The sequence below is a fragment of the uncultured Dechloromonas sp. genome (genome assembly GCF_945957265.1).
GTDB lineage: Bacteria > Pseudomonadota > Gammaproteobacteria > Burkholderiales > Rhodocyclaceae > Azonexus.
This window is the reverse complement of record NZ_CAMFKO010000001.1, coordinates 224,320-271,042: the sequence shown is the minus strand read 5'-3', so window position 1 is coordinate 271,042 and position 46,723 is coordinate 224,320. Positions and strand designations below refer to the sequence as shown.

Genomic DNA, 46,723 nt, shown 5'->3' with positions numbered 1-46,723 from the left:
GTCCTGCACCATGACAACCGCCCGTGCGCCCTGTGGCCGCTCAGTGTTTCCCATGAGGAAGAGGGCGAGTTGCGTATCGGCTCGAGCGGCGGTGCTTTGCGCCCACCGCTGTTTGTTGCGGAACTGGCGGCAAAGACAGTCAAGAGCATGACCACGAAGAGTCTGGCGGCCCTGAATCGTTTCTGCCTGGACAACGGAATTTCCGGTTGGGAAAGCGTCGAGTCATTTACCGATGCATCGGGGTTGAGCGACTGGCATGACAAGGCGATGCAACTGGGGGCCTCCGCTACCCTGCGCCATGAACTGTTTATCGACCTGACGCGTTCGATGGCCGAGATCAAGGCAGGGTTCAGAAAGAGCTACAAGGCCTTGATCACGTCTGGCGGAAAGCTGTGGAATGTCCATCTCCTGACGCAGGCTGATGCCGCGCTCTGGGAGGAGTTCCGCTGCCTGCATCTGTCCGTTGCCGGAAGGGCGACACGTTCGCTCGACAGCTGGGAAGCGCAGCATCAGGCAATCGCCGCCGGGGGCGCTTTTTTTGTCTATTTGCGCGATGAGACCGGCAGGATGGTTGGCGGAGGATTGTTTCACCTCACGCGGGACGAATGTGAGTACGCCGTCGGGGCTTACGACCGGAACCTGTTCGACAAGCCGCTTGGCCATGTTGTCCAGTATCACGCGATCGAGGAGATGAAGCGTCGGGGTATTCGCTGGTACAAACTCGGGCCGAGATTTTATCCTGCCGATGTGCCGCAACCGACGCAGAAAGAACTGTCGATTGCGGATTTCAAGCAGGGATTTGCTTCTCATTCCTTTCCTTTGTTCTGTCTCCGATGCAGCTTTCAGTAATCATTTCGTAGCGTTTTCTGACGATTCTCGCGCCCCTTTGGCTACTGTACAAATGGTTATGGAACTGATTTGATAACTCAGCTTTCGAAGGTTCTCTTCTCTGCTTCGGTGATCACACTCCTCGCTCAGGTTTTGGGGTTGTTGAGGCAGTCGCTGGTTGTCGGTTTTTTTGGGTTTTCAAGAGGCCTTGACGTTTACCAGACTGCTTATGCGATCGGTGCGGTCACCGTTTTTTCGCTTAACGTAATCACTGAAAGTATTTTGACATCCATTTTCTCCAAAATTCGGGAGGATCATGGTGAGCCGATATTGCGTCAATCCATGGGCTGGTACTTAGTTGTTACGTTATTTGTAGCCATTGGGGCTGCGGCTATTTTTCTGGTGTTATTTCCATTGGTGTCGTTGCTCTATGGGGCTGGATTTTCTGATGGCGATGCCGAATTACTTCGCTCTTTAAGCGTTGATTTTCTGCCTTTGGTTGTATTGGGTATTCCATATTTTGCGGTGTCTGCAGCCGTCAAGTGTTTGTGGAAGTTCGGCTGGGCATTTTCTGCTGAGATTGTTCTGATGTTAGGGTCGATTGGCTTCATATATTTTGAGCATGACCGGGTTGGTTTAATCGCTGTAGGCTATGCATTTGGTTATTTGATAGCGACATTGTTCCTTTTGAGTGGCTTGTCAGCCGGAGGGCTTGGTTTTTCTCGAAATGCCCAGTTCAAATTTCGGCCATTGCTAAAACGTGCGACCCAACATTACGGCGCATTGCAGTACGCCTCGCTGACATCGGTAGTCGAACGGATATGGCTCTCCTATGTGCCGCATGGAGGTATCTCCGGATTAGGGGTCTCTCAGCAATTGATCATGGGGCTATCAGGCGTTTTGAGTTTCAGAGATGCTTATCTGGTTCCGCTGGCCGAAAGAGGCAACAGAGAAAAGCGGCTTCGGGGACTCATTCTCATGATGGCCATCCTGTCGTCTGTTGTCGTGGCTTTCCTGCTTCCCTTGGCGGAGGATGTAATAAAGGTCTTGTTCCAGTACGGAAAAGTCACTGAGACTGATGTTGGGATGGTTTCCAATATTTTCTCTATTGGGCTGATCGGCATGCTTGCATCAGCTATGGCCAATCCTCTATGGCGATTTCTCCAGATGGAAGGAAACCATAGGATATTTATGGTTTTCTATACATTTACGCTGAGCAGCACATTCGTGCTTGGTTGGTTGCTGGTTCGTTACTTGGGCTACGGAGTATATGGGGTGGCTTCCATTGCTCTGTTAAATAGCGCTGTTGGCTGTTTGTTTGCTTTTATCGCGATACGCGGAACTTGCAATTTATTTCGCCTACGATGGTTTTTCATGCTGGTCGGCGTTTTTGTTCTCTTGGGAGCTATTGGAATGGCATCGCGCTACCTCTCGGGGCTTTTCTTTGTCCCGGGATTCTTCAGATCTCTTGGGGCGGCTTCGGTCTATGTGCCGGTTGTAGTAACCTTAGGGGTTTTGTTGAAGAAGCGTTATTGGCACTTGGTTGCCTAAGAGGGTGTTTTGAGAAAAATTACGATCTTTGTTGTCCTGGGGACTCGGCCGGAGGCGATCAAGCTCCTGCCGCTCGTTCATGCCGCCAGGCGTCGGCCTGATGTCGAGGTCGTGCTGTGCAATACCGGGCAGCATCGGGAAATGTCGGCGAAGGTCCTGGAGATTTTTGGGCTCAAGCCGGATATCGATCTTGATGTCATGCAGGCCGGACAGACCCTGACCGATGTGACGGTCAGGATACTTGCCGGATTGCAGGCGCATCTGGAGCAGTTGAAGCCAGATTGGCTGGTTGTTCAGGGCGATACGACGACGACCTTTACCGCTGCGCTGGCGGCGTTTTATCAGAAAATCCCGGTGGCGCATGTCGAAGCAGGGTTGAGGACCGGTGATATTTACGCCCCCTGGCCTGAAGAGATGAATCGCCGGCTGGTATCGGAAATTGCCGTTCTGCATTTCCCGCCCACCGAGCCTGCGGCAGGCAATCTGTTGCGCGAGGGCGTTGCATCGGAGCGTATCCTGGTGACCGGCAATACAGGGATCGACGCGCTCAAATGGTTGACCGGGCGCCTGACTGCAGACGACAGCCTGCGTGCCCAGGCACGCGGCGAATTGCTGGGCGCCGGGGTGCCGGTCGCCGCGGCCGACAATGAACGTCCCTATGTACTGATAACAGGGCATCGACGCGAAAGTTTCGGCGCCGGTTTCGAATCTATCTGCGCTGCAGTGGGCGAACTGGCCGATCGTTATCCAGACCACGATTTCATCTACCCGGTACATCCGAATCCGCGGGTGCGCGAGACCGTTTATGCAAAACTGGGCAGCGCATCGCGCCCTAACGTCTATCTGATTGATCCCCTGGACTATCTGCCGTTCGTGGCGCTGATGTCCAATGCCGCGCTCATTCTTACCGATTCGGGTGGGGTCCAGGAGGAAGCACCAAGCCTGGGGCGGCGCGTGGTGGTCCTGCGGGAGGTTACCGAGCGTATGGAGGGCCTGGAGACCGGCCTGATCCGTCTGGCGGGCACCGATCGGCAGAAAATTGTCGGCGATGTCGCCGATGCCTTGAGCGGTGTTTGGGCACAGCCAGCGTGCGGCTGCGATGTCTATGGTGACGGCAAGGCCTCGGACCGGGTGTTGGACACCATGTGCGACTATTCGCGTGCCATGCAGGAGCGCTGATTTGGACCTGCTTGCCGTTTCCTACATGCTGCCGCCCAATCTGTATCCACAGGCGATTCAGGTCGGACGCATGCTCCATAACCTGCCGGCCCGTATTGGCGTGGTCTGCGGTCAGGTTCACCAGTTTGCATCCGGACTGGATTGCTACCCGGATTTCGACGAAAAACTGTCGTATCGCCTGGAGGTGCCGTTTTCGCCGCGTTTGTCTGGCTGGACACATCGTCTGGCTGTCTATGGTTTTCCTTTGTATGCGCGCTCGCCGGACGAATTCAAGTCGTGGGTTCCAGATGCCGAAAAAGCTGTTCTGGCGCATTTCGAAAGAAATCCAGAGCGGCCCCAGGCCTTGCTGACTTTCGGTGAACCGATGTCTGACCACCTGCTGGGTTTGCGACTGAAGCAGAAACTGGCATTGCCCTGGGTGGCGCACTTCAGCGATCCATGGTCGGACAACCCGTTTCGTCGTCGTTTCCCCCTGTCGAATTTCCTGAATCGTCGCTATGAGGCCCAGGTTGTTCGCCATGCCGACCGGGTGATCTTTACTTCGCAGGAAACGCTGGATCTTGTCATGCGCAAGTATCCCGGGGAGTGGCGTGCCAAGGCCCGGGTTCTGCCGCACGGTTTCGAGCCTGCCCTGTACGGTGAGCGTCAGCGAGAAGGCGATGACAGCATCGTTCTGCGCTATCTGGGCAATTTCTACGGCAATCGTTCTCCGTTGCCCTTGTTCAAGGCGCTGGCGATTCTCCATCGGGAAAGTCCTTCCTTGCTGGAGGGGGTGCGGGTCGAACTGGTTGGTCATATACCGCCCAGAATGTTCATGAATTCGGCCTACAGGGCGCTACCAGCCGGCCTTGTGCAGACCGTGTCGACGGTTTCGTACCGGCAATCGCTTCGCTTGATGGCGGATGCGGATTTGTTGCTGGTGATCGATGCTCCCGAGGAGTTCAGTGTTTTCCTGCCGAGCAAACTGGTCGATTACCTTGGCGCCGGTGTGCCGATTCTTGGCATTGTTCCACCGGGTGCTTCCGCCAAGCTGATTTCGCGAATGGGGGGCGAGGTGGCCAATCCGCGTGATCTGCCAGCGGTCGTCGATTCCTTGCGGCGGTCGATTGCAGATTGCCGGCAGGCACAGGCCGAAAAGCGAAATACCTCCTGGGGCAATTCCACGGTTCGGCAGCAGTATTGTGCGGACACCGTGGCCGAACGCCTGCATTCGATCATTTCTGAAGTCGTCGCTTGAGTGCGTGCCGCTCAAGGATAGCCTCATGAAGAAATCGCCTCGCCTGTTCCTCTACGGTTACTACGGTTTCGGCAACGTCGGCGATGATCTGTTGCTGAATACCGTTGTCACCTCGACGCTCAAATTTGTGCCCGATGCGCGCTTTGTGGTGCGCAGTCTGTGTCCGGTTGAGGGAGTGGTGCCGTCAGCTCAGATCGAGTTCGTGGCGCTGGAGCAGGTCATGTCGGACCACCGCCTGTCCAAAGTGCGTCGTCTCGGCCGCTACCTGCGGGATACCTGGAAGAGCCTTGCCGGTTGTACCCATCTGGTGTTCGGTGGTGGCACGCTGTTTCATGCACGTGGCAATTCTCCGGTCAATCTGGCGTTGATATTCATGCTCGTCGTGATGGCCCGCTTGCGCGGCCTTGAGGTCTATGCGCTGGGCGTGGGCGTAGCTCCGTTGAGTGGCGCCTTGCCCAAGCGCTTGATGCGGGGAATCATGGCGCGGACTGCCGACTTTGCCGTCCGCGACGAGTCTTCGCTCCGGCATTGTCAGGCGCTGGCGAACGGGGCTGGTTTGCGGTCTACGGCCGATCTCGTTTTCAGCCTGCCATTGCCTGCTGTTTCCAGGGCTGCTGTGGCGGAGCGACGGCCTGTAGTGGCGATTACCCTGGCTGCCAGCGATATCGGCAATGGTGCGCAGCACGAGCATTTTCTCCGGCAACTGGCGCTTGCCCTTGATCTGCTGGTCAAACAAGGCTGGTCGATATGCTTTCTGGCCTTTCAGGAACTGGATCAGGCGGGTATCGCTGTGTCCGATACGGCATTGTTCAAGCGGGTGCAATCCTGTGTTCCAAACCTGGAAGGGACGATGGTGCGCATGAGTGCGAACAGCGAGGAAATAACCCGACTATTTTCGGCAATCGATGTCGTGGCCGGGATGCGCTTTCATGGGCATGTCCTGGCTGCCATGCAGGGAATTCCGTTCGTCGGCTTCGGCCGCGACGAGAAATTGAAAGACTTGTGTTCCCATTTGTCGATGCCGTTTCTCGACATGGGCGACCTGGATGCTACTGACCTGGCTGCGACCATAGCTGGGGCCAGGGATGCACAACCCGATGCGGAGCGCGTAAGGGAGTTGTCGCGTCGCTCGGCAGACAATTTCAGCAGAATCGGAGCTTCGCTTTCATGAGAGTCGTTCTTCACGGCTTCGGGTCCTTCCCCATCGTCTTCTGGCACATGATCCAGCATGCCCGGAGCATCGGTTCGCCGATTGATTGGGCGATCATCCTGACGACCGATCATCATCGCGAACTGTTCGTCAGGTTGCTGGGTGCCGAGCGTGTCACCGTGCTGAATCACGTCGGTGAAGAGCGCTATCCCGGTTCCGGCGATCTGGTTTATCCGGGGGCGCTGTATCGCGATATCGAAGCTGAAAAACGAACTTTCAAGTACGCGCCAGCCGGCAAGCAGTACGCGCGCGCCATGAGCCTGTATCGCCAGGTGCGCGATTTCATGCGCGGTTTCGAACCGACGCATGCCCTCGTATCCCAGGTCGAGGGCTTCGACGGAAAGGTATTCATCGCGGCCGCACGGGAATATGGTGCCGAAGTGGTTGTGCCGACCTCTTGTCGCAACCTCGGTGGAACCTTCTTTTCACCGGATGATGTCGAGTCGCTGCCGGTATATGCCAATGGTAGCGAAGAGCGCGATCGGGTCTCGGCACAGGCCTTCATCGAGAATTTTCGTCACGCACCCAAGCCGGCGCGCTGGAGCCCGGATGTTTCCGGCGACGAGGTCCTTGATGCATTCGTTCCCCCGCTGCCGGTTCGCGCTGTGGCGGCAGCCCGGCGCTGGCTGGCTACGCCCGGCGGATTCCAGTGGGATTACCTGCGGGCCAGCTTCCTGAACAACCTGCCATTCCTGCGTGACAGAATCTGGGCTGCACGACGCCGTGCCAACGAACGTCATTGCGATATCCGCTCGATTGAGGAATTGCCCCGGAAATTCATTTTTTATCCGCTGCAATACACCCCCGAATCTTCGATCAACACGCCGGCGCCATACTTTCTCGATCAGTTCCGGGCCATCGATGCAATTCGTTTTGCCATGCCCAGCGACTGTGTTCTGGTCGTCAAGGAGCATCCGGCGTGCATTCTTCTGCGTGAAGGCAGCTTCATGCGGCGCCTGCAGAATACCAGCGGGGTGGTCGTTGCCCACTATGGCCTGTCCAGTCTCGAGTTGGTGAAACGGGCCGGGCTGACTATTTCCGTAACCGGTACCGCAACGCTTGAAGCCTTGTTGCTGGGTCGGCGCGCAGTTACGCTGGGCGGCTCGCTGGTTTCCGGCATGCTGGGCGGCGTCTGTTCCCTTGGTGACCTGGAAAGCAGAATTACGCGAGAACTTGAGGCGGATATTCCGGACGCCGAGGTTGTCACGGCGATCGCCACCTTGTTCAATGTGCGCCATGAAGTCTCGTTCGGTTCGCCCGGGACGCCTGGCGAGCCGGTTTTACGTCGCAAGAACATCTCCCGCCTGACAGAAGCCTTTATCGATCATTGCCGGCGAGTCCAGCTTGCGGCTACTCACTCGTCTTGAAATGACCCATTTAGCCTCTTCCGAAAGCACCGTCACCTGCCCTGTCTGCGGCGATCATGCATCCTGGCCGATTCCCTTCGTCGATGAAAAATCGAGGGCGACGCTGAAACGAAGCAGCGGGTATCGCTGGTGCCTGTGCCGCCAGTGCGGTACCGCTTATCCGTTTCCCGCCCCGTCACTTCCCGAATTGCAGGCTTACTGGGATCGCAACCGCGTCGAGGGCGATAGCGCCCCGGTGACGGAAGAGGTTTGGCAGGGGCGCTTGCAGGCCAGCAGGGTCTGGGCTCAGCGTACCTATGATTTCGTTGCCCCCCATGTGCGGAGCAATACGCGGCGCTTCCTGGATGTCGCCTGCGGTCTCGGGGCTACGGTTGCACTGTTCGGCGAGAAGGGCTGGACAGCGGAAGGTGTCGATGCCGACCCGAATGCCCGGGAGTTCCATCAGAGACTCGGTATTCGCGCCACCATCGGGCAAATCGAGAACGTTGATACCGCCAACCGCTATGACCTGGTCGGCATCGCGCATGCCATCTACTTCATTACCGATCCACGCGGTTTCGTCTGCCGGGTCCGGGAGATGCTGGACGAGAACGGTTTATTTGTCGTCGTCTTGAGCGACTTGTTGTCTACCCTGTGTGCCGGCAGCCCGCAGTATGCCCACACCTGGTATCCCAGCGCCGACTCACTGACTTACCTTCTGGAGCAGGAAGGCTTCGCAGTGCTTGCCGACAAGACTACCCACGGTTCCATTCTGGTTCTGGCGCGCAAGCTCTCCGGTGCGGGCAGCCGTCCCCAAGGACGCCCACATCGTGCCTACCTGAGCTTTTCGAGCCATGGCTGGCGTTACCGTCTGCTCGGACAGCCAACGATCTGGCTTGGCCGCCGGGTCAAGCGTGTTTTGGGGGCGGGGTGCCAGTTGTTGAAGCGTTCCCGCTGATGTCGTTCGGCAGGCAAGGATAATGCGCGTTCTCCACATCATTACCGGGCTTGGCCTGGGCGGCGCCGAAATGATGCTGCTCAAGCTGTTGCAGGCGTCGGATCGCTCGGCAGCCGAGCATATGGTCCTGACCCTGACCGATCTCGATGTTCTGGCGCCGGATATTCGTGCTCTGGGGGTGTCGGTCCAATCCCTCGGTATCTCCGGTGTTACGAGTGGGCTGTGTGGTTTGTGGGCTGCATCGAAACTGTTCGGATCCTTCAAGCCAGACGTTGTGATGACCTGGTTGCATCACGCCGACTTATTTGGTGTGATGCTTAAGTGCTTTTACCCCTCTGTGCCGCTAGTGTGGAATCTGCGCTGCTCGAAGCTTTCTCCGGAGGATTTGCCAAGAAGCAATATCGTCTTGGTTCGATTGCTCGCCCGTTTGTCGTTTGTGCCTTCAGTGGTGGTTGCCAATGCGCACGTTGGCATGGAAGAGCATATTCGTGTCGGATATGAACCGCGTCGATGGTTGGTGTTGCCGAACGGATTCGACACCGGAGAATTTGCCCCGGACGATTTGGCGAGGCAGAAAATTCGTGATCAGCTAGGTCTCGTAGAGTCGGATTTCGTGGTCGGAATGGTAGGGAGATACCATCGCATGAAGGGATTCGATTTGTTCGCGAAAGCCGCAGGTATCGCAGCGCAGGAGAATACGCGTTTGCGTTTCGTGCTGGTCGGAACCGATGTTTCGGAAGACAACGAAGAACTTGTGAAAATGTTCAAGGCGGCGGGAATTGGCTCCAGAGTATTGTTGCTTGGGCAGCGTCGAGACATTCCTGCTGTGATGAACGGATTCGATGTTTTGGCCAATACCTCGACCAGCGAAGGATTTCCCAATGTCGTGGGGGAGGCGATGTCCTGCGGCCTGCCTTGCGCAGTAACTGATGTTGGCGACAGTGGAGTTATCGTGGGCCACACGGGGGTGGTGACACCATCTGGAGATGCAGAGGCGTTGGCGAAGTCTTGGCTGGATTTTGCGACTATGGGTGCTAGCGACTTTTTCTGTCTGAAGGCTTCGGCGCGACAGCGTATTCTGGATTTGTATGACATATCAATTGTCGCTCATCGCTATCAGGGGCTATTCGAGAACGTTGCTCGATAGCGGAAATCGCTGCCGTAGGCGGTAATATGGCGATATGACAAAAAATTTTGGTGGCAGGAATAATGACTACACAGCATCTACAAGAAGCAATCAGTTGTTTCGACGCGCAATACAGACAAAAAGGTATGCGGTCGCAACGTAGCTACCCAATGAATCTCTCATCCAGTTTGTGGCGAGTCGCTACTTTGGACTGCCGATGCAAGAGCGTCAATATATCCGGATACTTGAAATTGGCTCAGGGTCTGGTGCCAATCTTTGGATGATCGCCAAGGAAGGCTTGCAGGCATATGGGTTGGATAGCAGTGAGACTGGGTTGAACTTAGCCAGGACTCACTTGGCTGAAAAATGGGGAGTCGTCGCAGATCTCAAACAAGGTAGCTTCACGGTTCTGCCGTATGAGAATGCTTTCTTTGATGCGGTTGTGGATGTTGTCAGCATGCAGCACCTTGATCTTGCAGACAGTCAGGTGGCTTTGCGGGAAATTCATCGAGTCCTGAAACCGGAAGGCGAGTATTTCAGTTATCGACTATCCGATCATTCGGTGATGTACGAGCATGGCATTGCTGCTGGCGTGGATGCAGCTACCCTGTTAAATATTGACGATCCGTCTATGCCGCTAGCTAACAACGGTCCCATTTCATTCTGGTCGCCTTCGCTGGCACGTGTCTTGTATGCGCAAGCCTCCCTTGAAATGACTTCGGTGGAGCGCGTTGGCCGTACATACAGTACCGGTGCTTATGTTGAATATTTGGCATTGATTGCGAAGCGACAATGAGCCTAATTCGATAGCATTTGCGAAGCGAAATTGGCCCGTGAATAAATCAGGTGTCGAGATCGATGTTCGGAATTGGCGTCCTTGTAAAATAGAATATTGGGTTTGGTGACAGGTGTGTGTGGAGTAGCAGGGGGAATTTCTCTTGGTTGGCGCGGTGACTTGGCGCGCTTGCGTCAAGTTGGCGAGCAAATGGCCGATGCCATTATCCATCGCGGGCCGGATGATGGCGACGTATGGGGCGGCGCGGACGAAGGCATCGTGCTTGCCCACCGTCGCCTGTCGATTCTCGACCTGTCGCCGGCTGGTCATCAGCCGATGTCTTCGGCCTGCGGTCGCTATATCGTTGTTTTTAATGGTGAGATCTACAACTGGGCAAGCATTCGTGCGGAACTGGAGCAGGCTGGACATGCCCCGGCCTGGCGCGGCCATTCCGATACCGAAGTTCTGCTGGCCGGAATCGTGGCCTGGGGCCTGGCAGCGACACTAAGACGGGCGCGCGGCATGTTCGCCATCGCCGTCTGGGATCGCCGGGAGCGGATGCTTTCGCTTGCTCGCGACCGTATTGGCGAGAAGCCTTTGTATTACGGTCGGATCGGCGATGCCTTTGTCTTTGCCTCGGAACTGAAGTCGCTACGGGCGATTCCGGGGGCGGAATTTCAGACGGACCCGGGTTCGCTGGCTTTGATGTTGCGTTATGGCTACGTGCCGGCGCCGTTGTCTATATACCGGAATATTTTCAAGTTGCCGCCGGGCACCCTGCTGCAGGTCAATGCTCGGGGCGAGTTCGGCGAGCCGGAGCCCTGGTGGTCTTTCGCCGGGACCGCGCAGCAGCGTGTCGCCGGTCGTTCTCCGATGTCCGATGCAGAGGCCATGGATGCACTGGACGAGGTGCTCGGCTCGGCCATCGGCGAGCAGATGGTGGCCGATGTGCCCTTGGGGGCCTTGCTCTCTGGCGGGCTCGACTCCTCGATGGTCGTTGCCTTGATGCAGGCGAGAAGTGCCAAGCCGGTTCGCACCTTCACCATCGGCTTCGCCGAGGGGGCGTACGACGAGGCGGCACACGCCAAGGTCGTTGCCGCCCATCTGGGCACCGAACACACCGAGCTTTACGTCTCGCCGGATCAGGCGCGCGCCATCATTCCGCGTTTGGCCGACATGTATGACGAACCGTTTGCGGATTCCTCGCAGATACCGACGGCACTCGTCTGCGCGCTGACTCGCCAGCACGTCACGGTCTGCCTTTCCGGCGATGCCGGTGACGAGTTGTTCGGCGGGTACAACCGTTATTTCTGGGCAACATCCCTGTGGCGGCGCTTTGGCAAGATGCCGCTCGGGCTGCGACGAGGGGCGGCCGGCATTTTCTCCGGCATTTCCGCTGACGCCTGGAACAGCGCTTTTGGCGCATGTTCCTGGGCGTTGCCCGGGCGTCTACGGGTTAGCAACCCGGGCGACAAACTGCACAAGCTGGCCGAGGTGATGGGGGCGGATTCCGAAGAAGCGCTCTATCGCGAGTTGGTCAGCCAGTGGCGTGGCGCTCTGCCGATGCGGGACCCCGGCGAGCCGAAAACCCTGGTTGCCGACCCGGCAGCTTGGCCCGGCATGCCGTCGTATGCCGAGCGGATGATGGCGGTCGATACGCTGACCTATTTGCCGGACGATATTCTGGTCAAGGTGGATCGGGCGGCGATGGCGGCAAGCCTTGAAACCCGTGTCCCCTTTCTCGACGAACGGGTGATTTCCTTCGCCTGGGGGCTGCCTTTCGAGCAGAAGGTCCGCAATGGCCAGGGCAAGTGGCTGCTCAGGCAGCTGCTGTACCGCTATGTGCCGCAAACCATGGTCGATCGGCCGAAGCAAGGCTTCGGCGTGCCCATCGAGCATTGGCTGCGCGGGCCCTTGCGCGAATGGGCGGAAGATCTGCTGTCGCCGGATCAACTGGCCTCGGATGGCCTGCTCGACCCGGCGCCGATCCGGGCGATGTGGGAAAAACACCTGTCGGGACGAAATGTGCAATACGCCCTGTGGAACGTGCTGATGTACCAGGCCTGGAGAAGACGATGGGCTTGAGGGTTTGCCAACTCTGCGCGGTCGATTTCACGCTCAAGCATTTCCTGCTGCCCTTGATCGACGGCATGCAGGATCATGGTTGGGAAGTCACTTCCGTTTGTTCGGATGGGCCGGAAATCCCCGGGATGCGCGCCAAGGGCTATGCCATCGATACCATCCCGATTGCGCGCAGCCTCAATGTTTTCAGGCATGCGGTTTCCGTGGTCCGACTGGCCGCTTATTTCCGGCGGCAGCGCTTCGACATCCTGCACGTGCACACGCCGGTTGCCGCACTGGTCGCCCGGGTGGCTGCGTTTGTCGCGCGCGTGCCGGTCGTCATCTACACGGCCCACGGTTTTTACTTCCATGACGAAATGCCTGCCTGGAAGCGTCGCCTGTTCGTCTCGCTGGAACGGTTTGCCGGCCGTTTTACCGATCTGCTGTTCACCCAGAGCGCCGAGGATGCCGAGACGGCCGTACAGGAGGGCATTTCGCCGGCTGCGGAAACGCTCGCCATCGGCAATGGCGTCGATGCCCGACGTTTCGATCCCGCGGTGATCGGCAATGGGGGCGCCATGCGCCAGGCCCTGGGCATCGCCGGCGATGCCTTCGTGATCGGCATCATTGCCCGTCAGGTGATCGAGAAGGGGATCATGGAGTTTCTCGAGGCCGCCGTCGAGGCTGCCGGGAACCATCCCGAGATCGTCATCCTGATGGTGGGTGAGCGCCTGGCGAGCGATCATGCCGGCGACGTGGAGAGCGAGCTGGAGCGCGCAGGCGCCGCGCTCGGCAAGCGCCTGGTGGCGACGGGCGCGCGCAAGGACATTCCGGAGCTGCTCGCCGCCATGGATGTGTTCTGCCTGCCGTCATGGCGGGAAGGCATGCCGCGCACCATCATCGAGGCCATGATGATGGGCAAGGCGGTTATTGCCACGGATATCCGCGGCTCTCGCGAGGAGGTCGTGCCCGGTGAGACGGGGCTGCTGGTGCCGACGCGGTCGCCAAAGGCACTGGCCGAAGCCTTCCTGGCATTGGCCGGCGATCGCGGCAAGGTGGCCGCGATGGGGGCCAGGGGCAGGGAAAGAGCCATGGCCCTGTACGACGAAGCGCAGGTGGTTGCCTTGCAGATCCGGCGCATCGAGCAATTCCTGACAAAAACAAACGGTTTGGCATGAAGCGACTTTTCGATCTTTTTCTGGCCTTGATCGCCGTTGGCATCTTCGCCATTCCGCTGCTGGTGGTTGCCGTGCTGGTCAAGCTGACCTCGCCGGGGCCGGTGCTGTATTGGTCGGATCGTGTCGGGCGGCGCAACCGGATCTTTCGTATGCCCAAGTTCCGCAGCATGCGGGTCGGCACGCCGGCTGTCGCCACCCATCTGCTGAGCAACCCGGCCGCGCATCTGACTCCGATTGGCTCTTTTCTGCGTCGTTCAAGCCTGGACGAACTGCCGCAGGTTTGGAGTATATTGGTCGGCGACATGAGCTTCGTCGGCCCTCGTCCGGCGCTGTTCAACCAGGACGACCTGATTGCCTTGCGTACCGAGGCCGGGGTGCACGAATTGCAGCCGGGCCTGACCGGGTGGGCACAAATCAACGGTCGGGACGAATTGCCCATTCCGCAGAAGGTGGCGCTCGATGTCGAGTATCTTCGGCAGCAGGGCTTCTGGTTCGACCTCCGGATCATTTGGTTGACGGCCCTCAAGGTCGTCAAAAGTGATGGCGTTTCGCATTGACGCAGCATGAAAAAGATACAAAAACAGACCCTTTTCAGCCTGAATCCACGGACGCTGGCCGCCTTCTCGTTTGACGTCTGCGCTGCCGGCGGTGCATGGCTGCTGGCCTTCTGGTTGCGTTTCAATTTCGACATGCCGGCCGAGTTCGAGGGGGCCGCATTGGGTTCGCTGCTCTGGGTGCTGCCGCTCTTTGCCGCGCTGTTTTTCTTTTTCGGCCTGTATCAAGGCCTTTGGCGTTTTGCCAGCATTGCGGATCTCCAGCATCTGTTGAGCGCCGTCTTCGTCGGTGCCTTGCTCACTTCGACGGTGGTCGCCATCTTCAAGGTGCCTTTGATTCCGCGTTCGGTGCTCGTTCTGCACCCGCTGCTGCTGGCCATCATCATGGGTGGAACGCGATTCGCCTATCGAAGCTGGAAGGAGCATCGCCTTTACGGGCCGACCAAGATGCGCGGCCAGCCCGTGCTCATCATCGGGGCTGGCGAGGCGGCGGATTCCCTGCTGCGGGAGATTCATCGCAGCGGGCAATGGTATGCCGTGGCCATCGTCGACGACAACCCCGGTCGAGCGGGGCGGCGTCTGAGAGGCTTGCCCATCATGTCGCCGATAGAGAACATCGGCCCCATCGCGGCGAACCTGGGTGCCAGGCATGCCATCATCGCCATGCCGAACGCGCGCCCTTCCCAGCGCCGCCGGGCAACCGAGCTGGCTTCCGCCGCCGGGTTGACCGTATTGACGGTGCCGTCCTACGACGATCTGCTCTCCGGGCGCCTGTCGGTATCCAGTATCCGGAAGGTCGAACTCGAGGACTTGCTCGGGCGCGAAGCGGTTTCGCTCGACGATCACGGCGTCAATGCGTTGTTGGGGGGCAATGTGGTGCTGGTCACCGGCGCCGGGGGGTCGATCGGTTCCGAGCTGTGCCGGCAGATTGCCCGCTTCAAGCCTTCACGGCTGGTTCTGGTCGATTCGTCGGAGTTTGCGCTCTACAGCATTGGCGAGGAGTTGGGCGTCAGCCACCCGTTGCTGAAGTGCCACTCGTGGGCCGCCGATGTCCGGGACAAGGATCGCATTGCCGAGATTTTTGCCCACGAGCAGCCGGTTGTCGTATTCCATGCCGCCGCCTACAAGCACGTGCCGCTGATGGAAAGCGTCAATGCCTGGCAGGCCGTGCGCACCAATGCCCTGGGGTCGCTTACCGTGGCCCGGGCCGCCCAGGAGGCACAGGTTCGCAAATTCGTCCTGATCTCCACCGACAAGGCGGTCAATCCAACCAATGTCATGGGGGCGACCAAGCGCCTGGCCGAGCGGCTGTGCCTGGCAGTGAACAATCGCGGGGCGACCCGCTTCGTGATCGTCCGCTTCGGCAACGTCCTGGGCAGCAACGGAAGCGTCATCCCCAAGTTCCGCGAGCAGATCGCCAGCGGCGGGCCGGTGACCGTGACGCATCCGGACATCGTGCGCTATTTCATGACCATTCCCGAGGCGGCGCAGTTGGTGCTGCAGGCCGGATTGATGGGGCAGGGGGGCGAGATATTCGTTCTGGAAATGGGCGATCCGGTGAAGATCGTCGATCTGGCGCGCGACATGATCAGGCTTTCAGGATTCTCCGAGGACGAGGTGAAAATCGAATTTACCGGTTTGCGGCCAGGAGAGAAGCTCTACGAGGAACTGCTGGCCGACGACGAGGCCACCTTGCAGACGCCTCACCCGAAGCTGCGGATCGCACGTTTGTCCGACTCGCTGTCTGTGACCGAATATTCCAATCTTGAGATTTGGCTTGGCGCATCTGTGAGAGATGAAAATGACGTCAAAAAAGGCTTACGGATATATGTTCGTGAATATTTACCTGAATCGATAGTCTAGCCTTGAAACGTCTGGCATATGTATCGTGGGTTGATATGATGATGTCTTATTTTTGGTGTTGCTGAGTAGATGTACAAAAAAATAAACATTGGTATTGCCATATTTCTTTTGGCACTAGGTGTGTGGATAGCCAATCCTCTTGATTTGTATGAGAGGCTTAAGCAATTTGATGTAGCGATTCTTCTTCCTCTTTCATTCTTGCTTGTCTGTAATTTACTTGCGGCAGGAGTCAGATTCTGGAGAGTACTGCACCATTTTGGTCTGGGCCTCTCGTTGCGCTCATCTTTGTCAGCGAGCATGGCCGGAAATTTGGCCGGGCTTTTCTTCATTCCATTATTGGGGCAAGTTGCAGGAAGGCAATTAGTGCTTCAGCAGTATGGAGTGCCATCTGTTCTGAACTCTAGTCTTTCAGCGTATGAGCGTTTAGTCGTTGCAATTAGTAGCGCTTTTTTGGCCATAATTGGTGCTGTTGCTCTCTTTGGAGCTGCAGTATCGCTACAGCTACTAGAGGGATTTAATCTTGTTGAAGTAATTTTGGCAGCAGGGTTGGCTGGTTTTTTGAACTATCAGTTTTTCGGTCGTAAGTTCGAAAAACAATTGGTAGGAAAACTATTTAATAGAAAGAATCTGGAAAGATTGATCGAGGTAATGGGGCTTGGGTTAATTGGCCAATTGTTGATGCTTTCGGCATTTGCGGTGTGTTTTCATGTGGTTGCTCCACAGATATCATGGTTTAATCTTTTTTGTACAGCCGCTATTGTTAGTTTTGCTGCCAGCATGCCGGTTAGCGCTGGCGGTTGGGGTGTTAGGGAGTTGGCTGCCGTTTTTGTTCTGGGGAAACTTGGTGTGCCGGCTTCGGATGCTGTGGCTGCATCAGTAGTAGTGGGGCTGTGTTCGACTCTCGTTGTGCTTATTGTGGCACCTCTGTTTGCGGTGAGGTATCCAAGCGCGATGTATCGTAAGGTGGTTGCTGTTCCTGCGGGAACTGCTCTAGTTCAGGAAGACTTCGCTTTTTGGCTGCTAGGGTTTGCGGTAGTGGTTGGGGTTTTCTTTCAGGTGCATTTGGTGCTCCCAAGCGGAGAGCTCAACGTGAACATGGCCGATCCATTTGCTTTGTTTTCCTTGGGGGCTCTTGCATTGCATTGCCTTTTTTTGAGAGAGGCCCCCGCTTGGCGAATTCCAGCAATGAACCGTTTTATTTTGGTTGTTTTGTTGATTCTAGTTGTTGGCTTTATTAACGGCTGGATGAGAGTTGGTATTACTCAATGGGCATTAGGAGGGAAGGTTTTCGGGGTTGTAGTGTTGTTAGGCTATCTTTCTGCAGGATATTTAATTGTTCGCCAATTTGGTTCGCATGGGCTGTATCGCATTACTCAAACTGTCGTAATGGTGGCTTTGGTGATTGTTATTTTCCAGCTTTCTATTCGAGTTGGAAAATATGTACAAGGGATCCCTATTCAATCTAACTTTGAAGGGTTTGCAGCAAATAGAAATGCATTTGCATTTCAGCTCATTTGTGCAATCTCTTTGCTGTTGGCTCACGCCGCGTGGTGTCGAAAATCGTGGTACTTGATCCTTGGGTTGTCGGCGTTGTGTTTTGGCGTGTTGTTGACAGGGTCTCGAACTGCTATTGGGGTTGTTTTTGTCTTGATTACTCTTGGGGTTGTTTTTCAAAAGCGGGAGAGATATCAATTTTTGGCAGCGGCACTCTTGGCAGGTGGGATGTATGGTCTTGTTGAGTTAGTGCCCGTTCTAACTGATGGATTTAGTGGTGGAGGTGGGCACCACGTTAGTAGCCAGTTCTCCGATAAGGGGTCGGATGGTGTGCGTTGGCGTGCAAACTACGAGGCTCTGCAAATGTGGTGGTCGTCGCCTGTTTGGGGGGCGGGGTTGGGTGTATTTCTCGTTGAAAAAGAAAAAATATTTGGCTATCCATTGCAGATCCATAACAGTTTCCTTTGGGTACTGGCAGAGTTTGGTTTGGTGGGTTTCGCTGCTGCACTTTATGGTATTTGGCTGTTTGGAAGATTCCTTTGGGTAGAGAAGGTTTGGTGTCGTTTGGCAGCAGGGAGGTCTTTGGCTTTGCTTGTTTTGTCGTTTTTGATGTTCAGTCAGATGCACGAAATCCTGTATCAAAGAATGCTTTGGCTATTAATCGGAGCCTGTCTAGCCGTTCCTCATGTAGCTAAGCGCCTTAAGTTGTCGCCTTTGTAGCCGGTCTCTTTCAGTGTGTTAGTTGTTTTACTCCAAGGGGTTGCCCTTAAAATTTCCACTAAATAGGTTGTCATGGATTTTCTCGATCTTCCCCAATTGTGTTCCGCCAGTGGCAGCGTTCGGCTGCCCGGTTCGAAGAGCATCTCCAACCGCGTCCTGCTGCTGGCCGCCTTGTCTGAAGGCGAGACCGAGGTTCGCGACCTCCTCGCCTCCGACGATACCGAGCGTATGCTCGATGCGCTCAAGGCGCTGGGCCTCGGCGTTGTCCATCTGGGCGGCGAAAACTGGCGCATCACCGGGAGCGGCGGGCGTTTTCCGGTCAAGCAGGCAGAACTTTTCCTCGGTAACGCCGGCACGGCGTTTCGTCCGCTCACCGCCGCCTTGGCGCTGGCCGGTGGCGACTACGTTCTCAAGGGCGTCGCACGCATGCACGAGCGGCCGATCGGCGACCTGATCGATGGCCTGCGCCAGTTGGGCGCCGACATCACCTATCTGGCGAACGAGGGCTATCCGCCGCTGCACCTGAAACCGGCCAACATCCAGCCGGGCGGCGTGGTCAAGGTGCGCGGCGACGTCTCCAGCCAGTTCCTGACCGGCTTGCTGATGGCCCTGCCGTTGACCGGGGAAACGGTGGTCGTCGAGGTGGTCGGCGAGCTGATTTCCAAGCCCTATATCGAGATCACGCTGGCCACCATGGCGCGCTTCGGCGTCACCGTCGAGCGTGACGGCTGGCAGCGTTTCACGATCAGGGCGGGCAGCCGTTACGTTTCGCCCGGAACGATCTACGTCGAGGGCGATGCCTCGTCGGCCTCCTATTTCCTGGCGCTGGGCGCCATCGGCGGCGGTCCGGTGCGGGTCGAAGGCGTCGGCCGGGATTCGATCCAGGGCGATGTGAAGTTCGCCGAGGCCTTGGCCGAGATGGGCGCGCAGATCGCCATGGGGCCGAACTGGATGGAAGCAAGGGCGCCGGCAGGTGGCCTGGTTGCGGTCGATCTCGATTGCAATCACATCCCCGATGCCGCGATGACCCTGGCGACGGCGGCCCTGTTCGCCAAGGGCACGACGACCCTGCGCAATATCGCCAGTTGGCGGGTCAAGGAAACCGACCGCATCGCGGCGATGGCGACCGAGTTGCGCAAGCTGGGCGCCGAAGTCGAAGAGGGGGCGGACTACATCCGCGTCACGCCGGCCGCCCTGCATCCGGCGGCCATCGACACCTACGACGACCACCGCATGGCGATGTGCTTCTCCCTGGCCGCCTTCGGCACGCCGCTGCGTATCAACGATCCGAAATGCGTCGCCAAGACCTTCCCGGACTATTTCGAGCGTTTCGCGGCGGTGACGCGGGCGGCACCGGTCATTGCCATCGACGGCCCGTCGGCTTCCGGCAAGGGAACGGTGGCGGCGCGGGTTGCCGACGCGCTGGGCTACGCCTACCTGGATTCGGGCGCGCTCTATCGCCTGACGGCCCTGGCGGCGAAGCAGGCCGGTATCGACTGGGCCGACGAAGCCGGTGTTGCCGGCTTGGCGGCGGTTCTCGATGTCGCGTTTTCCGGTAGCGACATTCTTCTCAACGGCGCCCTGGTCGGCGACGCCATCCGCACCGAGGAAATGTCGGCCGGAGCCTCGAAAGTGGCCGCCCTGCCAGCCGTGCGCGAGGCGCTGCTGTTCCGCCAGCGGGCGTTCAATACGCTGCCCGGCCTGGTCGGCGACGGGCGCGACATGGGCTCGGTGATCTTCCCGCAAGCGCCGCTCAAGGTCTTCCTCACGGCCAGTGCCGAGGCGCGCGCCGAACGGCGGTATAAGCAGTTGATCGAAAAAGGATTCTCTGCTAATCTCGCGGACCTTCTGGCTGATCTGCAGCAACGCGATGCGCGCGATTCGCAGCGCAGCGTGGCGCCGCTCAGGCAGGAGGCTGATGCCAAGCTGCTCGACACCACGCATCTCACCATCGAACAGGCGGTGAACCAGGTGCTGGCGTGGGCCAGGGAAGCATCGTTGTAATGGTGTTGCCGGTTGCAATGGCCGGCAACATGTTTTTTAACCTCAACCCGCTGCGGGTCTCACGATTCGTGGCAAGAAGGTCTGTCCGTAATGGAATCTTTTGCTCAACTTTTTGAAGAATCCCTGGCTCGCCAGGAAATGCGTCAAGGCGAAGTCATCACTGCCGAAGTGGTGGCCATCGATCACAATTTCGTCGTGGTCAATGCCGGCCTGAAATCGGAATCCTATGTTCCGCTCGAAGAATTCCTGAATGATCAGGGCGAGATCGAAGTCAAGGAAGGCGACTTCGTTCAAGTTGCCATCGAAATGCTGGAAGACGGCTACGGCGCCACGCGCCTGTCGCGCGATCGCGCCAAGCGCATCGCCGCCTGGAACTTCCTGGAAGAGGCCCTGAACAACAACACCCTGGTCACCGGCACCATCACCGGCAAGGTCAAGGGCGGCCTGACCGTCATGTCCAACGGCGTCCGCGCGTTCCTGCCGGGTTCCCTGGTCGACATGCGTCCGGTCAAGGACACCACCCCGTACGAAGGCAAGACCCTTGAGTTCAAGGTCATCAAGCTGGATCGCAAGCGCAACAACGTCGTGATGTCCCGCCGTGCCGTGCTCGAAGCCACCGCTGACAAGGATCGCGAAAAGCTCCTCGAGAACCTCAAGGAAGGCACCACCGTCAAGGGTATCGTCAAGAACATCACCGACTACGGCGCATTCGTCGACCTGGGCGGCATCGATGGCCTGCTGCACATCACCGACCTGGCCTGGCGCCGTGTCCGTCACCCGAGCGAAGTGCTCAACGTCGGTGACGAAGTTACCGCCAAGATTCTCAAGTTCGACGCCGAGAAGAACCGCGTCTCCCTGGGCATGAAGCAGCTGGGCGACGATCCGTGGGTCGGCATCGCTCGCCGTTACCCGGCCGGCACCCGCCTGTTCGGCAAGGTCACCAACCTGACCGACTACGGCTCCTTCGTCGAGATCGAGCAAGGCATCGAAGGCCTGGTGCACGTTTCCGAAATGGACTGGACCAACAAGAACGTCCACCCGTCCAAGGTCGTTTCCCTGGGCGACGAAGTCGAAGTCATGATCCTGGAAATCGACGAAGAACGTCGTCGTATCTCCCTGGGCATGAAGCAGTGCCTGCCGAACCCGTGGGACGATTTCGCCATGAACCACAAGAAGGGCGACAAGGTCCGCGGTGCCATCAAGTCGATCACCGACTTCGGCATCTTCATCGGCCTGCCTGGCGGCATCGACGGCCTGGTTCACCTGTCCGACCTGTCCTGGTCCGCGACCGGCGAGGAAGCCATCCGCAACTTCAAGAAGGGTGACGAAGTCGAGGCCGTCGTGCTCGGCATCGACGTCGAGAAGGAGCGTATCTCCCTGGGCATCAAGCAGCTCGAAGGCGATCCGTACACCAACTTCATCGCTACCCACGAGAAGAACAGCATCGTGCGCGCTACCGTCAAGACGGTGGATGCCCGCGGCGCCGTGATGACCCTGGATGGCGAGAACGAAGGTTACCTGCGTGCTTCCGAGTTCTCGCGTGATCGTATCGACGACCTGTCGCAACACCTGAAGGTGGGTGACGAAGTCGAAGCCATGATCATCAACGTGGATCGCAAGACCCGTGGTATCAACCTGTCCATCAAGGCCAAGGACAATGCCGAACAGCACGAAGCGATGCAGAAGCTGGCTTCTGAATCCGCCTCCGCTGCTTCCGGCACGACCAACCTGGGCGCCCTGCTGAAGGCCAAACTCAACCAGCAAGGCTGATAAGGCACTAGCATGACCAAATCCGAGCTCATCGCCCGACTGGCGGAGCGGTTTCCGCAGTTGGTGGCGAAGGATGCTGATTTTGCGGTCAAGATGATTCTCGATGCGATGTCCGAAGCGCTGGTGCGCGGGGATCGCATCGAGATCCGCGGATTCGGCAGCTTTGCGCTCAACTACCGGCCTCCGCGTGTTGGACGCAACCCCAAGTCTGGGGAGAAGGTCAGTGTGCCGGCCAAATGGGTTCCCCATTTCAAGGCTGGAAAAGAGTTGCGCGAACGGGTCGATCAGATGATCTGACGCCGGGCTTGGCTCAATGTGGTAGATTTGGGGCGGTGAATGATTTCACTGCCCCTTTTTATTGAATGTCATGACAGCATTGACTTGGGCCGTTCGGCTCATCATCTTCATTTTCCTGGTGGTGTTTGCTGCGCAGAACACCGATCCGGTCAGCCTGAGGCTTTTGCCGGGGCAGATCTGGCAGGCGCCGCTGGTGCTTGCCTTGCTCGCTTTCTTCGTCGGCGGCGTGATCATTGGCGCGCTTTCCTTGCTCGGCGTGCTCTTTCGCCAGCGGCGCGAAATTTCCCGACTGAAAAAGGCGGCTGCACGCCAACCGCAGGTGCCGGCCATCGAAACGCCTCCCGTCGTATGAGCGAGGTTGTCGATTACTGGCAGTTGCTGCTGATCCCGGTTTTTTTCGGCCTGGGCTGGGCGGCGGCGCGCGTTGATATGCGGCAGGTCATCCACGAATCGCGGGCCTTGCCGCGATCCTATTTCCAGGGCTTGAATTTCCTGCTCAACGAGCAGCCCGACAAGGCCATCGACTCCTTTCTCGAGGTCGCCAAGGTCGATTCGCAAACCGTCGAACTGCATTTCGCGCTGGGCAATCTCTTTCGCCGACGCGGCGAAACCGAGCGTGCCATCCGCATGCACCAGAACCTGATCGATCTGCCCGATCTCGACGAACGCGTTCGCCTGCAGGCACTCTCGGAGCTGGGGCAGGATTACCTGAAAGCCGGCTTGCTCGACCGCGCCGAGGAAATATTCAACAAGCTGCTGGGTACTTCGTTCGAAGAAGAGGCCAAGCGCAACCTGCTGGAAATCTACCAGGTCGAGAAGGAATGGCTGAAAGCCGTCGAGATCGCCCGCGAACTGCCCGATGTCGCCTCGCATCGCGAAATTGCCGAGTACTACTGCGAGCTGGCCGCCAACGAAATCATGCGCTCGCGTCCCGACGAGGCGCGCCAGCACCTCGAAGTCGCCATGCAGGAAAACCGCAAGTGCGTGCGGGCCAGCCTGTTGCAAGGCGATCTCCTTCTCCAGGAGGGCAAGCCGCAGGAGGCGATCGAGGCCTGGCAGCGCATCGAGCAGCAGGCCCCGGCCTATCTGGCCCTGGTTGCCCAGCGCCTGCTGGATACCTATCGCAAGCAGGAACGGGTAGCCGAAGGCATCGCCTTGTTGAGCGGCTACCTCGAGCGCTATCCGTCGCTGGATCTTCTCGAAGTGGTCTATCAGCTGGTGCTCGAGAGCGACGGCTCCGAGGCGGCTTGCCGCCTGGTGCGCGCCGAGTTGCAGCGCAATCCGACCCTGCTCGGTCTCGAGAAGCTGATGAGCGCGCGCCTGCCTTTGGTCGCGCCCGAGGTCAGGCCGGATGTCGAACTGGCGAAGACCATCATCCAGGGCTATACCAAGCGTCTGTCGCGCTATCGGTGCGATAATTGCGGTTTCAAGGCCCGCCAGTTCTACTGGCGCTGTCCGGCCTGCGGCGGCTGGGAAACCTATTCGCCGCGCCGCAGCGAAGAATTCGATCAATCCCTGTAGGAAATTTCATGAAAATCACGGTTGTCGGTACCGGTTATGTCGGTCTGGTCAGTGGTACCTGTCTGGCGGAAGTGGGTAATGACGTGCTTTGCCTGGACGTCGATCCGGAAAAGATCCGTATCCTTGAAGAAGGCGGCATCCCGATCTACGAACCGGGCTTGCAGGAAATGGTTCGCCGCAATGTGGCCGCCGGCCGCCTGCACTTCACTACCGATGTCGAAAAGGCCGTCCAGCACGGCACCGTCCAGTTCATCGCGGTCGGCACGCCGCCCGACGAAGACGGCTCGGCCGACCTGCAGTACGTCCTCGGCGCCGCCCGCAACATCGGCCGCCTGATGACCGACTACAAGGTCGTCGTCGACAAGAGCACGGTGCCGGTCGGCACCGGCGCCAAGGTTCACGCCGCCATTGCCGACGAATTGGCCAAGCGCGGCGTCAATACGCCGTACAGCGTCGTGTCGAACCCCGAATTCCTCAAGGAAGGCGCCGCCGTCGAAGATTTCATGCGCCCCGACCGCATCGTCGTCGGTGCCGAGGACGAGCAGGCCATCCACCTGATGCGCGCCCTCTACGCCCCGTTCCAGCGCAACCACGAGCGCCTGATCGTCACCGACATCAAGAGCGCCGAACTGACCAAGTACGCCGCCAACGCCATGCTGGCGACCCGCATCAGCTTCATGAACGAACTGGCCAACCTGGCCGAAGTGCTCGGCGCCGACATCGAAATGGTCCGCCAGGGCATCGGTTCCGACCCGCGCATCGGCTACCACTTCCTGTACCCCGGCTGCGGCTACGGCGGCTCCTGCTTCCCCAAGGACGTCAAGGCGCTGATCAAGACCGCCCAGGACGACGCCGACATCACCCTCAAGGTGCTGACCGCCGTCGAGGAAGCCAACGACGCGCAGAAACATGTGCTGACCGGGAAGATCAAGCAGAAATTCGGCGACCTCAAGGGCAAGCACTTCGCCCTGTGGGGCCTGGCCTTCAAGCCGAACACCGACGACATGCGCGAAGCGCCCAGCCGCGAGCTGATCGCCGACCTGTTCGCGGCCGGCGCCACGGTTTCTGCCTACGACCCGGTCGCCATGCACGAAACGCAACGCATCTTCGGCGACGAAGCCCGCCTGAACTACGCCGACAGCCCGATGGGCGCGCTGGAAGGTGCCGATGCCCTGGTCATCGCCACCGAGTGGAAGGAATTCCGCAGCCCGGATTTCGAGGCGATCAAGGCGACCCTGAAGCACCCGGTCATTTTCGATGGCCGCAACCTGTACGATCCCAAGTTCGTGCGCGGCACGGGCATCGAGTATTTCGCCATCGGCCGCTGAGAGAATCGCAACATGCTGGAAAAGGTTTCGCAGGTTCGCCTGCTCGTCGTCGGCGACGTGATGCTGGACCGTTACTGGTTCGGCGACGTCAGCCGGATTTCGCCGGAAGCGCCGGTGCCGGTGGTCAAGGTCGAGCGCCAGGAAGAGCGCCTCGGCGGCGCCGCCAACGTGGCGCGCAACGCGGCCTCGCTGGGCGCCGTGACGGCGCTGCTGTCGGTCGTCGGCGACGACGATGCCGGCCGTTCGCTGGCTCGCCTGCTCGAAGAGGGGCAGATCGACGCCGGCCTGCACATCGACGATGACCTCGACACCATCGTCAAGCTGCGCGTCATCGGGCGCCAGCAGCAATTGCTGCGCATCGACTTCGAGACGCCGCCGTCGCACGAGATCCTGCAGGCCAAGCTGGCCGATTTCGAGCGCCGCGTCGCCGATGCCGATGTCGTCATCCTGTCCGACTACGGCAAGGGCGGCCTGACTCATATTTCCGACATGATCCGTATCGCCCGCGCTGCCGACAAGCCCGTCCTGGTCGACCCCAAGGGCGACGAGTGGGGCAAGTACGCCGGGGCGACGGTGATCACGCCGAACCGCTCGGAACTGAAGCAGGTTGTCGGCAACTGGCGGAACGAGGACGAACTGGTCGCCAAGGCCACCAAGCTGCGCGGCGAACTGGGCCTGGAAGCCCTGCTTGTCACCCGCAGCGAGGAGGGCATGACCCTGTTCGCCGACGAGGTCCACCATCAACCGGCCAAGGCCCGCGAGGTGTTCGACGTCTCCGGCGCCGGCGATACCGTCATCGCCACGCTGGCCGTCATGCTCGCCGCCGGCGCCGCCTGGGGCGAAGCCATCCGCGTCGCCAACATCGCCGCCGGCATCGTCGTCGGCAAGCTGGGTACGGCGGTCGTCACCCGCCAGGAACTCGTCGCCGCCCTGTAAGGAGAATTCCATGTATTACGTCGTCACCGGCGCTGCCGGCTTTATCGGCTCCAACATCGTCAAGGCGCTGAACGAGCGCGGCATCACCAACATCATTGCCGTCGACAACCTGACCAAGGCCGACAAGTTCAAGAACCTGATCGACTGCGAGATCGCCGACTACCTCGACAAGCACGATTTCATCGAGCGCATCCAGGCCGGCCATTACGACGGCGAGATCGAGGCCATCCTGCACGAAGGCGCCTGCTCCGACACCATGGAGACCGACGGCCGCTACATGATGGAGAACAACTACCGCTACTCGCTGATCCTGCTCGACTGGTGCCAGGACCAGGACGTGCAGTTCCTCTACGCCTCGTCGGCCGCCACCTACGGCGCCAGCAACGTTTTCAAGGAAGAGCGCCAGTACGAGGGGCCGCTCAACGTGTACGGCTACTCCAAGTTCCTGTTCGACCAGATCGTCCGCCAGCGCCTGGCCAAGAACCCGTCGTCGCAGATCGTCGGCTTCCGCTACTTCAACGTCTATGGCCCGCGCGAGACGCACAAGGGGCGCATGGCCTCGGTCGCCTTCCACAACTACAACCAGTTCAAGGCCGAAGGCAAGGTCAAGCTGTTCGAAGGCTCGCACGGCTACGAGAACGGAGGCCAGATGCGCGATTTCGTCTTCGTTGGCGACGTCGCCAAGGTCAATCTCTTCTTCCTCGACCATCCCGAGAAATCCGGCATCTTCAACCTCGGCTCCGGCCGGGCGCAGAGCTTCAACGATGTCGCCGTCGCCGCCGCCAACGGCTGCCGCAAGGCCAAGGGCGAAGCCCCGCTGTCGCTGGCTGAACTGCGGGCCCAGGGCCTGCTCGAATACATCGCCTTCCCCGAGGCGCTGAAGGGCAAGTACCAGGCTTTCACGCAAGGCGACCTGACCAAGCTGCGCGAAGCCGGCTACGAAGCGCCGATGGCCACGGTGGAAGAGGGCGTTTCCCAATATATCGAGTGGCTGCATCGCAATGTATAAAACCCTGCAGGATTTTGTCGGAAACACGCCGCTGGTGCGCCTGGTGCGCATCCCGGGGGCGGATAACGACAAGCGTGGCAACGTCATCCTGGCCAAGCTGGAAGGCAACAACCCGGCCGGTTCGGTCAAGGACCGCCCGGCCCTGTCGATGATCGTGCGCGCCGAGGCGCGCGGCGACATCAAGCCGGGCGACACGCTGATCGAGGCGACCTCCGGCAATACCGGCATCGCGCTGGCCATGGCGGCAGCGATGAAGGGCTACCGGATGATCCTGGTCATGCCCGAGAACCAGAGCGTCGAACGCCGCCAGAGTATGCGCGCCTTCGGCGCCGAGCTGGTGCTGACGCCCAAGGACGGCGGCATGGAACTGTGCCGCGACGTCGCCGAAAAGATGCGCGACGAGGGCAAGGGCATCATCCTCGACCAGTTCGGCAACCCGGACAATCCGCTCGCCCACTACGAAGGCACCGGTCCGGAAATCTGGCGCGATACCGACGGCAAGATCACCCATTTCGTCTCCAGCATGGGGACGACCGGCACCATCATGGGCACCAGCCGCTTCCTGAAGGAACAGAACCCGGCCATCCAGATCGTCGGCTGCCAGCCGGAAGAGGGCAGCCAGATTCCCGGTATCCGCAAGTGGCCGGAAGCCTACCTGCCCAAGATTTACGACAAGACCAACGTCGACCGCATCGAATACGTCAGCCAGGCCGACGCCGAGGCGATGACCCGCCGGCTGGCCACCGAAGAAGGCATCTTCGCCGGCATTTCCTCGGGCGGCGCGCTGGCCGTGGCGCTGCGCCTGTCGCAGCAACTGGAGAACGCGGTCATCGTGTCGATCATCTGCGACCGTGGCGACCGTTACTTGTCGACCGGCGTTTTCCCGGCATGAAACCGGTTCTCGTCTTCGATATCGAGACCATTCCGGACGTTCCCGGCCTGCGCCGGCTCAACGACCTGCCGGGCGAACTGTCGGACGACGAAGTCGCCGAACTCGCCTTCCAGCAGCGCCGTGCCCGGACCGGCAACGACTTCCTGCAACTGCACCTGCAGCGGGTGGTGACCATTTCCTGCGTGCTGCGCACCGGCGAAGGCCTCAAGGTGTGGTCGCTGTCCGAGCCGGACCTGAACGAAGGCGCCATCATCCAGCGCTTCTTCGACGGCATCGAGAAATTCACGCCGCAGATCGTGTCGTGGAACGGCGGCGGCTTCGACCTGCCGGTGCTGCACTACCGCGGCATGCTGCACGGCGTGTCGGCGCCGCGCTACTGGGACATGGGCGACGGCGACTACGCCGATTCCCGCGACTTCAAGTGGAACAACTACATCAGCCGCTACCATACCCGTCACCTCGACCTGATGGATTTGCTGGCCCTCTACAACGGCCGCGCCAACGCGCCGCTCGACGACCTGGCCAAGCTCTTCGGCTTTCCCGGCAAGCTCGGCATGGACGGCGGCAAGGTCTGGGAAGCCTGGCAGGGCGGCCAGATCGCCGACATTCGCGACTACTGCGAAACCGACGTGATCAATACCTACCTGGTCTACAACCGCTTCCGCCGCCTGCGCGGTGAACTGACGGCGGAAGAAGAGATCGCCGAAGGCGAATTCGTGAAAGCCCAGTTGGCCCGTATCGGCGCGCCGCACTGGCAGGAGTTTCTTGCCGCCTGGGGCTGAACACTGGCCGGGCGACGCTATAATCCCAAGTTCTCAAACTTAAACGCAGAGAGAAAAAACGATGGCACTCAATAACGTATCCTCCGGCAAGTCCCTTCCCGAAGATTTCAATGTCATCATTGAAATCACCGCCCACTCCGATCCGATCAAGTACGAAGTCGATAAGGAATCCGGCGCGATCTTCGTCGATCGCTTCATGGGTACCGCGATGCACTATCCGTGCAACTACGGCTACATCAACAACACCATCGCCGGTGACGGCGACCCGGTCGACGTCCTGGTCGTCGCGCCGTTCGGCCTGCCGCCGGGCGTCGTCGTGCGTTGCCGCGCCATTGGCATGCTGGCCATGGAAGACGAAGGCGGCCAGGATGCCAAGCTGCTGGCCGTACCGGTGCCGAAGCTGATCCAGACCTACAACGACGTCAAGACCTACGAGGACATCCCGCAGATCCTGCGCGACCAGATCTCCCACTTCTTCGAGCACTACAAGGATCTCGAAAAGGGCAAATGGGTCAAGGTCCTGGGCTGGCAAGGCATCGAAGCCGCCCACCAGGAAATCATGGAAGGCGTCGCCCGCTACCAGGCCGAGGCCAAGTAAGGCGTCCATGCTGCGCATCGCCGTTGCCCAGTTCAACGCCACCGTCGGTGACCTGACGGGCAACGTCGAACGCATCATCCAGTGCGCCGCCGAGGCCAAGGCCCGTGGCGCCCATGTGCTGCTGACGCCGGAGCTGGCGTTGTGCGGCTATCCGCCGGAAGACCTGTTGCTGCGCCCGGATTTCTACCGGGCCTGCAACCGGGCTCTCGACGACCTGGCTTCCCGCGTCGACGGCATCGCCGTCATCGTCGGGCATCCGGAAGAACGCGACGGGACCTGCCACAACGCGGCCACCGTCATCCAAAACGGCCAGCGCGCCGCGACCTATCGCAAGATGCGCCTGCCGAACTACGAAGTCTTCGACGAGAAGCGTTATTTCGAGCAAGGCACCGAAGCCTGCGTCGTCACGCTGAACGGCGTGCGCTGCGGCATCAATATCTGTGCCGACATCTGGGAAGAGGGGGCCGCCGAGCTTGCCCGCCAGGCCGGCGCCGAACTGCTGCTCGTCCTCAATGCCTCGCCCTGCCACCTCGACAAGACTCGCGAGCGGGTCCAGGTGCTGGCCGACCGGGTCGAGGCCACCGGTATCCCGGCCGTCTACTGCAATCTCGTCGGCGGCCAGGACGAACTGGTTTTCGACGGCGATTCCTTCGCCTTGAATCCCGACAAGACCGTCTGCATGCGCCTGCCGCAGTTCGAGGAAGCGCTCGGCATCGCCGATTTCGCCGCCGGTCGCCTGAAGTCGGACGACCTGTGCGCCGAACTGCCGCTCGAGGCCGAGGCCTACAATGCGCTGGTGCTGGGCGTGCGCGACTACATCGGCAAGACCGGCTTCAAGGGCGCCATCATCGGCCTCTCCGGCGGCATCGACTCGGCCCTGACCCTGTGCGTCGCGGTCGATGCGCTGGGAGCCGACAAGGTGCATGCCGTCATGATGCCGTCGCCCTACACGGCGCAGATGAGCCTCGACGACTCGCGCGAGATGATCCGCCAGCTCGGCTGTTCCTACGACGAAATCGCCATCGCGCCGGCCATGGAAACCTATGCGGCCATGCTCGACCCGCTGTTCGCAGGCCTGCCGGCCGACACGACGGAAGAGAACATCCAGGCCCGCATCCGCGGCAACATCCTGATGGCGCTGTCCAACAAGACCGGCAAGCTGGTGCTGACCACCGGCAACAAGTCGGAGATGGCGGTCGGCTACTGCACGCTGTACGGCGACATGGCCGGCGGTTTCGCGGTCATCAAGGATGTCTACAAGACCCTGGTCTATCGCCTGTCGCGCTACCGCAACACGCTCTGCCAGGGCGACCCGGTGATTCCGGAAAACATCATCGTCCGCCCGCCGTCCGCCGAACTGAAGCCGGACCAGAAGGACCAGGACTCGCTGCCCGAATACGAGGTGCTGGACGCCATTGTCCGCGCCTACATGGAAGAGGACCGCAGTCCCCGCGAGATCATCGCCGCCGGACTGCCGGAAGCCGACGTGCGCCGTGTCGTGCGCCTGCTGCGCATCGCCGAATACAAGCGCCGCCAGGCGCCGGTCGGCATCCGCATCACGCCGCGTGGCTTTGGCAAGGATTGGCGGTATCCTATTACCAATCGCTATATCGACGAATTTTGAGAAGAGAGAGGGATCAATCCATGAAGAAGATCGAAGCCGTCATCAAGCCGTTCAAGCTCGACGAAGTGCGCGAGGCCTTGTCGGAAATCGGCATCAGTGGCCTGACCGTGACCGAGGTCAAGGGTTTCGGCCGGCAGAAGGGGCATACCGAGCTGTATCGCGGTGCCGAGTACGTCGTCGATTTCCTGCCCAAGATCAAGATCGAGATCGTCGTCACTTCCGACCACGTCGATTCCGCCATCGAAGCCATCATCAAGGCGGCGCGCACCGGCAAGATCGGCGACGGCAAGATCTTCGTGATGCCGGTCGAGCAGGTCGTGCGTATCCGCACCGGCGAAACGAACGAATCGGCCATCTGATCCGCGCGGGCTGGCAACAGCCTGCAATCAGGCCGTGCAGAGGGCGACGCAAGTCGCCCTTTTTATTTTTTGGCGGCGCGCAGCAGGACGATCAGCGCGCCTTCGCCGCCGTCGTGCGGCCGCGCCTGGCAATAAGCGAGGATTTCCTGGCGCTGGGCCAGCCAGCCGCGGACCAGCTGGCGCAGGATGGACAGCTTTTGCGGCGAGCCGTGCCCCTTGCCGTGGATGACCCGCACGCAGCGCTGGCCGTGGTGCAGGCATTCGGCCAGGAAGGTGGCCAACTGGTGCCGGGCTTCGTCGCGATTCATGCCGTGCAGGTCGAGTTCGGCCTGGACGACCCAGCGACCGCGCCGCAGGTCGCGGAGCACGCCGACCGACAGGCCGTGGCGCAGGTGGTTCGCTTCATCGCCGCCTTCCAGTCGATCCTGCAGGCCGATTTGGCCGTGCAGGCTTTCATGCAGGGCGGCGCGTTCGTCGGTGATGGATTGTTGCGCCCGCGGCGGCGGGAGCGGTCCGCCGAGATGGACGCGATTCGGTGACGGAATGGGCTGCACGCCCGCCATGGCGACGTGGAAAGCGCGTTGGTCGGGGTCGGCGGGCAGGGGGCGGGCAGCGCCGGTGGCGCTCCAATGGGCCGGCAAGGCGGCGTGCTGCTGGTCGCGCGCCGCCGCCTTGGGCGATGGTTCGGCCGGCCGGGGCGGCCTGACGGTGGCCGGGCGCGGCCTGGCGAGCTGGACGCGGTCATCCGGCGGCAGCGGCTCTACATCGGCCACCGCCGCCCGGAAGGCGGCAAGGTCGTCGGCGTCGCTCAAGCCCGATCAGGCGTGGCCGAGGTTGTCCAGGTAACGCTCGGCGTCGAGCGCGGCCATGCAGCCGGTGCCGGCCGAGATGCAGGCCTGCTTGTAGATCTGGTCGGCCACGTCGCCGGCCGCGAAAACGCCCGGGATGCTGGTCTGCGTGGCGTTGCCCTTGAGGCCGGCCTCGGTGATCAGGTAGCCGCCGTCCATCTCGAGCTGGCCGGCGAACATGTCGGTGTTCGGCTTGTGGCCGATGGCGATGAAGACGCCATGCACGTCGAGCTTCTGCGTGGCGCCGCTTTGCGCGTTCTTGACCGACAGGCCGGTGACGCCGGAGTCGTCGCCGAGCACTTCGTCGAGCGTGGTGTTCCACAGGATGGTGACCTTGCCGGCCTTTTCCTTCTCGAACAGCTTGTCCTGCATGATCTTTTCGGCGCGGAACTTGTCGCGGCGGTGGATCACCGTGACGTGGCTGGCGATGTTGGCCAGGTAGAGCGCTTCCTCGACGGCCGTATCGCCGCCGCCGACGACGGCGACCGGCTTGTTGCGGTAGAAGAAGCCGTCGCAGGTGGCGCAGGCCGAAACGCCCTTGCCCTGGAACTTTTCTTCGGAAGGCAGGCCTAGATACATGGCCGAGGCGCCGGTGGCGATGATCAGCGCGTCGCAGGTGTAGGTGCCGGCATCGCCGGTCAGCGTGAACGGTTTTTCGGTCAGCTTGGCGGTGTGGATGTGGTCGAAGATCATCTCGGTATCGAAGCGGCGGGCATGGGCTTCGAAGTTGGCCATCAGTTCCGGGCCCTGGATACCGTCGGCGGCCGCCGGCCAGTTATCGACGTCGGTGGTCGTCATCAGCTGGCCGCCCTGGGCCATGCCGGTGATCAGCACCGGCTTGAGGTTGGCGCGGGCGGCATAGACGGCGGCGGTGTAGCCGGCCGGGCCGGAACCGAGGATGATGAGCGGGGTATGGCGGGCGTTCTGGGACATGATGATCCTCTTGGGTGGCTGATCCGAAAATTATAGCGTTGTCTGAGCTTCCAATTTTCCCGAAGTTCCTATGTAATTTGGGAATCAGGTTTATAATCGTCTCGTAACTCTATGAACGGAAACTGAATTATGGCAACTACTCCTGTCGGTTTTAGCCTGGTTGTGTTGCGTAACGTCGCCCTGTTTTCGGGTCTGGACGACGGGGAGCTGGAGAAGCTCTCCAAGGTTTCCGGCCGGAAGCGCGCCGAGCGCGGCGCATTCGTTGTCCGGGCCGGTGAAAGTACGGATTCGCTGTACGTGTTGCTGGCCGGGCGGGCCAAGGTGACCAATACCGACGAGGAGGGGCGCGAGATCATTCTTGCCTGGCTCGGTCCGGGCGAGTTTTTCGGCGAGATGGGCCTGATCGACGGCAGTCCGCGTTCGGCCAACGTGGTCGCCGCGGAACCCTGCGAGTTGCTGTTCCTGAGCAAGGAGGCCTTCCAGCGCTGCCTGCAGGACAATTTCCAGGTCGCCCAGAAGCTGATGAAGACGCTGGTGCTGCGCCTGCGCGAGGCGGACCGCAAGATCGAAAGCCTGGCCTTGCTGGACGTTTACGGCCGTGTTGCCCGCTTGCTGCTCGATATGTCGGAGGTGGCCGAGGGGCGGCGCGTGGTCAAGAAGAAGATATCGAAACAGGATATGGCGAAAATGATTGGTGCTTCGCGTGAAATGGTCAGCAAGGTCATGCGCGATCTGGAATTGAGCGGTTATATCCGCTATGAGGATGACGTGCTGGTCATCCCGGGGGCTTGAGCATGGCGCGAATGGCGAGGGCGGCCTCGGCACCGAGCCCGCTCCCGGAAAAAATCGGCAATCTGCTGCAGGAGTCGCGCTGGTTGGGCGTTGGCGCCGTTGCCTTGTTCCTGACCATGGCCCTGTGGGGCTTCAACAAGAATGATCCGGGCTGGTCGCACTCCGTGGTATCGGCGACCCTGCACAATCCCACCGGCCGCGCCGGTGCGTGGATCGCCGACCTGATGCTCTACCTGTTCGGGCTGTCCGCCTGGTGGTGGATCGTTCTGCTCGGCATGTTCGTGTGGTGGGGCGTGCGCAAATTCAACGCACCCGAGGCGCACCGGCAGCATCCCCTGTTCATCGCACTCGGCGGCTTCGTCTTTCTCCTGTTGGGCAGCTCCTCGCTGGAGGCCCTGCGCTTCTACTCGCTGCAGGCCCAGTTGCCGCTGGCGCCGGGCGGCATGCTCGGTCTCGAGCTGGGGCGGATGCTGTCCACCCAGCTGGGCTACACCGGCTCGACGCTGTTCCTGCTGGCGACGATGGCCGTCGGCTGGAGCATTTTTTCCGGCATGTCCTGGCTGTGGGCCTTCGAGAAGCTCGGCTTGCTGCTGGAAGCCTGCGTCGGCTTCTTCTACGGGCGGGTCGATGCCTGGCGCGACCGCCAGATCGGCAAGGAGGTCGCGCAGCAGCGCGAAGTGGTGGTCGAGGAAGAAAAACGCCGCGTCGAGCTGCATGAGCCGATCATCATCGAAACGCCCGCCCCGCCGGCCGTCCCGGTGTCGAAGAAGGCCGAGGCCCGCGTCGAGCGCGAAAAGCAGGCCATGCTCTTCCCCGAGGCCATCGTCGGCGGCCAGCTGCCGCCGCTGCACCTGCTCGATCCGGCACCGCCGGCCACCGAGACGGTCAGCCCGGAAACCCTCGAATACACCTCGCGTCTGATCGAGCGCAAGCTGGCCGACTTCGGCGTCCAGGTCAAGGTGCTGGCGGCCATGCCCGGCCCGGTCATCACCCGCTACGAAATCGAGCCGGCGGTCGGCGTCAAGGGCGCCCAGATCGTCAACCTGGCGCGCGACCTGGCGCGGGCGCTGGCCATGGTGTCGATCCGCGTCGTCGAGACGGTGCCCGGCAAGTCGTGCATGGCGCTCGAACTGCCGAACCCCAAGCGGCAGACCGTCAAGCTGTCGGAGATCATCTCCAGCAAACCGTACAACGACATGCACAGCCCGCTGACCGTCTGCCTCGGCAAGGACATCGGCGGCCTGCCGGTGGTTGCCGACCTGGCCAAGACGCCGCACCTGCTGGTGGCGGGGACGACCGGTTCCGGCAAGTCGGTCGGCGTCAATGCGATGATCCTCTCCATGCTCTACAAGTCCGAGCCGGACCAGGTACGCCTGATCATGGTTGACCCGAAGATGCTGGAACTCTCCATCTACGAAGGCATCCCGCACCTGCTGGCGCCGGTCGTCACCGACATGAAGCAGGCGGCCAACGCGCTGCACTGGTGCGTGACCGAGATGGAGAAGCGCTACAAGCTGATGTCGGCCATGGGCGTACGCAACATTGCCGGCCTCAACACCAAGATCAAGGACGCCGAGAAGAAGGGGGAGAACATTCCCAACCCGCTGACCCTGACGCCGGAAACGCCGGAGCCGCTGAAGACCATGCCTTACATCGTGGTCATCATCGACGAACTGGCCGACCTGATGATGGTGGTCGGCAAGAAGGTCGAGGAACAGATCGCCCGCCTCGCGCAGAAAGCCCGCGCCGCAGGCATCCACCTCGTTCTCGCCACGCAGCGTCCGTCGGTCGATGTGATTACCGGCCTGATCAAGGCCAACATCCCGACCCGCCTGTCCTTCCAGGTTTCCAGCAAGATCGACTCGCGCACCATCCTCGACCAGATGGGCGCCGAAGCGCTGCTCGGCATGGGTGACATGCTTTATCTCGCCCCGGGCACCGGTTATCCGACGCGGGTGCATGGCGCCTTTGTGTCTGACGACGAAGTGCATCGCGTCGTCGAGCACCTCAAGGCCAGCGGCGCGCCGGAGTACGTTGAGGACATTCTTTCCGGCAGCGCCGGCGACGACGAGGATGGCGGCGGCGAGGCCGGCGAAGGCGGGGATGCCGAAAGCGATCCGCTCTACGACCAGGCCGTCGATATCGTGCTCAAGAACCAGCGTGCCTCGATCTCGCTCGTCCAGCGCCACCTGCGCATCGGCTACAACCGTTCGGCACGCCTCATCGAGGCGATGGAGAAGGCCGGCCTGGTTTCCGCCATGGACGGTCGCGGCGGCCGCGAAGTGCTGATGAAGAAGCCGGCCGAATAGAGGCGGCCGGCAAACCGTTACACCCTGAAACAGCGCGCCGGACAACGGCGCGCTAAGCTACGCCCATGAACAATTTCCAAAGAATCCTGTCGGCCGCCATCATCGCCCTTGCCCCCGGACTGGCTGCGGCCGGCGCGGTCGATCAGCTGCACGACTTTCTCAGGAACACGAAAACCCTGAAGGCCGAGTTCGCCCAGGCGGTGATCGCCAAGAGCGGCCGCAAGCCGCAGCAGTCCTCGGGGATCGTCGCCATTTCACGGCCGGGCAAGCTGCGTTGGGAAATCCAGAAACCCTATCCGCAACTGGTCGTCGGCGATGGCGAGAAGATCTGGATTCACGACCCGGAATTGCAGCAGGTGACGGTGCGCAAGGCCGGGCAGGCGATCGGCGGTTCGCCGGCCGCCCTGCTGGCGGGCAGCAACGAGCTGGAAAGGAATTTCACCCTCAAGGAAGCCGGCGAATCCGACGGCATGGCCTGGGTCGAAGCCATTCCCAAGGCGAACGACAGCGGTTTCGAACGCGTACGCCTCGGGTTTTCCGGTAGCGAGCTCAAGGCCATGGAATTGCTCGACAGCTTTGGCCAGACGACCCTGATTCGCTTCTCGCGGGTCGAGAAGAATCCTGCGCTGCCGGCGTCGACCTTCAGATTCACGCCGCCGGCGGGTGCCGACGTGGTCGGCGAGTGAGCTTCAGCCCGGACGCCTGAGCATGTAGCGGGCGGTGCCGGGATAGGTGGCCAGGTGCGCCGCCTGTTCCGTGTCGAGTGGGGCGAGATCGGCGAATCCCTGCTGCAGCCAGAATTGACGGGCATCCTGGACGCAGACCAGCGCCGCCGCCGGCCACCGGGACGACCCCAGGGCATGGCGCACCAGCGCGGCGCCCAGCCCGTTTCCGCCGGCTGTCGGGGATACCGCCAGATCGTGGACATACAGGCAGTCCGGCGCCTGCGGGATGTCGAAGGCGCCGCCCAGCGGCGTGACCTTGCCCGTTTTCGACGGATAGGTCATCAGGTAGGCCGCGGGGTTTTCATTCAATAGTGCAATCCAGGCAAACCCCGGCGCGCATGCCAGGCGATCGCGTATCGTCGCCTCGGTTTCGTTCATTGACGGCGGATAGCAGCTTTGCTGGATGGCCAGCACCGCCGGCAGGTCGGCCGGTGTCATGAGGCGGATGACCCACGGGGCGGAGGACGGCGGGGGAGAAGATGAAGGTCGTCGCGTGTCTGTCATGTCGAGCATCGTAGTGGTGGTGCCGGCACGATGAAAAATGCCGATCACCTCGGTGATCGGCATTTCGGCCAGTCGACGCGTCGGCGATCAGGCGGCGTTGAGCGCCTGGTCGAGGTCGGCGATCAGGTCGTCGATGTGCTCGATGCCGACCGACAGGCGGATCATGTCTTCCGAGACACCGGCCTTGGTCAGTTCTTCCGGCGACAGCTGGCGGTGCGTGGTCGACGCCGGGTGGCAGGCCAGGGTCTTGCAGTCGCCGATATTCACCAGGCGGGTGACCAGCTGCAGGGCATCCTGGAACTTGCCGCCGCCGTCGCGGCCGCCCTTGACGCCGAAGTTGAGGATGCCGGAGGCACGGCCGCCCATGTACTTCTGGACCAGCGCGTGATCCTTGTGCTCGGGCAGGCCGGCGTAGTTGACCCAGCTGCACTTCGGGTGCTTCTGCAGGAACTGGGCGATCTTCAGGGCGTTGTCGCAGATGCGGTCCATGCGCAGGGCCAGGGTTTCGACGCCCTGGAGGATCAGGAAGGCATTGAACGGGCTGATCGCGGCGCCCATGTTGCGTAGCGGCACGACGCGGGCGCGGCCGATGTAGGCGGCGGCGCCGAGGGCTTCGGTATAGACCACGCCGTGGTAGGAGACGTCCGGCTCGTTGAGGCGCTTGAACTTGGCCTTGTGCTCGGCCCACGGGAACTTGCCGCTATCGACGATGATGCCGCCGATGGAGTTGCCATGGCCGCCGAGGTACTTGGTCAGGGCATGGACGACGATGTCGGCGCCGTGCTCGAAGGGACGGCACAGGTAGGGCGAGGGCACGGTGTTGTCGACGATGACCGGGACGCCGTGCTTGTGGGCGATTTCAGCCAGTTTTTCGAAGTCGGTGATGTTGCCCAGCGGGTTGCCGATCGATTCGCAGAAGACAGCCTTGGTCTTGCCGTCGATCAGCTTCTCGAAGGCGGCCGGATCGCGGTAGTCGGCGAAGCGGACCTCGATGCCGTATTGCGGCAGGGTGTGGGCGAACAGGTTGTAGGTGCCGCCGTACAGGGTGCTGGAGGTGACGATGTTGTCGCCGGCCTCGGCGATGGTCTGGATCGCGGCGGTGATGGCGGCCATGCCGGAGGCCATGCACAGCGCGGCGATGCCGCCTTCCATCTCGGCGACGCGCTTTTCCAGCACGTCCTGCGTCGGGTTCATGATGCGCGTGTAGATGTTGCCGGCGACCTTGAGGTCGAACAGGTCGGCGCCATGCTGGGTGCTGTCGAAGGCGTAGGAGGTGGTCTGGTAGATCGGGACGGCGACCGCCTTGGTGGTCGGGTCCGGCGAGTAGCCGCCGTGGACGGCAATGGTTTCGATCTTCATGCGTGCGTCTCTCTCTATTATTTGGTGGAGTGAAAAATGCAAAGTGTATCAGGGCCACCGCCTTGTGGGCGGTGGCCCTTGTGTTCGAGAGAGGAAGGGGGGCGGATCAGACCGGCAGCAGGTTTCCGTTGCTCAGGCGGATGCGTTCGCCGCTCCGCCAGCGCGGCGCCGTATCCTGGGTGTAGGTCCGGGTCGTTCCATCATCCAGGCGCACCGTGATCTCGTAACGCTTCTCGGCGCGGTATTGCCTTTCCGCCTGGTTGCCGGCGTAGGCGCCGCCCAGCGCGCCGACGATGGCGGCGACGTTGCTGCCGTTGCCCTTGCCGACCTGTTTGCCGAGCAGGCCGCCGACGACGCCGCCGGCGATGGCGCCGAGGCCGCTGCCTTCCGCCGGCGTGCTGACTTCGCGCACCGATTCGACGATGCCGCAATCGTTGCATGCCGGGGCGGCGGGGCGCGCCGGTATGACGTCGATGCCGACATCGTTGGCGACGGGGTAGGGCGTCGCGCTCCGCTCGCTGACGTGGCGCCAGTCGCCGTTGTTCCGGGAGGGGGCGCCGGTCATCGCGGCGGGCGCCTCGTCCTCGTTTCTCGGGCGCGGCTTGGGCGTGGCGGCGGGACGCGGGCGCGGCGCCGGCTTCGTTTCGGGGGCCGCCGGCTGGACCGTTGCCGTGGCCTGGGCCGGCGCGGCAAGCAGCGCCGCTGGCGTCACCGGCTCGGCTGCCGTCTTGGGCAGCAGCCCGGCGAAATGGGCGGTGGCGGCCAGGCTGGCGATGGTCGCGGCGGTTGCCGCAACGATGATCATCGGGTGGGTGGTGTGGGCGGTGCGTTTCATCGGTTGTTCTCCGCGTGGGACATGAGCCGAATAACGCAGCCCGGACGCGGGCGACGACGCCGGAAACAAAGCCTTACAAGTGATTACGAATCGTTGCCGGAGGGCGTGGTGCGGCGCCGGGGCGCCAGGAGGAAGCGGCCGGGATCGACAGCGTCCACAAGGTCGTTTTCGAGCGGCAGCGGTTCGCCTTCGAGGCGGGAGACAAGCAGGTCGGCCATCAGCACCGACCAGACGATGCCGCGCGCGCCGTAGCCCTGGACGCACCACAGGCCCGGCTGGCGGGGCAGGCTGTGCAGGCGGGCGTTCGCGCCTGCCGCCGCCGGATCGGGCAGCTGGCCGACGATGGGCAGGCGGTCCGGCGACATCGGACGGAAGCCGACGCGGCCGCTCAGGGCGGATGGATCCACGTCCTGCGCGAAGCCGGGCAGGCTGAGGTTGAGCCGGGCCAGGTTTTCCTGGTGGTCGATGTCGCGCAGGGCGGTGTCGGGATCGCCGGACTGCAAGGTGGCGCCGATCAGGCGCAGGCCGTCGATGGCCGGCGTGGCGTAGCCGAGCTTGCAGACGACGTGCGGCAAGTCAGGGGTGGCGCCGGCCGGCAGGTGGCTGACCTGCCCGCGCGCGGCGCGCTGCGGCAGCCAGGCGAACTGGGCGAAACGCGGTGCGGCATGGCCGCTGGCCATGATCAGCACCGGCGCCTCGGCGATGGCCGTGCCGTCGGCCGCCAGGGCCTGCCAGCCGTCGGCTGTCCGGTTCAGCCGGTCGACGGCGCTGCCGTAGCGTGCTGCAATGCGTTCCGGAAAGGCGGCCAGCGCCGCCTGGCAAAGGCTGGAAGGGCGCACCCAGCCGCCGTTCGGGAACCACCAGCCGCCGGTGTCGACCGGCCAGCCGAGGCGGCGGCTCGCCGCGTCGCGGTCGATAAACTGCAGCACCTCGGGCGGCCAGCCGAGCTGCTCGACGGCGCGCCGCTGCTGCGCCTCGTGGATCGGTTCGCGGCCGAGATGCAGGACGCCGCAGGCATCCCAGCGTACTGCCGGAAGCTGCCCCAGCAGGCTGCGGGTCGCCAGGTAGCCGGCCCTGGTCAGGCGCGACAGGCGATTGTCGTCGGCGGAAGGGAGCGGGCGCAGTACGCCGGCCAGGTTGGCGGAGGCGCCGGTGGCCGGGCCATCGGCCTGCTCCAGGACCGTGACCTGCCAGCCGGCGCTGGCCAGGGCATGGGCCGCGGTACTGCCGGCGATACCGGCGCCAACGACGATGGCGTGGCGTTCGGCCGGTGGCGCGTGGCGGTTCGGGCGGCGCGAACGGAAGCGGCCGCTCAGCGTCGGCTCCTGGCCGGCGCTGCCCGGGCGTGCCTCGGTATCGAATTCGGCGGCGCTCAGCGCCGCGCGCAGCGGGTCGCTGGTGTCGCCGCAGGCCAGCGTGGCGCCGGGTGCGGCCAGGCGGGCGAGGGCCTGGCACAGCGCCGGCATCCCCGGTTCCGGCTCGCGGGCCGGCGGGAGGCAGTCGAGGTAGAAAGCGTCGGCTGCCGCGTCGATGGCGCGCAACTGTGTGGCGACATCGCCGAACACCAGGGTCAGGGTGACCTGGCCGGCGTCGAGGTGCAGGCGGTGGATGCCGGGGGTGAGCGGCGGCCAGCGTTCCCGCAGTGCGCCGGCCGGCGCGGCGAGTTCGGGCCAGGCGGCATGGGCGGTGGCGAGGTCGGCGGCGGTGAAGGGATGTTTTTCGATGGCGACGACATGCAGGTGCCGGCAACGCAGCGGGTCGTCGCGCCAGGCTTGCCAGGTGCTCAGGAAGTTGAGCCCGAGACCGAAGCCGGTTTCGAGAACGACGAAACGGTCCCGGTTTTGCCAGCGCCGGGGCAGGTCGTTGCCGTCCATGAACACGTGGCGGGCCAGCGCCGGGCCGCCATGAGCCGCGTCCCGGGGGGCGCCGCAGTCAGCGGAAAAGGGGATGCCGTCCGGAGTGAATGCGAGACGGGCGGGCTGCAGCTTGTCCACTTAATGGAGGTGGGAGGCGACCTTGCCCGCGGCGGCGTGGGTCGGGGCGGGCGCGGCATAGGCCAGGTCGAGGCCCCATTGGGCCTGCTCGGCAGCCGCCCTGAGCATGGCGCACAGGGCTTGCAGCAGGTCGGGCGTCAGGCCGAGATCGAAACTGCGCTCGCGGCCTTCGCGGAAAGTCAGGTGAAAACTGCCGTCGGCCTGGGCGTCGACCTTGATTTCGCTGGTCAGCAAGGGATTCGAGCCAAGCGGATAGGTCGCCTTGTCGTCCTCGAAAGCCGCCTCGAAGCTGGGTGGTGCCGGGACGGATTCGACGCTGGCCAGCGGGGCGCTACTGCTCGCCTGGGTCAGCAACCTGGCCAGATGCGGCCACAGTTCGCGCAGGAAGCGCCGGGTCAGCCAGACCCGGAACTCCTCGTCAGCCTGCGTCGCAACGCGCAGGACCAGGCGGTCCTGCAAGGCGTCGTGGGCGATTTGCACTTGGCGAACCTGCATTGAAATTACCGAAAGCCAATCAATTACCGAAACCCAATGGCCGAGCGAGCGCCGGCGAGACAAGGCGCGCGGGGCCGCCGCATAGCAGCGCTACGGGGTGGCCCGTAGAGGCTATGCAAGGTGCCGCGCAACGCCGTATCGCCAAGCGCAGCCGGCCATTCATTACTCGGGGCGCATCGAGGGGAACAGAATCACATCGCGGATAGCGGGGGAATCGGTCAGCAACATGATCAGACGATCGATACCGATGCCGCAGCCGCCGGTCGGCGGCAGCCCGTATTCCAGCGCGCGGATGAAGTCGGCGTCGTAGTACATCGCCTCCTCGTCGCCGGCATCCTTGGCCTTGGCCTGCTCCTGGAAGCGGGCGGCCTGGTCTTCGGCATCGTTGAGCTCGGAGAAGCCGTTGGCGATCTCGCGGCCGACGATGAACAGCTCGAAGCGCTCGGTGATTTCCGGGTTGCTGTCGGAAGCGCGGGCCAGCGGCGACACTTCGACCGGGTAGTCGATGATGAAGGTCGGCTCCCAGCACTGGGCCTCGGCGCAGGCTTCGAACAGCTGCAGTTGCAGGCTGCCCAGGCCGCCCGGCTTGACCGGCTCGCCGAAGTGCTTGATCTTGGCCTTGAGGAACTCGGCGTCGGCCAGCTCGGCATCGGAGAATTCCGGGTGCTGGCGCTGGATGGCCTGGTTGATGGTCAGGCGATGGAAAGGCTTGGACAGATCGAGTTCGCGGCCCTGGTAGATGAAGACTTCCTTGCCCAGCGCCTCGCGGGCGGCGTGGCGGAGCAGGCCTTCGGTGAAGTCCATCAGCGTGTGGTAGTTCGCGTAGGCCTCGTAGAACTCCATCATCGTGAATTCGGGGTTGTGGCGCGGCGACAGGCCTTCGTTGCGGAAGTTGCGGTTGATTTCGAAGACCTTCTCGAAGCCGCCGACGACCAGGCGCTTGAGGTAGAGCTCGGGGGCGATGCGCAGGAACTGCTGCATGTCGAGCGCGTTGTGGTGCGTGACGAAGGGCTTGGCCGAGGCGCCGCCGGGGATCGGGTGCATCATCGGCGTCTCGACTTCCATGAAGCCGTGGCCGGTCATGTAGTTGCGGATCGACTGGACGATGGCCGAACGGGCGCGGAAGGTGAAGCGCGTTTCCTCGTTCATGATCAGGTCGACGTAGCGCTGGCGGTACTTCAGCTCCTGGTCGGACAGGCCGTGGAACTTGTCGGGCAGCGGGCGGATCGACTTGGTCAGCAGGCGGATTTCGGTGGCCTGGATGGTCAGTTCGCCGGTGCGGGTCTTCATCAGCGTACCGACGACGCCGAGGATGTCGCCGAGGTCCCAGCCCTTGAAGGCGGCGTAGACGTCCTCGCCGACCTTGTCGCGGGCGATGTAGACCTGGATGCGGCCGGAGACGTCCTGCAGCGTGGCGAAGGAGGCCTTGCCCATGACGCGCTTGAGCATCATGCGGCCGGCGACCTTGACCTCGACCGGCAGGCCTTCCAGTTCCTCGGCGGATTTCTCGCCGTAGCCCTCGTGCAACTTGGCGGCGGTGTTCTCGCGCTGGAAGTCGTTCGGGAAGGCCTGGCCCGTCTTGCGCCACTCGGCGAGCTTGGCACGGCGCTCGGCGATGATGTGGTTCTCGTCCTGCTGGACGGGCTGTTCGGCGTTGTCGTTCTGGGACATGGGGAATCCTTGAAAATTGGGTTCGCTGCGGGCTACCGCTAAAACCCTGAATTTTCGCCGATTTGCCCCCCTCACGACAAGGCCGGCGGCGCGGGATGCCGCGCTTTTTGGCATGCCTGGCGGCGACGGCGCTGTCGCGGTCCCGGGGAGGCAACTTGTTTTCGATACGGTCGTTTGAAAGGCTGGAATTCGGGTAGCATGAAACACTGTAATTAATTGTGGCGAGTGGTATTATTCTTGTCGTTATTGGCAGAATAGGTGTTTTGTGCGAGTCCTCATCGTCGAGAGCTCCCCGCTGTATCGGGAGATCCTTCAGCAGAGCTTCAACCGCTTCCGTGGCGTCGACTTCGTCCTGTCGGCTACGCGGATGGAAGCGCTTGCCGAGGCGGCAGCACAAACGGTCGATTTCGTGGTGATCTCCGGCCAGCTGAGCGACTGCGACGGCTTGTCGCTGGGCCGGCAGTTGCGCTGCGATGGCCTGGTGCCGATCGCGCCTATCGTGCTGCTGACCGGCAGCCCGAGCGCCGAAATGGCCATTGATGCCGAGCGCGCGGGCATTACGGAGATTTTCCGCAAGCAGGACCTGGAGGAACTGGTGGCCTTTGCGCGCCATTTTCTCGATGCGCAGCAGCCCTTGCGCTGCCGGATTCTTTATGTCGAGGATGCGCCGGAGCAGCGCCTGGCGCTGGCGGCGCAGTTGCGCGAGTGGGGCGCGGAGGTCGATGCCTTCGCTTCCGCCGACGAAGCCTGGCCCGCTTTCCTGGGGGGCGACCACGATCTGGTGGTGACCGATATCGTGCTTGGCGGCCACATGACGGGATCGCGGCTGATCAACCGGATCAGGCGGCAGGCCGCGCCCAGGGGCGAGATTCCGATTGTCGCGCTGACCGCTTTCGATACCCCGCAACGGCGCGTCGAACTGTTTCACCTGGGTATCGACGACTACGTGGCGAAGCCGGTTTTCCCGGTGGAGCTGCGCGCCCGGATACGCAACCTCGTCGCCCGGGAGCGCGCCGAGGAGCGCAGCCACAAGCTGATGCAGGCAACCGAGCTCGGCGTGACGGTGGTCGATGAGGAAGGCTTCGTGCTGTCCATGGACCACAACGCCAAAAGCATGTTCGGCATCGCGGGCGAGCCGGGGAGCCGCAATTTCGCCGGCTTCCTCGTCAACGAGCAGGATGGCGGCAAATGCATGGAGTCGCTGTGCTGGCTGATCGGCGAGCAGGACATCCAGCGTCTGCGTTTCACCGGGCGGCAGGTGGACGGGCATCTTTTCCCGCTGCAGCTGTCGTCTCTCGAAATCGAGCCGGCCGATGGCGGACGCCGCTTTGCGCTGCTGACGCGGGATGTCAGCGACGAGCAGGCGCTGGCCGATCAGCTGGCGGTGGCCAGGGATTCGGCCGCCCGGCTTGGGCGGATGAAATCCGAGTTCCTGTCCAATGTCAGCCATGAAATCCTGACCCCGCTCAACGCGATCGTCGGGATGTCCTTCCTGCTCAAGCAGCGGGGGCTGACCGGCGATGCCCGCGAACAGGTCGAGCATATCGATGTGGCGGGACACCGGCTGGCCGGCCTGATCGACGAAATCCTGGATTTTTCCAAGCTCGAATCCGGCAAGCTGGAGCTGGAATCGGTGCCCGTCTCCATCGACGGCATTCTGGCCGGGGTCGCAGCGGCAGTCGAGCCGCGCGCCGCCGGCAAGGGCCTCACCTTCCGGGTCGAGTCCGCAGCCTTGCCGCCCGATTTGCTCGGCGATCCGGTTCGCCTGAGCCAGGCCTTGCTCAATTACGCCTCGAACGCCGTGAAGTTCACCGAGCGCGGCGGCGTCACGCTGAGCGCCCTGCTCGTCGAAGACTCGGCATCGCGCTGCACGCTGCGTTTCGAAGTCCGCGACACCGGGATAGGGATCGCCCCGGAATACCTCAACAGCATCTTCGACTCCTTCTGTCAGGCCGACGGCTCGAGCACCCGGCGCTACGGCGGCACCGGGCTCGGCTTGGCCATCACGCGCGAGCTGGTCGGCTTGATGGGGGGCGAGGTGGGCGTGAGCAGCACTCCCGGAGCAGGCAGCACCTTCTGGTTCGTGGTCAAGCTGGCGAGGGCGAGTGCGCCGTTCGCCGCGCCCCTGGTACCGGTCGACTCGCCGCTCGACGATATCGCCCGGCACTTTGCCGGCAAGCGCCTGCTGCTGGTCGATGACGACCTGGTCAATCGGGAGGTGGCCCTGGCGATCCTGTCGGGCACCGGCCTGCAGATCGATGTGGCGGAGAACGGCCTGGAGGCCGTGCGCGCCGTTCGCGAGCGCGACTACGCGGCCGTCCTGATGGATGTCCAGATGCCGTACATGGATGGCATGCAGGCCACCCGCCTGATACGGACCATGCCGGAGCGGGCCGGGCTTCCGGTGATCGCGGTCACCGCCAATGCCTTCGCCGGCGACCGGCAGCGCTGTTTCGACGCCGGCATGAGCGATTTCATCCCGAAGCCGATTCAGGCTCAGTTGCTGTATTCGGTGATCCTGCGATGGCTGCGGATCGGCCGGGTGGCCAGCGGCAATCCGTCGTCAAGAAGCTTCCTCTCCGAGACCTGAAACCCCGGCGGGGCGGTCGTGACGAGCGCCTGATGCGGGACCTGCGGGTGTGCGCGAGTCAGGGCGCGTAGTGGATGGCGAGCCAGACCGTCGTCAGCTGCGGGTGGGTCCATTCCACCCGGTGCCGTCGATGCGGGGCGATCTCCAGGAAATCGCCGGGCTTCAGGGCAAGCGCTTCCGGCATGTCGGCGAAGCGGATGCTCGCCTCGCCCTGCACGAGCAGCACCCATTCCCCCTCCGGCTGGTCGTACCAGAATCCCGGCGGGCTGGCCTGGCCGGTGGACACGATGCGTTCGATGCGCAGCCCCGGGCGCTTGAGCAGTTCCTGGAACAGCTCGTCCGGCCGGGGCGAGGCGGGAAGCTCGGCGAACAGGTTGTCGGTCATGGTTGCTGCGGCCGGTAGAGGGGCATGCCGTCGAGGCGGCGCTCGATCTCGGCGGTCAGGTGGCGATAGGCGGGGCTCGACGT

The 46,723-nt window shown here is 61.8% G+C and carries 41 protein-coding genes (1 of these 41 cut by a window edge); 31 read left to right on the top strand and 10 right to left on the bottom strand.

The genetic code is table 11. The features are described 5' to 3' along the window. The 27 genes from Q0P59_RS01245 to Q0P59_RS01115 form a co-directional block, all read left to right on the top strand. A partial coding sequence (locus tag Q0P59_RS01245) for a FemAB family protein (protein ID WP_295002640.1) occupies positions 1 to 849 on the top strand: 849 nt, incomplete at its 5' end. Positions 850 to 918: 69 nt separating this feature from the next. Then, the gene (locus tag Q0P59_RS01240) at positions 919 to 2,379 is read left to right on the top strand and encodes a lipid II flippase MurJ (RefSeq protein WP_295002638.1); all 1,461 of its coding nucleotides are present in this window, start codon (positions 919 to 921) and stop codon (positions 2,377 to 2,379) included. Positions 2,380 to 2,388: 9 nt separating this feature from the next. After that, positions 2,389 to 3,558: a UDP-N-acetylglucosamine 2-epimerase (non-hydrolyzing) gene (gene wecB, locus Q0P59_RS01235; RefSeq protein WP_295002636.1), complete on the top strand. Its 1,170-nt coding sequence runs from the start codon at positions 2,389 to 2,391 to the stop codon at positions 3,556 to 3,558. A gap of 1 nt (position 3,559) precedes the next feature. Beyond that, the gene (locus tag Q0P59_RS01230; RefSeq protein WP_295002634.1) at positions 3,560 to 4,795 is read left to right on the top strand and encodes a glycosyltransferase; all 1,236 of its coding nucleotides are present in this window, start codon (positions 3,560 to 3,562) and stop codon (positions 4,793 to 4,795) included. Positions 4,796 to 4,820: 25 nt separating this feature from the next. Then, positions 4,821 to 5,966, top strand: coding sequence for a polysaccharide pyruvyl transferase family protein (locus Q0P59_RS01225; protein WP_295002632.1), 1,146 nt, complete (start codon positions 4,821 to 4,823; stop codon positions 5,964 to 5,966). Further along, positions 5,963 to 7,372 (top strand): hypothetical protein, encoded by a 1,410-nt coding sequence (locus tag Q0P59_RS01220; protein WP_295002630.1) that lies wholly within the window; start codon positions 5,963 to 5,965, stop codon positions 7,370 to 7,372. Before Q0P59_RS01225 ends, Q0P59_RS01220 begins: the two co-directional genes overlap by 4 nt. After that, a complete protein-coding gene (locus Q0P59_RS01215; protein WP_295002627.1) occupies positions 7,350 to 8,309 on the top strand; it encodes a class I SAM-dependent methyltransferase in 960 nt (319 codons plus the stop codon). The genes Q0P59_RS01220 and Q0P59_RS01215 overlap by 23 nt, the downstream gene beginning before the upstream one ends. Positions 8,310 to 8,331: 22 nt before the next feature. Next, positions 8,332 to 9,456 carry a glycosyltransferase gene (locus tag Q0P59_RS01210; RefSeq protein ID WP_295002625.1) on the top strand — a complete coding sequence of 375 codons (1,125 nt, stop codon included), beginning with the start codon at positions 8,332 to 8,334 and terminating at the stop codon, positions 9,454 to 9,456. A 196-nt stretch (positions 9,457 to 9,652) separates the two neighbouring features. Then, positions 9,653 to 10,231, top strand: coding sequence for a class I SAM-dependent methyltransferase (locus tag Q0P59_RS01205; protein ID WP_295002622.1), 579 nt, complete (start codon positions 9,653 to 9,655; stop codon positions 10,229 to 10,231). Between the two features lie 105 nt (positions 10,232 to 10,336). Further along, on the top strand, positions 10,337 to 12,295 hold the full coding sequence (gene asnB / locus Q0P59_RS01200) for an asparagine synthase (glutamine-hydrolyzing) (protein ID WP_366090074.1): 1,959 nt from the start codon (positions 10,337 to 10,339) through the stop codon (positions 12,293 to 12,295). After that, positions 12,286 to 13,449 carry a glycosyltransferase family 4 protein gene (locus Q0P59_RS01195; protein WP_295002620.1) on the top strand — a complete coding sequence of 388 codons (1,164 nt, stop codon included), beginning with the start codon at positions 12,286 to 12,288 and terminating at the stop codon, positions 13,447 to 13,449. The genes asnB and Q0P59_RS01195 overlap by 10 nt, the downstream gene beginning before the upstream one ends. Then, on the top strand, positions 13,446 to 14,006 hold the full coding sequence (locus Q0P59_RS01190; RefSeq protein ID WP_295002618.1) for a sugar transferase: 561 nt from the start codon (positions 13,446 to 13,448) through the stop codon (positions 14,004 to 14,006). Before Q0P59_RS01195 ends, Q0P59_RS01190 begins: the two co-directional genes overlap by 4 nt. Positions 14,007 to 14,138: 132 nt before the next feature. Continuing rightward, on the top strand, positions 14,139 to 15,866 hold the full coding sequence (locus Q0P59_RS01185) for a nucleoside-diphosphate sugar epimerase/dehydratase (RefSeq protein WP_295002616.1): 1,728 nt from the start codon (positions 14,139 to 14,141) through the stop codon (positions 15,864 to 15,866). A 69-nt stretch (positions 15,867 to 15,935) separates the two neighbouring features. Continuing rightward, positions 15,936 to 18,080, top strand: a complete 2,145-nt coding sequence (locus Q0P59_RS01180; RefSeq protein ID WP_295002613.1) for a lysylphosphatidylglycerol synthase domain-containing protein — start codon at positions 15,936 to 15,938, stop codon at positions 18,078 to 18,080. A 72-nt stretch (positions 18,081 to 18,152) separates the two neighbouring features. Beyond that, the gene (locus Q0P59_RS01175) at positions 18,153 to 20,084 is read left to right on the top strand and encodes a bifunctional 3-phosphoshikimate 1-carboxyvinyltransferase/cytidylate kinase (RefSeq protein WP_295002611.1); all 1,932 of its coding nucleotides are present in this window, start codon (positions 18,153 to 18,155) and stop codon (positions 20,082 to 20,084) included. Between the two features lie 90 nt (positions 20,085 to 20,174). After that, positions 20,175 to 21,854: a 30S ribosomal protein S1 gene (gene rpsA, locus Q0P59_RS01170; RefSeq protein WP_295002609.1), complete on the top strand. Its 1,680-nt coding sequence runs from the start codon at positions 20,175 to 20,177 to the stop codon at positions 21,852 to 21,854. Positions 21,855 to 21,866: 12 nt separating this feature from the next. Further along, positions 21,867 to 22,151 (top strand): integration host factor subunit beta, encoded by a 285-nt coding sequence (locus Q0P59_RS01165; RefSeq protein WP_150430159.1) that lies wholly within the window; start codon positions 21,867 to 21,869, stop codon positions 22,149 to 22,151. Between the two features lie 70 nt (positions 22,152 to 22,221). Then, a complete protein-coding gene (locus Q0P59_RS01160; protein ID WP_295002648.1) occupies positions 22,222 to 22,503 on the top strand; it encodes a lipopolysaccharide assembly protein LapA domain-containing protein in 282 nt (93 codons plus the stop codon). Then, positions 22,500 to 23,672 (top strand): lipopolysaccharide assembly protein LapB, encoded by a 1,173-nt coding sequence (gene lapB / locus Q0P59_RS01155; protein ID WP_295002606.1) that lies wholly within the window; start codon positions 22,500 to 22,502, stop codon positions 23,670 to 23,672. Before Q0P59_RS01160 ends, lapB begins: the two co-directional genes overlap by 4 nt. An 8-nt stretch (positions 23,673 to 23,680) precedes the next feature. Continuing rightward, positions 23,681 to 25,000: a UDP-glucose/GDP-mannose dehydrogenase family protein gene (locus tag Q0P59_RS01150; RefSeq protein WP_295002603.1), complete on the top strand. Its 1,320-nt coding sequence runs from the start codon at positions 23,681 to 23,683 to the stop codon at positions 24,998 to 25,000. A 12-nt stretch (positions 25,001 to 25,012) separates the two neighbouring features. Then, the gene (rfaE1, locus tag Q0P59_RS01145; protein WP_295002602.1) at positions 25,013 to 25,936 is read left to right on the top strand and encodes a D-glycero-beta-D-manno-heptose-7-phosphate kinase; all 924 of its coding nucleotides are present in this window, start codon (positions 25,013 to 25,015) and stop codon (positions 25,934 to 25,936) included. A gap of 10 nt (positions 25,937 to 25,946) precedes the next feature. After that, positions 25,947 to 26,945, top strand: a complete 999-nt coding sequence (rfaD, locus tag Q0P59_RS01140; RefSeq protein WP_295002600.1) for an ADP-glyceromanno-heptose 6-epimerase — start codon at positions 25,947 to 25,949, stop codon at positions 26,943 to 26,945. Then, positions 26,938 to 27,837 (top strand): cysteine synthase CysM, encoded by a 900-nt coding sequence (gene cysM, locus Q0P59_RS01135; protein WP_295002598.1) that lies wholly within the window; start codon positions 26,938 to 26,940, stop codon positions 27,835 to 27,837. Before rfaD ends, cysM begins: the two co-directional genes overlap by 8 nt. Next, positions 27,834 to 28,619 carry a 3'-5' exonuclease gene (locus Q0P59_RS01130; protein ID WP_295002597.1) on the top strand — a complete coding sequence of 262 codons (786 nt, stop codon included), beginning with the start codon at positions 27,834 to 27,836 and terminating at the stop codon, positions 28,617 to 28,619. The genes cysM and Q0P59_RS01130 overlap by 4 nt, the downstream gene beginning before the upstream one ends. A 61-nt stretch (positions 28,620 to 28,680) precedes the next feature. Further along, positions 28,681 to 29,217, top strand: coding sequence for an inorganic diphosphatase (gene ppa, locus Q0P59_RS01125; RefSeq protein WP_295002595.1), 537 nt, complete (start codon positions 28,681 to 28,683; stop codon positions 29,215 to 29,217). Positions 29,218 to 29,224: 7 nt separating this feature from the next. Then, on the top strand, positions 29,225 to 30,841 hold the full coding sequence (locus tag Q0P59_RS01120; protein ID WP_295002592.1) for an NAD+ synthase: 1,617 nt from the start codon (positions 29,225 to 29,227) through the stop codon (positions 30,839 to 30,841). A 20-nt stretch (positions 30,842 to 30,861) separates the two neighbouring features. Then, entirely contained in the window at positions 30,862 to 31,200 is a 339-nt protein-coding gene (locus Q0P59_RS01115) for a P-II family nitrogen regulator (protein ID WP_295002590.1), read from the top strand. Between the two features lie 62 nt (positions 31,201 to 31,262). On the opposite strand, the gene Q0P59_RS01110 is transcribed toward Q0P59_RS01115, so the two are convergent. Continuing rightward, positions 31,263 to 32,012, bottom strand: a complete 750-nt coding sequence (locus tag Q0P59_RS01110) for a Smr/MutS family protein (protein ID WP_295002587.1) — start codon at positions 32,010 to 32,012, stop codon at positions 31,263 to 31,265. A 6-nt stretch (positions 32,013 to 32,018) separates the two neighbouring features. Further along, the gene (gene trxB / locus Q0P59_RS01105) at positions 32,019 to 32,981 is read right to left on the bottom strand and encodes a thioredoxin-disulfide reductase (RefSeq protein ID WP_295002585.1); all 963 of its coding nucleotides are present in this window, start codon (positions 32,979 to 32,981) and stop codon (positions 32,019 to 32,021) included. Between the two features lie 129 nt (positions 32,982 to 33,110). Here trxB and Q0P59_RS01100 point away from each other — a divergent pair, with 129 nt between their 5' ends. From Q0P59_RS01100 to lolA, 3 genes are all read left to right on the top strand, one after another. Continuing rightward, on the top strand, positions 33,111 to 33,773 hold the full coding sequence (locus Q0P59_RS01100) for a Crp/Fnr family transcriptional regulator (protein WP_295002583.1): 663 nt from the start codon (positions 33,111 to 33,113) through the stop codon (positions 33,771 to 33,773). Positions 33,774 to 33,784: 11 nt separating this feature from the next. Beyond that, entirely contained in the window at positions 33,785 to 36,082 is a 2,298-nt protein-coding gene (locus Q0P59_RS01095) for a DNA translocase FtsK (RefSeq protein ID WP_295002646.1), read from the top strand. 65 nt (positions 36,083 to 36,147) lie between these two features. After that, positions 36,148 to 36,768, top strand: a complete 621-nt coding sequence (gene lolA / locus Q0P59_RS01090; protein ID WP_295002581.1) for an outer membrane lipoprotein chaperone LolA — start codon at positions 36,148 to 36,150, stop codon at positions 36,766 to 36,768. A 3-nt stretch (positions 36,769 to 36,771) separates the two neighbouring features. Here lolA and Q0P59_RS01085 read toward each other — a convergent pair whose 3' ends face one another. The 6 genes from Q0P59_RS01085 to lysS all read right to left on the bottom strand — a co-directional run bounded on the left by Q0P59_RS01085 (position 36,772) and on the right by lysS (position 43,665). Further along, complete coding sequence (locus tag Q0P59_RS01085) at positions 36,772 to 37,245, bottom strand: GNAT family N-acetyltransferase (protein ID WP_295002579.1); 474 nt, start codon at positions 37,243 to 37,245, stop codon at positions 36,772 to 36,774. 153 nt (positions 37,246 to 37,398) lie between these two features. Next, the gene (locus Q0P59_RS01080; RefSeq protein ID WP_295002577.1) at positions 37,399 to 38,670 is read right to left on the bottom strand and encodes an aminotransferase class I/II-fold pyridoxal phosphate-dependent enzyme; all 1,272 of its coding nucleotides are present in this window, start codon (positions 38,668 to 38,670) and stop codon (positions 37,399 to 37,401) included. 106 nt (positions 38,671 to 38,776) lie between these two features. Continuing rightward, positions 38,777 to 39,505: a glycine zipper 2TM domain-containing protein gene (locus Q0P59_RS01075; protein ID WP_295002575.1), complete on the bottom strand. Its 729-nt coding sequence runs from the start codon at positions 39,503 to 39,505 to the stop codon at positions 38,777 to 38,779. Between the two features lie 83 nt (positions 39,506 to 39,588). Further along, entirely contained in the window at positions 39,589 to 41,499 is a 1,911-nt protein-coding gene (gene mnmC / locus Q0P59_RS01070; RefSeq protein ID WP_295002572.1) for a bifunctional tRNA (5-methylaminomethyl-2-thiouridine)(34)-methyltransferase MnmD/FAD-dependent 5-carboxymethylaminomethyl-2-thiouridine(34) oxidoreductase MnmC, read from the bottom strand. Then, positions 41,500 to 41,994, bottom strand: coding sequence for a hypothetical protein (locus Q0P59_RS01065; RefSeq protein ID WP_295002570.1), 495 nt, complete (start codon positions 41,992 to 41,994; stop codon positions 41,500 to 41,502). It abuts the gene before it with no gap. Between the two features lie 162 nt (positions 41,995 to 42,156). Further along, entirely contained in the window at positions 42,157 to 43,665 is a 1,509-nt protein-coding gene (gene lysS, locus Q0P59_RS01060; protein ID WP_295002567.1) for a lysine--tRNA ligase, read from the bottom strand. Between the two features lie 265 nt (positions 43,666 to 43,930). Between lysS and Q0P59_RS01055 the strand changes: the two genes are divergently transcribed. Beyond that, on the top strand, positions 43,931 to 46,255 hold the full coding sequence (locus tag Q0P59_RS01055; protein ID WP_295002565.1) for a response regulator: 2,325 nt from the start codon (positions 43,931 to 43,933) through the stop codon (positions 46,253 to 46,255). A gap of 58 nt (positions 46,256 to 46,313) precedes the next feature. On the opposite strand, the gene Q0P59_RS01050 is transcribed toward Q0P59_RS01055, so the two are convergent. Both Q0P59_RS01050 and Q0P59_RS01045 read right to left on the bottom strand, forming a co-directional pair. Next, positions 46,314 to 46,640, bottom strand: coding sequence for a cupin (locus tag Q0P59_RS01050; RefSeq protein WP_295002563.1), 327 nt, complete (start codon positions 46,638 to 46,640; stop codon positions 46,314 to 46,316). Beyond that, positions 46,637 to 46,723, bottom strand: the 3' portion of a protein-coding gene (locus Q0P59_RS01045) for a hypothetical protein (protein WP_295002561.1). 1,164 nt of this gene lie beyond the right edge of the window; 87 of the gene's 1,251 nt are visible here — the last part of the coding sequence; its start codon lies beyond the right edge, outside the window; its stop codon occupies positions 46,637 to 46,639. The genes Q0P59_RS01050 and Q0P59_RS01045 overlap by 4 nt, the downstream gene beginning before the upstream one ends.

What these genes read in the sequence shown, in the direction of transcription:
- Q0P59_RS01080 (WP_295002577.1), bottom strand. Translation starts at nt 38,670, where the DNA reads ATGAAGATCGAAACCATTGCCGTCCACGGCGGCTACTCGCCGGACCCG.
- Q0P59_RS01065 (WP_295002570.1), bottom strand. Translation starts at nt 41,994, where the DNA reads ATGCAGGTTCGCCAAGTGCAAATCGCCCACGACGCCTTGCAGGACCGC.
- Q0P59_RS01075 (WP_295002575.1), bottom strand. Translation starts at nt 39,505, where the DNA reads ATGAAACGCACCGCCCACACCACCCACCCGATGATCATCGTTGCGGCA.
- Q0P59_RS01225 (WP_295002632.1), top strand. Translation starts at nt 4,821, where the DNA reads ATGAAGAAATCGCCTCGCCTGTTCCTCTACGGTTACTACGGTTTCGGC.
- rpsA (WP_295002609.1), top strand. Translation starts at nt 20,175, where the DNA reads ATGGAATCTTTTGCTCAACTTTTTGAAGAATCCCTGGCTCGCCAGGAA.
- Q0P59_RS01115 (WP_295002590.1), top strand. Translation starts at nt 30,862, where the DNA reads ATGAAGAAGATCGAAGCCGTCATCAAGCCGTTCAAGCTCGACGAAGTG.
- lolA (WP_295002581.1), top strand. Translation starts at nt 36,148, where the DNA reads ATGAACAATTTCCAAAGAATCCTGTCGGCCGCCATCATCGCCCTTGCC.
- Q0P59_RS01050 (WP_295002563.1), bottom strand. Translation starts at nt 46,640, where the DNA reads ATGACCGACAACCTGTTCGCCGAGCTTCCCGCCTCGCCCCGGCCGGAC.
- ppa (WP_295002595.1), top strand. Translation starts at nt 28,681, where the DNA reads ATGGCACTCAATAACGTATCCTCCGGCAAGTCCCTTCCCGAAGATTTC.
- Q0P59_RS01120 (WP_295002592.1), top strand. Translation starts at nt 29,225, where the DNA reads ATGCTGCGCATCGCCGTTGCCCAGTTCAACGCCACCGTCGGTGACCTG.
- rfaE1 (WP_295002602.1), top strand. Translation starts at nt 25,013, where the DNA reads ATGCTGGAAAAGGTTTCGCAGGTTCGCCTGCTCGTCGTCGGCGACGTG.
- Q0P59_RS01095 (WP_295002646.1), top strand. Translation starts at nt 33,785, where the DNA reads ATGGCGAGGGCGGCCTCGGCACCGAGCCCGCTCCCGGAAAAAATCGGC.
- Q0P59_RS01150 (WP_295002603.1), top strand. Translation starts at nt 23,681, where the DNA reads ATGAAAATCACGGTTGTCGGTACCGGTTATGTCGGTCTGGTCAGTGGT.
- trxB (WP_295002585.1), bottom strand. Translation starts at nt 32,981, where the DNA reads ATGTCCCAGAACGCCCGCCATACCCCGCTCATCATCCTCGGTTCCGGC.
- Q0P59_RS01185 (WP_295002616.1), top strand. Translation starts at nt 14,139, where the DNA reads ATGCCGGCCGAGTTCGAGGGGGCCGCATTGGGTTCGCTGCTCTGGGTG.
- lapB (WP_295002606.1), top strand. Translation starts at nt 22,500, where the DNA reads ATGAGCGAGGTTGTCGATTACTGGCAGTTGCTGCTGATCCCGGTTTTT.
- Q0P59_RS01100 (WP_295002583.1), top strand. Translation starts at nt 33,111, where the DNA reads ATGGCAACTACTCCTGTCGGTTTTAGCCTGGTTGTGTTGCGTAACGTC.
- Q0P59_RS01190 (WP_295002618.1), top strand. Translation starts at nt 13,446, where the DNA reads ATGAAGCGACTTTTCGATCTTTTTCTGGCCTTGATCGCCGTTGGCATC.
- Q0P59_RS01175 (WP_295002611.1), top strand. Translation starts at nt 18,153, where the DNA reads ATGGATTTTCTCGATCTTCCCCAATTGTGTTCCGCCAGTGGCAGCGTT.
- Q0P59_RS01180 (WP_295002613.1), top strand. Translation starts at nt 15,936, where the DNA reads ATGTACAAAAAAATAAACATTGGTATTGCCATATTTCTTTTGGCACTA.
- rfaD (WP_295002600.1), top strand. Translation starts at nt 25,947, where the DNA reads ATGTATTACGTCGTCACCGGCGCTGCCGGCTTTATCGGCTCCAACATC.
- lysS (WP_295002567.1), bottom strand. Translation starts at nt 43,665, where the DNA reads ATGTCCCAGAACGACAACGCCGAACAGCCCGTCCAGCAGGACGAGAAC.
- Q0P59_RS01220 (WP_295002630.1), top strand. Translation starts at nt 5,963, where the DNA reads ATGAGAGTCGTTCTTCACGGCTTCGGGTCCTTCCCCATCGTCTTCTGG.
- Q0P59_RS01165 (WP_150430159.1), top strand. Translation starts at nt 21,867, where the DNA reads ATGACCAAATCCGAGCTCATCGCCCGACTGGCGGAGCGGTTTCCGCAG.
- Q0P59_RS01130 (WP_295002597.1), top strand. Translation starts at nt 27,834, where the DNA reads ATGAAACCGGTTCTCGTCTTCGATATCGAGACCATTCCGGACGTTCCC.
- Q0P59_RS01195 (WP_295002620.1), top strand. Translation starts at nt 12,286, where the DNA reads ATGGGCTTGAGGGTTTGCCAACTCTGCGCGGTCGATTTCACGCTCAAG.
- Q0P59_RS01210 (WP_295002625.1), top strand. Translation starts at nt 8,332, where the DNA reads ATGCGCGTTCTCCACATCATTACCGGGCTTGGCCTGGGCGGCGCCGAA.
- Q0P59_RS01205 (WP_295002622.1), top strand. Translation starts at nt 9,653, where the DNA reads ATGCAAGAGCGTCAATATATCCGGATACTTGAAATTGGCTCAGGGTCT.
- Q0P59_RS01085 (WP_295002579.1), bottom strand. Translation starts at nt 37,245, where the DNA reads ATGACACCGGCCGACCTGCCGGCGGTGCTGGCCATCCAGCAAAGCTGC.
- Q0P59_RS01160 (WP_295002648.1), top strand. Translation starts at nt 22,222, where the DNA reads ATGACAGCATTGACTTGGGCCGTTCGGCTCATCATCTTCATTTTCCTG.
- cysM (WP_295002598.1), top strand. Translation starts at nt 26,938, where the DNA reads ATGTATAAAACCCTGCAGGATTTTGTCGGAAACACGCCGCTGGTGCGC.